53 protein-coding genes (2 of these 53 running past the window's edge) are annotated in these 57,314 nt (G+C 68.6%); 19 read left to right on the top strand and 34 right to left on the bottom strand.

All coding sequences use genetic code 11. The features are described from left to right. A protein-coding gene (locus QM806_RS01100) for a class II fumarate hydratase (RefSeq protein ID WP_005238997.1) crosses the window boundary here: on the top strand, positions 1-708 show its 3' portion. The gene continues 696 nt to the left of window position 1, outside the view; the window shows 708 of its 1,404 coding nt (coding positions 697-1,404); the start codon falls outside the window, past its left edge; it ends in the stop codon at positions 706-708. A 58-nt stretch (positions 709-766) separates the two neighbouring features. Here QM806_RS01100 and QM806_RS01095 read toward each other — a convergent pair whose 3' ends face one another. Continuing rightward, complete coding sequence (locus tag QM806_RS01095; protein WP_054248325.1) at positions 767-1,624, bottom strand: acyl-ACP desaturase; 858 nt, start codon at positions 1,622-1,624, stop codon at positions 767-769. A gap of 156 nt (positions 1,625-1,780) precedes the next feature. Between QM806_RS01095 and QM806_RS01090 the strand changes: the two genes are divergently transcribed. Both QM806_RS01090 and QM806_RS01085 read left to right on the top strand, forming a co-directional pair. Next, the gene (locus QM806_RS01090) at positions 1,781-3,388 is read left to right on the top strand and encodes a serine hydrolase (protein ID WP_065490119.1); all 1,608 of its coding nucleotides are present in this window, start codon (positions 1,781-1,783) and stop codon (positions 3,386-3,388) included. Between the two features lie 26 nt (positions 3,389-3,414). Continuing rightward, the gene (locus QM806_RS01085) at positions 3,415-3,846 is read left to right on the top strand and encodes a limonene-1,2-epoxide hydrolase family protein (RefSeq protein ID WP_005560420.1); all 432 of its coding nucleotides are present in this window, start codon (positions 3,415-3,417) and stop codon (positions 3,844-3,846) included. A gap of 74 nt (positions 3,847-3,920) precedes the next feature. Here the strand turns inward: QM806_RS01085 and phoH2 are convergent, their stop codons facing one another. The 3 genes from phoH2 to QM806_RS01070 form a co-directional block, all read right to left on the bottom strand. Next, positions 3,921-5,288: an RNA 5'-3' helicase PhoH2 gene (gene phoH2 / locus QM806_RS01080; RefSeq protein WP_025432159.1), complete on the bottom strand. Its 1,368-nt coding sequence runs from the start codon at positions 5,286-5,288 to the stop codon at positions 3,921-3,923. 308 nt (positions 5,289-5,596) lie between these two features. Then, on the bottom strand, positions 5,597-6,892 hold the full coding sequence (gene glyA, locus QM806_RS01075; RefSeq protein WP_005253714.1) for a serine hydroxymethyltransferase: 1,296 nt from the start codon (positions 6,890-6,892) through the stop codon (positions 5,597-5,599). Between the two features lie 66 nt (positions 6,893-6,958). After that, positions 6,959-8,179, bottom strand: a complete 1,221-nt coding sequence (locus tag QM806_RS01070) for a hypothetical protein (protein ID WP_007300203.1) — start codon at positions 8,177-8,179, stop codon at positions 6,959-6,961. Between the two features lie 169 nt (positions 8,180-8,348). Here QM806_RS01070 and coaA point away from each other — a divergent pair, with 169 nt between their 5' ends. Further along, positions 8,349-9,281 (top strand): type I pantothenate kinase, encoded by a 933-nt coding sequence (gene coaA / locus QM806_RS01065; protein ID WP_005253716.1) that lies wholly within the window; start codon positions 8,349-8,351, stop codon positions 9,279-9,281. Positions 9,282-9,322: 41 nt separating this feature from the next. Here coaA and QM806_RS01060 read toward each other — a convergent pair whose 3' ends face one another. Continuing rightward, on the bottom strand, positions 9,323-10,090 hold the full coding sequence (locus QM806_RS01060) for an isoprenyl transferase (protein ID WP_005572244.1): 768 nt from the start codon (positions 10,088-10,090) through the stop codon (positions 9,323-9,325). Positions 10,091-10,251: 161 nt separating this feature from the next. Here QM806_RS01060 and trhA point away from each other — a divergent pair, with 161 nt between their 5' ends. Next, positions 10,252-10,920 carry a PAQR family membrane homeostasis protein TrhA gene (trhA, locus tag QM806_RS01055; RefSeq protein ID WP_005572246.1) on the top strand — a complete coding sequence of 223 codons (669 nt, stop codon included), beginning with the start codon at positions 10,252-10,254 and terminating at the stop codon, positions 10,918-10,920. 6 nt (positions 10,921-10,926) lie between these two features. Here the strand turns inward: trhA and QM806_RS01050 are convergent, their stop codons facing one another. Genes QM806_RS01050 through mca form a run of 3 tightly spaced genes read right to left on the bottom strand, consistent with a single transcriptional unit; the run spans position 10,927 to position 14,155 of the window. Then, complete coding sequence (locus QM806_RS01050) at positions 10,927-12,942, bottom strand: thioredoxin domain-containing protein (protein WP_283290101.1); 2,016 nt, start codon at positions 12,940-12,942, stop codon at positions 10,927-10,929. Between the two features lie 17 nt (positions 12,943-12,959). Then, positions 12,960-13,280, bottom strand: a complete 321-nt coding sequence (locus QM806_RS01045) for a hypothetical protein (RefSeq protein WP_005253720.1) — start codon at positions 13,278-13,280, stop codon at positions 12,960-12,962. After that, complete coding sequence (gene mca, locus QM806_RS01040; RefSeq protein WP_005253721.1) at positions 13,277-14,155, bottom strand: mycothiol conjugate amidase Mca; 879 nt, start codon at positions 14,153-14,155, stop codon at positions 13,277-13,279. Before mca ends, QM806_RS01045 begins: the two co-directional genes overlap by 4 nt. A gap of 191 nt (positions 14,156-14,346) precedes the next feature. On the opposite strand from mca, the gene QM806_RS01035 reads away from it, so the two are divergent. Together QM806_RS01035 and greA are read left to right on the top strand one after the other, a co-directional pair. Beyond that, positions 14,347-14,772 carry a DUF4307 domain-containing protein gene (locus QM806_RS01035; protein ID WP_037202953.1) on the top strand — a complete coding sequence of 142 codons (426 nt, stop codon included), beginning with the start codon at positions 14,347-14,349 and terminating at the stop codon, positions 14,770-14,772. 227 nt (positions 14,773-14,999) lie between these two features. Further along, positions 15,000-15,494, top strand: a complete 495-nt coding sequence (greA, locus tag QM806_RS01030) for a transcription elongation factor GreA (protein ID WP_005238978.1) — start codon at positions 15,000-15,002, stop codon at positions 15,492-15,494. Positions 15,495-15,573: 79 nt separating this feature from the next. On the opposite strand, the gene QM806_RS01025 is transcribed toward greA, so the two are convergent. Next, on the bottom strand, positions 15,574-16,923 hold the full coding sequence (locus QM806_RS01025; RefSeq protein ID WP_005253723.1) for a C40 family peptidase: 1,350 nt from the start codon (positions 16,921-16,923) through the stop codon (positions 15,574-15,576). Between the two features lie 257 nt (positions 16,924-17,180). Here QM806_RS01025 and QM806_RS01020 point away from each other — a divergent pair, with 257 nt between their 5' ends. Together QM806_RS01020 and QM806_RS01015 are read left to right on the top strand one after the other, a co-directional pair. Further along, positions 17,181-17,372 (top strand): hypothetical protein, encoded by a 192-nt coding sequence (locus QM806_RS01020; protein ID WP_005253724.1) that lies wholly within the window; start codon positions 17,181-17,183, stop codon positions 17,370-17,372. Between the two features lie 25 nt (positions 17,373-17,397). Further along, positions 17,398-18,168, top strand: a complete 771-nt coding sequence (locus QM806_RS01015) for an FAD:protein FMN transferase (RefSeq protein WP_005569314.1) — start codon at positions 17,398-17,400, stop codon at positions 18,166-18,168. Positions 18,169-18,174: 6 nt separating this feature from the next. Here QM806_RS01015 and ilvA read toward each other — a convergent pair whose 3' ends face one another. From ilvA to QM806_RS00995, 4 genes are all read right to left on the bottom strand, one after another. After that, positions 18,175-19,407 carry a threonine ammonia-lyase gene (gene ilvA / locus QM806_RS01010; protein ID WP_005253726.1) on the bottom strand — a complete coding sequence of 411 codons (1,233 nt, stop codon included), beginning with the start codon at positions 19,405-19,407 and terminating at the stop codon, positions 18,175-18,177. Positions 19,408-19,476: 69 nt separating this feature from the next. After that, complete coding sequence (locus tag QM806_RS01005) at positions 19,477-20,649, bottom strand: cystathionine gamma-synthase (RefSeq protein ID WP_005567047.1); 1,173 nt, start codon at positions 20,647-20,649, stop codon at positions 19,477-19,479. Between the two features lie 21 nt (positions 20,650-20,670). Continuing rightward, on the bottom strand, positions 20,671-21,207 hold the full coding sequence (locus tag QM806_RS01000; protein WP_155772971.1) for a hypothetical protein: 537 nt from the start codon (positions 21,205-21,207) through the stop codon (positions 20,671-20,673). Positions 21,208-21,310: 103 nt separating this feature from the next. Beyond that, complete coding sequence (locus tag QM806_RS00995; RefSeq protein WP_005255744.1) at positions 21,311-22,696, bottom strand: cystathionine beta-synthase; 1,386 nt, start codon at positions 22,694-22,696, stop codon at positions 21,311-21,313. Positions 22,697-22,831: 135 nt separating this feature from the next. Between QM806_RS00995 and QM806_RS00990 the strand changes: the two genes are divergently transcribed. Continuing rightward, the gene (locus QM806_RS00990) at positions 22,832-23,854 is read left to right on the top strand and encodes an SGNH/GDSL hydrolase family protein (RefSeq protein ID WP_169692910.1); all 1,023 of its coding nucleotides are present in this window, start codon (positions 22,832-22,834) and stop codon (positions 23,852-23,854) included. A 107-nt stretch (positions 23,855-23,961) separates the two neighbouring features. Then, a complete protein-coding gene (locus QM806_RS00985) occupies positions 23,962-25,179 on the top strand; it encodes an acetyl-CoA C-acetyltransferase (protein ID WP_005568580.1) in 1,218 nt (405 codons plus the stop codon). 68 nt (positions 25,180-25,247) lie between these two features. Here QM806_RS00985 and QM806_RS00980 read toward each other — a convergent pair whose 3' ends face one another. The 4 genes from QM806_RS00980 to QM806_RS00965 form a co-directional block, all read right to left on the bottom strand. After that, complete coding sequence (locus tag QM806_RS00980) at positions 25,248-25,568, bottom strand: DUF1330 domain-containing protein (RefSeq protein ID WP_007300195.1); 321 nt, start codon at positions 25,566-25,568, stop codon at positions 25,248-25,250. A gap of 149 nt (positions 25,569-25,717) precedes the next feature. Further along, positions 25,718-26,572 (bottom strand): Bax inhibitor-1/YccA family protein, encoded by an 855-nt coding sequence (locus QM806_RS00975; protein WP_005255740.1) that lies wholly within the window; start codon positions 26,570-26,572, stop codon positions 25,718-25,720. Positions 26,573-26,735: 163 nt separating this feature from the next. Then, positions 26,736-27,878 (bottom strand): class I SAM-dependent methyltransferase, encoded by a 1,143-nt coding sequence (locus QM806_RS00970; RefSeq protein ID WP_169692911.1) that lies wholly within the window; start codon positions 27,876-27,878, stop codon positions 26,736-26,738. Position 27,879: 1 nt separating this feature from the next. After that, positions 27,880-28,587 carry a nitroreductase gene (locus QM806_RS00965; RefSeq protein ID WP_005255735.1) on the bottom strand — a complete coding sequence of 236 codons (708 nt, stop codon included), beginning with the start codon at positions 28,585-28,587 and terminating at the stop codon, positions 27,880-27,882. A gap of 104 nt (positions 28,588-28,691) precedes the next feature. On the opposite strand from QM806_RS00965, the gene QM806_RS00960 reads away from it, so the two are divergent. The 4 genes from QM806_RS00960 to QM806_RS00945 all read left to right on the top strand — a co-directional run bounded on the left by QM806_RS00960 (position 28,692) and on the right by QM806_RS00945 (position 35,594). Continuing rightward, positions 28,692-32,189, top strand: coding sequence for a serine/threonine-protein kinase (locus QM806_RS00960; RefSeq protein ID WP_054248339.1), 3,498 nt, complete (start codon positions 28,692-28,694; stop codon positions 32,187-32,189). A 200-nt stretch (positions 32,190-32,389) separates the two neighbouring features. Then, positions 32,390-33,853 carry a catalase gene (locus QM806_RS00955; protein ID WP_005238953.1) on the top strand — a complete coding sequence of 488 codons (1,464 nt, stop codon included), beginning with the start codon at positions 32,390-32,392 and terminating at the stop codon, positions 33,851-33,853. A 116-nt stretch (positions 33,854-33,969) separates the two neighbouring features. Next, positions 33,970-34,701 (top strand): flavodoxin family protein, encoded by a 732-nt coding sequence (locus tag QM806_RS00950; protein ID WP_005568575.1) that lies wholly within the window; start codon positions 33,970-33,972, stop codon positions 34,699-34,701. A 23-nt stretch (positions 34,702-34,724) separates the two neighbouring features. Beyond that, positions 34,725-35,594 (top strand): class II glutamine amidotransferase, encoded by an 870-nt coding sequence (locus QM806_RS00945; protein ID WP_169692912.1) that lies wholly within the window; start codon positions 34,725-34,727, stop codon positions 35,592-35,594. A gap of 12 nt (positions 35,595-35,606) precedes the next feature. On the opposite strand, the gene QM806_RS00940 is transcribed toward QM806_RS00945, so the two are convergent. Both QM806_RS00940 and QM806_RS00935 read right to left on the bottom strand, forming a co-directional pair. After that, positions 35,607-36,662, bottom strand: coding sequence for a ferredoxin--NADP reductase (locus QM806_RS00940; RefSeq protein ID WP_169692913.1), 1,056 nt, complete (start codon positions 36,660-36,662; stop codon positions 35,607-35,609). A 131-nt stretch (positions 36,663-36,793) separates the two neighbouring features. Further along, entirely contained in the window at positions 36,794-37,555 is a 762-nt protein-coding gene (locus tag QM806_RS00935; protein WP_005568570.1) for an SDR family NAD(P)-dependent oxidoreductase, read from the bottom strand. 120 nt (positions 37,556-37,675) lie between these two features. On the opposite strand from QM806_RS00935, the gene QM806_RS00930 reads away from it, so the two are divergent. Then, complete coding sequence (locus tag QM806_RS00930) at positions 37,676-38,449, top strand: SDR family oxidoreductase (RefSeq protein WP_005568568.1); 774 nt, start codon at positions 37,676-37,678, stop codon at positions 38,447-38,449. A 76-nt stretch (positions 38,450-38,525) separates the two neighbouring features. On the opposite strand, the gene QM806_RS00925 is transcribed toward QM806_RS00930, so the two are convergent. The 6 genes from QM806_RS00925 to QM806_RS00900 are packed head-to-tail and all read right to left on the bottom strand — an operon-like array spanning position 38,526 to position 44,157. Further along, the gene (locus tag QM806_RS00925) at positions 38,526-39,338 is read right to left on the bottom strand and encodes a MaoC/PaaZ C-terminal domain-containing protein (protein ID WP_005568566.1); all 813 of its coding nucleotides are present in this window, start codon (positions 39,336-39,338) and stop codon (positions 38,526-38,528) included. A 2-nt stretch (positions 39,339-39,340) separates the two neighbouring features. Continuing rightward, positions 39,341-40,519, bottom strand: a complete 1,179-nt coding sequence (locus QM806_RS00920) for a lipid-transfer protein (protein ID WP_169692915.1) — start codon at positions 40,517-40,519, stop codon at positions 39,341-39,343. Further along, entirely contained in the window at positions 40,516-40,947 is a 432-nt protein-coding gene (locus QM806_RS00915) for a MaoC family dehydratase (RefSeq protein WP_007300184.1), read from the bottom strand. Before QM806_RS00915 ends, QM806_RS00920 begins: the two co-directional genes overlap by 4 nt. Beyond that, complete coding sequence (locus QM806_RS00910) at positions 40,944-42,056, bottom strand: acyl-CoA dehydrogenase family protein (protein WP_169692916.1); 1,113 nt, start codon at positions 42,054-42,056, stop codon at positions 40,944-40,946. Before QM806_RS00910 ends, QM806_RS00915 begins: the two co-directional genes overlap by 4 nt. Continuing rightward, a complete protein-coding gene (locus QM806_RS00905) occupies positions 42,056-42,994 on the bottom strand; it encodes a bifunctional MaoC family dehydratase N-terminal/OB-fold nucleic acid binding domain-containing protein (protein WP_133986395.1) in 939 nt (312 codons plus the stop codon). The genes QM806_RS00910 and QM806_RS00905 overlap by 1 nt, the downstream gene beginning before the upstream one ends. Then, the gene (locus QM806_RS00900) at positions 42,991-44,157 is read right to left on the bottom strand and encodes an acyl-CoA dehydrogenase family protein (RefSeq protein ID WP_005570136.1); all 1,167 of its coding nucleotides are present in this window, start codon (positions 44,155-44,157) and stop codon (positions 42,991-42,993) included. Before QM806_RS00900 ends, QM806_RS00905 begins: the two co-directional genes overlap by 4 nt. 139 nt (positions 44,158-44,296) lie before the next feature. Between QM806_RS00900 and QM806_RS00895 the strand changes: the two genes are divergently transcribed. Further along, entirely contained in the window at positions 44,297-44,737 is a 441-nt protein-coding gene (locus tag QM806_RS00895) for a nuclear transport factor 2 family protein (RefSeq protein WP_005255709.1), read from the top strand. Here QM806_RS00895 and QM806_RS00890 read toward each other — a convergent pair. Genes QM806_RS00890 through QM806_RS00880 form a run of 3 tightly spaced genes read right to left on the bottom strand, consistent with a single transcriptional unit; the run spans position 44,721 to position 48,509 of the window. Continuing rightward, the gene (locus QM806_RS00890) at positions 44,721-45,608 is read right to left on the bottom strand and encodes an LLM class F420-dependent oxidoreductase (protein WP_005570134.1); all 888 of its coding nucleotides are present in this window, start codon (positions 45,606-45,608) and stop codon (positions 44,721-44,723) included. The two genes, QM806_RS00895 and QM806_RS00890, sit on opposite strands and share 17 nt — an antisense overlap. A 13-nt stretch (positions 45,609-45,621) precedes the next feature. Next, positions 45,622-47,289, bottom strand: a complete 1,668-nt coding sequence (gene casI / locus QM806_RS00885) for a steroid-22-oyl-CoA synthetase (protein WP_005570133.1) — start codon at positions 47,287-47,289, stop codon at positions 45,622-45,624. A gap of 26 nt (positions 47,290-47,315) precedes the next feature. Further along, on the bottom strand, positions 47,316-48,509 hold the full coding sequence (locus tag QM806_RS00880) for an NADH:flavin oxidoreductase (RefSeq protein ID WP_169692917.1): 1,194 nt from the start codon (positions 48,507-48,509) through the stop codon (positions 47,316-47,318). Positions 48,510-48,663: 154 nt separating this feature from the next. On the opposite strand from QM806_RS00880, the gene casG reads away from it, so the two are divergent. Next, entirely contained in the window at positions 48,664-50,325 is a 1,662-nt protein-coding gene (casG, locus tag QM806_RS00875) for a steroid-24-oyl-CoA synthetase (RefSeq protein ID WP_043791624.1), read from the top strand. 82 nt (positions 50,326-50,407) lie between these two features. Here the strand turns inward: casG and QM806_RS00870 are convergent, their stop codons facing one another. The 6 genes from QM806_RS00870 to QM806_RS00845 form a co-directional block, all read right to left on the bottom strand. Further along, positions 50,408-51,223: a mycofactocin-coupled SDR family oxidoreductase gene (locus QM806_RS00870; protein WP_005570128.1), complete on the bottom strand. Its 816-nt coding sequence runs from the start codon at positions 51,221-51,223 to the stop codon at positions 50,408-50,410. A 19-nt stretch (positions 51,224-51,242) separates the two neighbouring features. After that, entirely contained in the window at positions 51,243-51,893 is a 651-nt protein-coding gene (locus QM806_RS00865) for a PaaI family thioesterase (RefSeq protein ID WP_169692918.1), read from the bottom strand. Next, the gene (locus QM806_RS00860) at positions 51,890-52,762 is read right to left on the bottom strand and encodes a MaoC/PaaZ C-terminal domain-containing protein (protein WP_169692919.1); all 873 of its coding nucleotides are present in this window, start codon (positions 52,760-52,762) and stop codon (positions 51,890-51,892) included. Before QM806_RS00860 ends, QM806_RS00865 begins: the two co-directional genes overlap by 4 nt. A 6-nt stretch (positions 52,763-52,768) precedes the next feature. Next, on the bottom strand, positions 52,769-54,997 hold the full coding sequence (locus tag QM806_RS00855; protein WP_169692920.1) for an acyl-CoA dehydrogenase family protein: 2,229 nt from the start codon (positions 54,995-54,997) through the stop codon (positions 52,769-52,771). A gap of 23 nt (positions 54,998-55,020) precedes the next feature. Next, positions 55,021-56,184: a steroid 3-ketoacyl-CoA thiolase gene (locus QM806_RS00850; protein WP_005570121.1), complete on the bottom strand. Its 1,164-nt coding sequence runs from the start codon at positions 56,182-56,184 to the stop codon at positions 55,021-55,023. Between the two features lie 181 nt (positions 56,185-56,365). Further along, positions 56,366-56,977, bottom strand: coding sequence for a TetR/AcrR family transcriptional regulator (locus tag QM806_RS00845; protein WP_005238914.1), 612 nt, complete (start codon positions 56,975-56,977; stop codon positions 56,366-56,368). Between the two features lie 184 nt (positions 56,978-57,161). On the opposite strand from QM806_RS00845, the gene QM806_RS00840 reads away from it, so the two are divergent. Continuing rightward, positions 57,162-57,314 carry the 5' portion of an FAD-dependent oxidoreductase gene (locus tag QM806_RS00840; protein WP_005570118.1) on the top strand. The gene runs 1,386 nt beyond the window's last position, so 153 of the gene's 1,539 nt are visible here — the first part of the coding sequence; it begins with the start codon at positions 57,162-57,164; the stop codon falls past the right edge of the window.

The following is a 57,314-nucleotide window of genomic DNA, read 5'->3' as shown; positions in this document are numbered from 1 at the left end:
GGACTCAATGCCCCCGACGGATTCGGCCCGAAGGTCGTCGCCGAACTGGTGAAGGCGACGGGCGTCGACGCCCTCACACCGGCGAAGAACAGTTTCGAGGCGCAGGCGGCGCGTGACGGCCTGGTGGAGGCGTCCGGCGCGCTGCGCACCATCGCGGTGTCCCTGACCAAGATCGCCAACGACATCCGCTGGATGGGATCGGGGCCGCTCACCGGTCTCGGCGAGATCCGTCTCCCCGACCTGCAGCCCGGCAGTTCGATCATGCCCGGCAAGGTCAATCCGGTGCTCCCGGAGGCCGCCACCCAGGTCGCCGCTCAGGTGGTCGGCAACGATGCCGCGGTCGCCTGGGGCGGTGCCGCGGGCGCGTTCGAGCTCAACGTCTACATCCCGATGATGGCGCGGAACCTGCTCGAGTCGTTGACGTTGCTGGCCAACGTCACGCGGCTGTTCGCCGACCGGTGCGTCGTGGGGCTCGTCGCGAACACCGAGCACCTCAAGACGCTCGCGGAGTCGTCGCCGTCCATCGTGACGCCACTGAACTCCGCGATCGGGTACGAGGAGGCCGCGGCTGTCGCGAAGCAGGCGCTGAAGGAGAAGAAGACCATCCGCGAGACCGTCGTCGACCGTGGTCTGATCGGCGACAAGCTGAGCGAGGAAGAACTCGACAAGCGTCTCGACGTGCTGGCGATGGCGAAGGTGAAGGACTGACCCTGCCGACGGAGAGGGCCCGCACTCGATCGAGTGCGGGCCCTCTCGCGCAGAAGTCCTACAGCAGCGCGGACAGCTCGTCGCGGGCCTTCTCGCCCTCCGAGCCGAGATCGGTGCGGTCGGCGATGTTCCACGAGCGGAGCAGCGGAGCGAACACCTTCTCCCCCTGCTGTGCGGGGTCGTAGATACCGGCCTCGGCGAGCACGGCGGTGCTGTCGGTTCCGCCGGGCAGTGCCACGCTCGGCACGTCGAATGCGGCGATCCGCGACGCGATCGCGCGCATCGTCTGGTCGGGTACCAGCTCGAACGCGGCCTCGACGATGTTTCGGTAGAACAGCGACTGCAGTTCGTCGTCCGCGGCCAGCCGCTCGGCGATCACGGCCACCAGCGGGTCCTCGCCGAGTGCCGCCGTGTTGTGATGACGCACCGCCGCGGCCTTCTCCTCGAACGCGGAGTTCGCGAGCATCTCGATCAAATGCATCGGCGGCATCGCGTAACCGCGGACCATCTCGTCCATCCGGGCGCGCTCGAGGGCGACGGGGTCGACGGCGCGCGTCACCATCAGGTAGTTCCGGAGCACGATGGAGTGCCGGTTCTCCTCCGCGGTCCAGCGGCCCACCCAGCGCCACCACGGACCCACCTGGGCGAGGTGCTTGGCGATCTCCCGGTGGTACGCGGGCACATTGTCCGCCACCAGCACACCCACGGTCAGTGCGAGCGCCTCGACGTCGCTCAGCGTCGACTGATCTGCCGACCAATCCGTTCCACCCATGAACGCGAAGTTCTTGCCCTGGTCCCACGGGACCAGATCGTGCGGCTGCCAGCCGTCCGCCTCGGCGAGGTGACGTGTGAGGTTTTCGTCCACCACCGGGGCCAGCTCACTGAGCAGCTGCGAGTCATTCTTTTCAATCGGCATCCGCACACCGTAGCGTCCGCGCCGGGGCACCGGGTCGACCACCGGTGAATTCGACGGGAACAACGGCGGCGTTGTGACGAAAACATCCTGGTCATGGGCTTGAAGTCGTTAGGCTGGCAGTCCACGGTTACCCCGGGCCCGAGCAGAGGATCACCCATGCGCAGACATCGGAACCTGACGATACTTCTGTCGGCTCTCGCGCTCGGCGGGTCACTCGTGACGGGTTGCGGCTCCGACGCAGACGACTCCGGTTCCGAGACGTCCGGCGCGAACCCCACCTCGGAGTCCTCCCAGCCGCCGAACCCGGGGACGGTCGCGGGCGTCGATATACCCGATGGTCAGATCGACGACGCCGTGGGCCGTCTCGACGAACTGGCGACCGAGTTGATGGACAGTTCCGGTCTGCCGGGCATGGCGGTCGCCGTCGTCCACGGTGGGCAGACCGTGTACGCGAAGGGATTCGGGGTGCGCGAGGCCGGCACCGATCAGAAGGTGGACGCCGACACCGTGTTTCAGCTGGCGTCGATGTCGAAACCGGTGGGGTCGACGGTGGTTGCCCATCAGGTCGATGCCGGCGTCATCGGCTGGGACACTCCCGTGGTGTCCAAGTCACCCGGTTTCGCCCTCGCCGACCCGTGGGTCACCGAGCACGTCACGGTGGGCGATCTGTACTCGCACCGGTCGGGGTTGCCCGATCACGCCGGCGATCTGCTCGAGGACCTGGGTTTCAACCAGCAGCAGGTGCTCGACAAGCTCCGGCTCGAGCCGCTGAACCCGTTCCGGATCACCTACGAGTACACCAACTTCGGCCTCACCGCGGCGGCGGAGGCCGTCGCGGCGGCGTCGGGGACGGATTGGGCGACGCTCTCCGAGCAGACGATCTACCAGCCGCTGGGGATGTCCTCCACGAGTTCGCGATTCGCTGACTATCAGGCCCGCGACGACCGCGCCGTCGCGCACCAACTCGTCGACGGCAAGTACGTCGCCGATGCGGTACGCAATCCCGACGCCCAGTCCCCCGCGGGCGGAGTGAGCTCGTCCGTCAACGACATGGGCAAATGGCTGGCGATGCTGTTGGCCGACGGCACGTTCGAGGGCAAGGAGATCGTGTCCCCCGAATCACTGCTCCCCGCGGTCAGTCCTCAGATGGTGTCCAGCCCACCACGGTCGATGGACAGCCGTCCGGGGTCCTACGGTTATGGGTTCAACGTCTCGACCACCCCGGCAGGGCGGGTCTCCCTCAGCCACTCCGGTGGATTCCAGCTCGGGGTGGCGACGAACTTCGTCGCGATACCGTCCGCCGACGTCGCCATCGTCGCGCTGACCAACGGGTCGCCCATCGGCATTCCCGAGTCCCTCACCGCCGAGTTCGCCGACCTCGTCCAGTTCGGGGAGATCCGCGAGGACTGGAGGTCGTTGTACCGGCAGGCCATCGCGCCGATGGACGAGCCCGAGGGCAGTCTCGTCGGCCAGACGGCCCCCGCGAACCCGGCACCACCGCAGCCGCTCCCCACCTACGCGGGCACCTACGGCAACCCGTATTGGGGTCCCGCCGTCGTCACGGAGAGCAACGGCGCGCTGTCGCTCCAACTCGGGCCCGCCGGGCAGACCTTCCCACTCACCCACTGGGACGGCGAGACCTTCACCTTCATACCCAGCGGTGAGAACGCCCCACCCGGAACCATCTCGAAGGCCACGTTCGCCGGCAACAACGTCACACTCGAGTACTACGACACGGAAGGCCGGGGGACATTCGTCCGCTGAGCCGACACTTCGACGGGAAGAAGACCATGAGCACGAACTCGCACGAACCGACGGGAACCACTCGAACGGACACGGCAGATGTCCAGGTGGTCCGGGCCTTCCTGGACGCGCTCGTCGCCGGCGACCCGGACGCCGCGCAACAGTATCTGCACCAGGACATCGTGTGGCACAACGTGTCCCTGCCCAAGATCCGCGGCCTCGGCTCCGTCATGCGGGTACTGCGCGGAATGAGCCGCCCCGGTGTCGGATTCGATGTGCGCCTGCACCACATCGCCGGCGACGGGACGGCCGTTCTGACCGAACGCACCGACGTCCTGATCTACAAGCGGCTGCGCAGCGAGTTCTGGGTGTGCGGCACGTTCGAGATGAAGGACGGCAAGATCGCCGTCTGGCGCGACTACTTCAGCAGCCGGGACTTTCTGTGGGGCACGCTCAAAGGCATTTTGCGCGCCTTCTGACGTTTCCGCCCGATGTCACCTCGGTCCGGTCGGACCGTGGTGCCATCGGGCGGATCACGCTGCGCGGCAGGCGCCTACGGCGTCGGCCCGAACTCCTCCAGCATCTCCGTCACGAGCGCCGCGATCGGCGAACGCTCACTGCGCGTCAACGTGATGTGGGCGAACAGCGGATGCCCCTTGAGCTTCTCGATCACCGCGGCCACCCCGTCGTGACGTCCGACCCTCAGGTTGTCGCGCTGAGCGACGTCGTGAGTCAGGATCACCCGGGAGCCGGTGCCGAGCCGGGAAAGCACCGTGAGCAGCACATTGCGTTCCAGCGACTGCGCCTCGTCCACGATCACGAACGAATCGTGCAGTGACCGTCCGCGAATATGCGTGAGTGGCAACACTTCCAGCATGCCGCGGCTGATCACCTCGTCCATCACCTCGGTGCTGGCGAGGCCGTCGAGTGTGTCGAAGACCGCCTGGGCCCACGGGCCCATCTTCTCGCTCTCACTACCCGGCAGGTAGCCGAGCTCCTGCCCGCCCACCGCGTAGAGCGGCCGGAAGACAACGACTTTCCGCTGGGTGCGGCGCTCGAGCACCGCCTCCAGCCCCGCCGTCAACGCCAGCGCCGACTTGCCGGTGCCCGCCTTGCCGCCCAGCGACACGATGCCCACACTGTCGTCCAGCAGGATGTCCAGGGCGATCCGCTGCTCGGCCGAACGTCCGTGCAGACCGAATGCCTCACGCTCCCCCCGCACCAGCTGCACCCGCTTGTCGGCGTTCACGCGGCCCAGCGCGCTCGACGAACCGCCCAGCAGCCGAATACCCGTGTGACACGGAAGCTCCCGGGCCTCCTCCAGATCGACGACACCCTCGGAGAACAGTTCGTCGATCGACGAGGACGCCACGTCCAGTTCGGTCATACCCGTCCAACCCGACGGAACGACGTCGTGGGCGTGGTACTCGTCGGCGGGAAGACCCACCGCACCGGCCTTCACTCGCAGCGGGATGTCCTTGCTGACCAGGACGACGTCACCGCCCTCGGCCTCGAGGTTCAGTGCGCAGGCCAGGATCCTCGAATCGTTGCTGTCCGTGCGGAATCCGACCGGAAGAACCGACGGGTCGGTGTGGTTCAACTCGACCTGCAAGGTGCCACCCTCGGTGCCGATCGGCACCGGCTGGTCGAGACGACCGTATTCCAGACGGAGGTCGTCGAGCATGCGCAGCGATTCTCTTGCGAACCATCCCAACTCGTGGTGGTGCCGCTTCCCTTCGAGCTCGCTGATCACGACGAGGGGAAGCACCACACGGTGCTCGGCGAACCTGGTGACGGCCCAGGGGTCGGACAGCAGTACGGAGGTATCGAGTACGAATGTACGAACTGCAGAATCCGACGATTTCCTGGGGGCGGCGGACGAACGTCCGACGCGGGCTGAGACGGAGCGTGAAGCAGTCACGTTGGCTCCTAGGTCTGCGTGGCACCCACGCAAACTCGGTTCGCTGGACCGGTCCGTCCCTGGTGTGTCACCACACGAGGGCCGGGCGCCGGCCCCCTCGCACTGAGTGTGTCAGCCACGATCAGGACCTCCCGTACAAGCAACTTCCCCGCTGCCTGTTACCCCCGACGGTACTGCCAAACACGCCGGACGGCCGTGCGAGCGGCGGGCGTGTCGGTGAACATCAAGTTACGTGGAGGCGCCTGCGGCGCCCGTGCGTGGTTAACGAGTCCCTGCACTCGCAGGCCACGCACGGGCGGCGGAGCCGCCTAGATCAGGCGCCAGTCCTCGAGACCCTCGTACAGCGGGAAGTCGGCGGCAAGCTTCGACACGCGGGACTTCAGCGTCTCGACGTCGGACGATCCGGCGAGTGCGGTGCCGATGATGTCGGCGACCTCGGTGAACTGCTCGTCCCCGAATCCACGCGACGCGAGCGCCGCCGTGCCGATCCGGAGGCCGGACGTGACCATCGGCGGGCGGGGGTCGAACGGCACCGCGTTGCGGTTGACGGTGATGCCGACCTCGTGGAGAAGGTCCTCACCCTGCTGGCCGTCGAGCTGCGAGTTGCGCAGGTCGACGAGCACGAGGTGCACGTCGGTGCCGCCGGTGAGGACGCTGACACCCTTGTCGACGACATCGGCGCCGGTCAGACGCTCGGCGAGGATCTTCGCGCCGGTCAGGGTGCGCTGCTGACGGTCCTTGAACTCCTCGGTGCCCGCGATCTTCAGGGAGACGGCCTTGGCGGCGATGGCGTGCATCAGCGGCCCGCCCTGCTGGCCGGGGAAGACGGCGGAGTTGAGCTTCTTCGCCCACTCCTGCTTGGCGAGGATCAGGCCGGAGCGCGGCCCGCCGAGCGTCTTGTGGACCGTGCTGGACACGACGTCGGCGTACGGCACGGGCGACGGGTGCAGCCCGGCAGCGACCAGGCCCGCGAAGTGCGCCATGTCGACCCACAGGTACGCGCCGACCTCGTCGGCGATCGACCGGAACGCGGCGAAGTCCTCGTGACGCGGGTACGCGGACCAACCGGCGACGATGACCTTCGGCTGCGCGGCGACCGCGATCTTGCGGACCTCGTCCATGTCGATGCGGTGGTCCTCCTTGCTGACCCCGTACGACTCGACGTCGTACAGCTTGCCGGAGAAGTTCAGCTTCATGCCGTGCGTGAGGTGGCCGCCGTGCGCCAGGTCGAGGCCGAGGAGCTTCTCACCCGGGTTCATCAGGGCCATCAGGACCGCCGCGTTGGCCTGTGCGCCGGAGTGCGGCTGAACGTTCGCGAAGTCGGCGCCGAACAGTTCCTTGGCGCGGGTGCGGGCGAGATCCTCGATGACGTCGACGTGCTCGCAGCCGCCGTAGTAGCGGCGTCCCGGGTATCCCTCGGCGTACTTGTTGGTGAGGACGCTGCCCTGGGCCTGGAGGACCGCGCGCGGAACGAAGTTCTCCGAGGCGATCATCTCCAGCGTGTCGCGCTGACGGGCCAGCTCACCTGCCATGGCCTGGGCGACTTCGGGGTCGAGTTCGGCGAGGGGGGCCGTGTTGACGTCGGTACCGGGCACAGCGGTCATCGAGGGATCTCCAAGCTGGATGCGGAAACGAATGCTCCCAGTCTACGAAGTACCCGTGAGGACTTCCTAACCGCCCGCGGTGAGGTACCCCTCACCGGCGCGCAGGACGCTGGGCACGAGCGGCTCGTCGAGCAGCCGGCGGAACCGCTCCGACCGCTCCGCGCCGACCGGCACCTCGCCCAGCCAGCCACCGAGCAGTCGGTATCCCTCCACGTAGGTGCTGGTGTACGCCCGCCACAACGGCGACGACAGGAACCGCAGCGACTGCCGGGCCCGCTCGGGAGTCGACAGGCTCCACCGCTGCAGGAACGCCGCGACGTCGTCGTGGCTGCGGCCCTCGTCGTGCAGCATCATCGCCGCATCCTGCCGCACACCGAGCAGCTGCCCGGACGCCCCGGACAGACGTTGCGCCTGCTCACCGTCGAATCGCAGGCCCAGGTCGGCGTAGATTTCCTGCGCCCACAGCCCCCAGTCCGACCCGACGATCGATTCGAGCGCGAGGTCCGCGAGCCCCTCGGCCATCAGGCACTGCGGGGTGTTGACGACGAACAACGTCTGCTCGAGCTGTCCAGCGCCGACCAGTCCGGCTTCCTTGCGGCAGTGCTCGGTGTGGTGGCCGGGGTACGACTCGTGCGCGATCAGCCGCGGCAGGTTCGACATGTGCTGCTTGAGGTCGGAGTTGATCGCGACCCGGGAACGGTAGTCGCCGAGGTAGTAGTTGAACCCCGACCACGGCTTGTCGCCCACGACCTCGTACTCGACGACTTCCGAGTCGGGCAGTGCGTAATGCCCGCGCACGAGATCGCGCAGAGCGCTCGAGAAGGCGTCGACACATTCCTGCAACCGGTCCGCGGGGATCTCGTCCTTCGCGCGGTGGGCCTGGATGCGTTCGGCGAGCGGCCCCGTTCCGGGCAGCACGGCGTCCATCTTCCGGTGCGCCTCCCGGTACTGCTCCTCGTCGCCCCGTTCGATCCGGACGTCGAAGTACGCCTCGACCTCGTCGACGAAGCCGACGTCGTCGCCCGCGAACTTGCGCCCCGAGCATTCGAGGGCGCGGAGATGGACGTCGAGGAACCGGGTCCGCTCCTCGGACAGTCCCGCCGACGGCAATTCCGCGCGGAGGTTCGCCGCCGTGCGCGCGAGAACGCGCGGATCGGGCTTCGGCGCGTTCTCCACCTGCCTGCGCAGCGCGGGATCGCCGGTATACGCGTCGACGAATCCTTCCTCCAGCCGGTCGAAACCCAGCCCGAGCAGCAAGTATTCGCGTACGAACGAAACGGATTCCATGCCGTCCGACCTTAGTCGCACACGCGTCTGCCCGACCCGCCGACAGCGCAGCCTGTGGCACCAAGCACAATCCGACTATGCAACCGCTACTCGCCAGCGCAACGACGACGGCAGAGATTCTGGGCATGGACCGCTCACTCCCCCGTGTACCCGAGTGTGAGCGGAACTGATGGCGCGGACGAGCGAGTCCAGTCCGTACGTCGAATTCGACCGGAAGCAGTGGCGCACACTGCGTAAGTCGACGCCACTCGTCCTGACCGAGGAAGAGCTGTACGGACTGCGGGGCCTCGGCGAGCAGATCGACCTCGAAGAGGTCGCGGAGGTGTACCTGCCGCTGTCGCGTCTCATCCACCTGCAGGTCGCGGCACGTCAGCGACTGTTCGCCGCGACCGCGACGTTCCTCGGCGAGAAGCACCCCGACCAGCAGGTGCCGTTCGTGATCGGCGTCGCCGGCAGTGTGGCGGTCGGCAAGTCCACCACCGCCCGTGTCCTCCAGGCCCTCCTCGCGCGGTGGGAGCACCACCCGCGCGTCGACCTGGTGACGACGGACGGCTTCCTGTATCAGACGGCCGAGCTGAACCGCCGCGGGATAATGCACCGCAAGGGCTTTCCCGAAAGTTACGACCGCCGCAAGCTGCTGCGGTTCGTCACCGAGGTGAAGTCGGGGGCCGAAGAAGTGGCCGCGCCGGTGTATTCACACATCTCGTACGACATCATCCCGGGCCAGTACCACCTGATCCGGCAGCCGGACATCCTCATCATCGAGGGTCTCAACGTGCTGCAGACCGGTCCCCGGCTGATGGTGTCGGACCTGTTCGACTTCTCGATCTACGTCGACGCCCGCATCGAGGACATCGAGAACTGGTACATCCAGCGTTTTCTCGCGCTGCGGAAGACGTCGTTCTCCGACCCCGACGCACACTTCCACCACTACGCCGGACTGTCCGACCGGGACGCGACGGCTGCCGCCCAGGAGATCTGGCACAACATCAACCGGCCCAACCTCGTCGAGAACATCCTGCCGACGCGTCCGCGTGCCACGCTCGTGCTGCGCAAGGACGCCAATCATTCGATCAACCGGCTGCGGCTGCGGAAGCTGTAGGTGAGTGGCGAAGTGTGTTCCGGCACGCTTCGCCACTCACGTCAGACGCCGAAGCGGCGGTGCCGGGCGGCATAGTCGCGGAGCGCGCGGAGGAAGTCGACCCGGCGAAACTCGGGCCAGTACGCCTCGGTGAACCAGATCTCGGAGTAGGCACTCTGCCACAGCAGGAACCCCGACAGCCGCTGCTCCCCCGACGTGCGGATCACGAGGTCGGGGTCGGGCTGGCCGGACGTGTAGAGGTGACCGTCGATGCCGTCGACTGTGATCGATTTCACCAGTTCGTCCCCCGACAGTCCCGCGAGGAGTTTCTCGCTCAGCAGCGACTGCACGGCGTCGGCGATCTCCTGGCGACCGCCGTAGCCGATCGCGACGTTGACGTGGGTGCCGGTGCGCCCCTCGGTCCCGGCGGCCGCGTCGCGCAGACGACGGGACTGTTCGGAGGGCAGGAGGTCGAGGGCGCCGACGATCTTGACGCTCCAGTTCTTGTCGGGGCCGGAGATCTCCTCGACGACGTCCGTGATGATCTCGAGCAGGGTGTCGAGTTCCCCGGGGTCGCGGCGCAGGTTCTCGGTGGACAGCAGGTAGATGGTCGCCATCTCGATGCCCGCGGCGTCGCACCAGCCGAGCAGCTCGGAGATCTTCAGGGCGCCCATGCGGTGGCCGTGGCTGACGTCCTCGAAGCCGTTTTCGCGGGCCCACCGCCGGTTGCCGTCGCACATCACGGCAATGTGCCGAGGGTGCTGTAGACCGTCGAGCCGCTTCAGTAGACGACGCTCGTAGATGCTGTACAGCAGTCCTCGCGCACTCACCTGGAGATCACCATGACACGCAAGAGTACGCCGCATCCGAAGGTGATCCGCGACGGCCGTCACACAGCGCACGACTTGCCGCTACCGACGGGTACGCTCTCACCACAAGCTAACCTACGGTTGCGTAGGTTAGTGCCACACACAGCGAGAAGAGGTGTTCAGTGACCGCTTTCGGCCTCGACGAACTGCCCGTCAAGCCCCGACTGCGAGGGTGGATCCACCTGTGGGCGTTCGGCGTCTCCGTGATCGCCGGCATCGTCCTCGTCACACTGTCGGGCACCCAGGTGTCCGGGGAAGCGGCGCTCGCCACCGCCGTCTACAGCCTCACGGTGTGCGGTGTGTTCGGGGTCAGCGCCACCTACCACCGGATCCACTGGAACACCGTCAAGGCCCGCACTTGGATGAAGCGCGCGGACCATTCGATGATCTTCCTGTTCATCGCCGGCAGCTACACCCCGTTCGCGGTGCTGGGGCTTCCGCCCGACACGGGCCGGACCCTGCTGATCGTCGTGTGGGCGGGGGCGCTCGCCGGGGTCGCACTGAAAATGCTGTGGCCGACGGCACCGCGCTGGGTCGGGGTACCGCTCTACCTGCTGCTCGGCTGGGCCATCGTTCCCGTCGCACCCGAACTGACACACGAGGTCGGCGTCCTACCGATGGTGCTGCTGCTGATCGGCGGCATCCTCTACTCGGTCGGCGCGATCCTCTACGCCACCAAGTGGCCCAACCCGTGGCCGACCACGTTCGGGCATCACGAGTTCTTCCACGCCGCCACCGTCATCGCGGCCCTGTGCCACTACATCGCCGTGTGGCTGGTGGTGTTCCGGTAGGCCGGACTACCGGCTCAACGCGGCACCCAGGTCCTCGATCGTCGACACCGGGCGGTCGCACACGAACCCGCGGCACACGTACGCCGCGGACGCGCCGCCGACCAGCGGCCGGTCGGCGAGCAGCGGTGACGAGTCCGGTGCGCCGCCGACCACGACGGCACCCCCGGGAGCGAGTCTGCGCGCCTCCCGAAGCAGGACGGAATCCCCGTCGGTCGCCACGGCCACCTGGATCGGGCCGCGCACCGACGCCTCGGCCACCGCGAGCCAGTGCCCGGCCGATCGCGGCGCGCGCTCCAGAAGCAGTGCCACCCGGTCGAGCGATTCGGCGGCCGCGCTCGCGTACCGTCCCGACGCGTCCGCGTCGGCCACCGCGGCCGCCGTGACCAGTGCCTCGACCAGGCACGACGCTCCGGACGGCGTCGCACCGTCGACCGGGTCGCGGGGACGGGTCACCAGGGTCTCGGCGTCGTCGGCGGTGTCGAACCAGCTGCCCGGCCGCTCGTCGTCGGCGAAATGGATCAGGGCGCGGTCCAGCAGCGCCCGCGCGTGCGTCAGCCACTCGTTGTCGCCGGTCGCCTGATACAACGCGAGAAGGCCCGTCGCCAGGCAGGCGTAGTCCTCGAGCACCCCGGCCGATTCGCCCACGGACGTTCCCAGCGACGCCCTCCGCAGACGCCCGTCGACGACGTGCAAGCCCAGCACCGCACGCGCGCACTCGGCGGCCGCGGCCACCCACTCCGGCCTGCCGAGTCCGGCACCGGCCTCGGCGAGCGCGGTGATCGTGAGACCGTTCCAGGCGGTGACCACCTTGTCGTCGCGTCCCGGCTGCGGCCGCGTCGCACGCTGGGCGAGCAGCGTGCCCCGGATCCGGCGCCAGCGGTCCCAGTCGTCCGGATCGCGCGGAAGCTGCAGGACGGACGTGCCGGCCTCGAACGTCCCGTCCGCGGTCACCGCGAACACCCGGGCCGCCCACTCCCCGTCCTCGGGGCCGAGAACCTCGACGAGCTGCCCGGGGGTCCACACGTACGTGAGTCCCTCGACGCCCTCGGTGTCGGCGTCGAGGGCGGACGCGAACGACCCGTTGTCGGTGCGCAGATCGCGCAGCAGGAACTCGACCGTCTCCTCGGTGACCCGGACGGCCAGGTCCGCGCCCGTGCGCCGGCCCAGGTGCGCGTACACGCGCAGCAGCTGGGCGTTGTCGTAGAGCATCTTCTCGAAGTGCGGCACCACCCACGCGGCGTCGACCGAATACCGGGCGAAACCGCCGCCGAGCTGGTCGTAGATGCCGCCGCGCGCCATCGCCGACGCCGTCCGCCCCACAACACCGAGCACGTCGTCGTCACCGGACCGCTCGTACGTGCGCAGCAGGCCTTCCATCAGCGCGGACGGCGGGAACTTGGGGGCTCCTCCGAACCCGCCGCGGTCGGCGTCCTCGTCCCGCAGCACGGCTGCGACAGCCGCGTCCAGCAGGGCCGCGTCCACCCGGACCTCGCCCTCGGGAATGCCGCCGGCTCCCCGCCGCAACTCGGCGACCACCGAGGCGGCCGCGTCGTCGACGTCACCGCGGCGGTCCCGCCACGTGTCGGCGATGGCGCTCAGCAGTTGCGTGAACGACGGCATCCCGCCGCGCGGCTCGGACGGGTAGTAGGTGCCGCAGTAGAACGGGGCGCCGTCGGGAGTGAGGAAGCACGTCATCGGCCAGCCACCCTGACCGGTCATCGCGACCGTGGCGTTCATGTACACGGCATCGAGGTCCGGACGCTCCTCGCGGTCGACCTTGACGCACACGAAGTGCTCGTTCATCAGCGACGCCACCGCCTCGTCCTGGAAGGACTCGTGGGCCATCACGTGGCACCAGTGGCACGCCGAGTATCCGATCGACAACAGGATCGGGACGTCCCGCTCGCGCGCCCACTCGGTCGCCTCGGGACCCCACTGCTGCCAGTGCACGGGGTTGCCGGCGTGCTGTCGCAGATAGGGGCTGGTGGACCCACCGAGTGTGTTCTGTGCGCGTGGGTCCATGTCCGGCTCCTGTTCGACTACTTCTGCAGGTTCGGCGGGGTGTCCGTCGGCTTCGGCGGTTCGGTGCTGCTCGGCCCGCCACCGTGGATCGCGCCGCGGTCGGTGCCCTCGTCCGCTTCCTGGTCCGGTTCGGGGTGCTCCGGCTCGAACGTCTCGGGCAGGTTCTTGAGCTTCTTGTTCATCGACCGCACCAGCAGCACCACACCCGCGAGCAGCGCGAGAATGACGACGAGACCGATGGGCGACGCCTTGCCGAACTCGGGACCGGACGGGGTGCTCGGCGTCTGCGCCAGGACGTCCGCCGCGCCGGCCACGATGCTCACCGTCAACGCATTCACTGCTGTCCGTCCTCGTGGATGCCCGCGAACAGGTCGTTCTCCGGGATGGAGGTGGTGACGCGGGTCTTGGCGAGCTCGAATTCCTCGGTCGGCCAGATCTTCTGCTGGATCTCGAGCGGAACCGCGAAGAACGAGCCGTTCGGGTCGATCTGGGTCGCGTGGGCACGCAACGCGTCGTCACGCTGAGGGAAATAGTCGCCGCACGTGATCTGGGTGGTGACGCGTGCCATCAGGTCGCCCTGCTCGGTCTTCCACTTCTTGAGCCACTCGGCCATCGGGAACTCTTCGCCGCGGCGGTCGTACTCCTCCTGGAACTGCAGGAGACGCTTCCGGATGAAGCCGTGCGAGTAGTAGACCTTCTGCACCTTCCACGGTTCCCCGGCGTCGGGGAACCGCTCCGGGTCGGCAGCGGCCTCGTACGCGGCCATCGACACCTCGTGGCACCGGATGTGATCGGGGTGCGGGTAGCCGCCGTTCTCGTCGTACGTGGTCATGACGTGCGGACGGAACTCGCGGATCACGCGCACCAGCGCCTCGGTCGACTCCTCGAGCGGAACGAGCGCGAAGCAGCCCTCCGGCAGCGGCGGCTTCGGGTCACCCTCGGGCAGACCCGAGTCGACGAATCCCAGCCACTGGTGCTGGACTCCGAGGATGCGCGCCGCCTCGGCCATCTCCTCGATGCGTACCTCGTGGATGCGGTCCCGTACCCCGGGCACGTCCATCGCGGGGTTGAGGATGTCGCCACGTTCACCACCGGTCAACGTCACGACCTTCACTTCGTTGCCCTCTGCGGCGTAACGGGCCGTTGTCGCGGCACCCTTGCTCGACTCGTCGTCGGGATGGGCATGGACGGCCATGAGCCGGAATCCGCTCACGTATTCGTTCACCTCAACTTCGCCAGTAGCCGTTGCCGGCTTGTCCGTGTCGCGCGCTCTCGCCCTCCGCCATCGCTGACGGCGCACTGACGCACGTCCTCTATAGTTCCACCCGAGAGTTCCGCTTGCAGCCGTGCCCCCGCTCGAGTGCTGCAAGTTACGTGGAACCGGAGCGGTACGAGAGTTGAGAGATGACGAGAACGCTTCCCCCGGGCCGATACACAGCCGCGGCAAAGCCTGCGCGCCCGAAGCGCTGGCTCGTGTGGGCGCTGTCCGCGGCGGTCCTGGTCGTCGGTGTGATCGTGGCGTTCGTCGCCTACGACAAGTTTGCCGTCTCCGAGATCGACAGTGAGGCCACGTCGTTCGATCTGGTGAGTGAATCGCAGCTGGACATCACGTTCACCGTCACCCGCGAGGACCCGTCCCAGGCGGCGGTCTGCATCGTCCGCTCCCGCTCCAAGGACGGTTCCGAGACCGGCCGTCGCGAGGTCTACATCGCCGGCGGCGAAGACCAGACGGTGAAAGTCACCGCCCCCGTCTACACGTCGCGCCCGCCCGCGATGGGCGACATCTACGGCTGCAGCCTGGACGTTCCCGCCTATCTGACCGGCGGCTGACACCAGCGCACCCGAGCGACCGTTCGGGTTATTCGGGGTTTGCGCTCCCCGATCGTGCTAGAATCGCCTGGTACACGGTTCCGGTTTGGAACCGTGTATTGCTGCATTGGCGGCAAGGCGGAAATCGAACGGCCTCGGCCGTCGAATTTTGCCGAGCCGTTGATCACTGCTGTTGCAGTGGTCTGTCGAGGGAGCCCGGCGGCTCCAACTACGAGGGAGTGATCGAGATGACCGAGACCCAGGTGACCTGGCTGACCCAGGAGTCACATGACAGGCTCAAGAGCGAACTCGACCAGCTCATTGCCAATCGTCCGGTCATCGCCGCCGAGATCAACGAGCGTCGCGAAGAGGGCGATCTGAAGGAGAACGGTGGCTACCACGCGGCCCGCGAAGAGCAGGGTCAGCAGGAGGCACGCATCCGCCAGCTTCAGGAACTCCTGAACAGCGCGAAGGTCGGCGAAGCGCCCACCCAGTCCGGTGTCGCACTGCCCGGTTCCGTGGTGAAGGTGTACTACGACGGCGACGAGAAGGACACGGAGACGTTCCTGATCGCCACCCGCGAAGAGGGTGCACGCGACAACAAGCTCGAGGTCTACTCCCCCAACTCCCCGCTGGGTGGCGCACTGCTCGAGGCGAAGGTCGGCGAAACCCGCGAATACACGCTGCCCAACGGCAGCAGCATGAAGGTGACGCTCGTCAGCGCGGAGCCGTACCACAGCTGATCGCGGATCCACCGCCGAAAACTCCGGTCCGGGCCACGCGCCCGGGCCGGAGTTTTTGCGTTGACGCCGGTGAGCGGGATCAGAAGACCCTGCGGGCCTTCATGTCGGCGAACACGGGACCGATCCGCACCACGTCGCCCGTCGTCGGGGCGTGCAGCATCTGGCCGTTGCCGACGTAGATCGCCACGTGTCCCGGCCCACCCGACTGCCAGTTGCCGAACAGCAGGTCTCCGGGCCTGGCCTGCGACAGCGGCACCTCCACACCGACATTCCACTGCGTTTCCGACGTGCGGGGCAGTTTGACGCCGGTTGCGGCGTACACGGCGAACGACGTCAGCCCCGAGCAGTCGAAACCGCCGCCGGACGGTCCGTTGATGTTGCCGCCGCCCCACACGTACGGCAGACCGATGAACCGCATGGCCGCCTCGACGACGCGGCTCGTGTCACCGGCGGCCGCACCGTAGAAGAACGGCGACAGCATCCGCGCGAACGACTCCTCCAGCGATCGGATCCGCGCGACGTACGGCTGCGTTTCGTGCTCGTAGTCGAACTTGCCGGCGGGCATGCCACCCGCGGTCCGGACCGCACCCGCACCGGCGTTGTACGCGGCGATCGTGAGGTCGAGGGTGTCGCCCTTGACCACACCCTCCTTCTTCCAGCCCTCGATCTGCCCGAACAGGTCGCACAGCATCTGACCGGACGCCATCATCGGGTCGGCGACGCCGTTGATGTCGACCTTGCCGTCGCCGTCCGCGTCCTTGCCGTACTTGGCCCACGCGGGGGGCATGAACTGGCCGGGACCGCGGGCGCCCGCCCGGGACACCGGTGAGGTCGCGCCGTAGCGGAAGCCGTTCTCGACGGAGTACAGGGCCGCCAGCGTCGGCGGCTTGATGCCCTCGCACAGCGACCCGGCCTTGCGGATCCACGGCGCGAAGACGGCGATGGCGCCGACCGGCGCGAGCGAGACACCGGGGAAGCCGGCGGGGACGGACGGGATCAGCGACCCGAGTCCGCTGATCAGGGCGGGGACCCCCGGCAGAGCGGCGAGGCCCCCGATCGCATTTCCGACGTCGGGGGCGCTCATCGCTGGGGGCTGGTCGAGTGGCGTGTCCGGCAGCGCCAGTGGGGGAACCGGAGCAGGCGGCGGAGCCGCCTCGACGGCGGGTGGCGGCGGAATGTAGGGGTCGGTCGCCTGCTTCACCACATCCGAGGCCTGGGCCACCATCTGCTCGGCCTGCACGCGGGCCGGTTCGGGGAGGGTCGATATTGCGTCGTCAACTTGTTTCTGAACGTCGGGTGAGGCCTGCTCGACCACCTGAATTGCTTCTGCTGCTTGATCTTTCACCGGCTGCGGTATGTCCGCTCCCTGAACGATGGCCCCCGCTGCGGTGGTGATCGCCACGATGATCGCCGCTGCATCAACTGACATACGTGCGCTCCTCCTCCTCGGTGCACCTAACCGAGTGAGTTCACGTTACGACGGGGCACAGCAGATGCGAGGCGATTCTGCGGGATTGATCCGTTTCCTACCGTGACCTGCGGGAGAGCGGCACCTGGCGAATCACGGCTGTCGGGCACGACAGCATGCGACGCGCCAGGGGCGTGCACTGCACCCACCGCGCACTCGACGAGGAGAGACAGATTCTTCCCAGGTTGTTCTAAGGTTCGTCGGGGAAGCTGGTCGGCATGAGTGAAGACCGACGGATTTCCCGCCTGCTTCCCGTTCGCCGCGTCCTCGCGGCAGCCGGAATCGCCGGACTGGTCGCCGGTGGTGGCATGGCGGCGGCAGCGGACCCCGCGACCCCCGATTCGGCGGTGGCAGCACCCCTCGTCTCGGCAGGGTTCGGCGCACCGGACGCCGTGTCCAGCGGTTCCTGAGATCGCGCGACCGGAGAACCGCCATATGACCAGCGCACGCAGCGCAACCGAATGGTCCACCTGGGGTGCGCACGCACGCATCGTCGTCACCGACCCCGACGCCCTGAGCTCGGCGTCGAACCTGATCCGCGGCTACCTCGCGGCGGCCGATGCCGCCGTCAACCGGGACCGCGCGGACGCCGAGATCCGCTCCCTCGACGAGGGCCCGAACACGGTCACCCCGATGTTCGCGCGGTTCCTCACCGACGCCCTCGCCGCAGCGCGCACCACGGAGGGGGCACTCGACCCCACTGCGTCGGCCCCCGCACCCCAGTCGTGGCGATCGATCACCGTCGACGGCACCGAGGTCACGCTCCCCGCCGGCGTGGAACTCGACCTGACGGCGACCGCGCGGGCGAGTTCCGCCGACCACTGTGCGTCGACGACGGCGGAGCTGCTCGGGTGTGGCGTCCTGGTGGCGCTCGGCGGAGACATCGCCACCGCCGGGACCACGCCACCGGGCGGCTGGCAGGTCCAGGTCCAGGACCTGCCGGGCGACCCCACCTGTCAGGTGTCGATCCCGTCGGGTGCGGCCGTCGCGACCGCCAGCACCGTCAAGCCGTTGCATCCCGACTCGATCTCGTTGTGGCGGACCGTGACCGTGGTGGCCGAGTCGTGCACCACGGCGCACGCGTCGAGCACGGCCGCGGTGGGGATGGGCGGCGGTGCGATCGATTGGCTCACCAACCTCGAGCTGCCTGCCCGGCTGGTGGATCAGGAGTTCCGGGTGATCACCCTGGGTGGGTGGCCGAGCTAGGTCCGGCTATTCCTGGAGACGAACCGCGTATTGGGCGTCGCGCAGTGCGTCGAGGAGATCCTGCCGGTGGCCGGGGCCACGGGTCTCGACGGTGAGGAACACCTCCACCTCGTCGAGTGCGAGCGCGCCGCCGGTGCGGGAGTGGACGACGTCCACCACGCTGGCGCCGTTGCCGCTGATCACGCCCAGGAGGCTGACCAGACCACCCGGTCGGTCCGGAATGGTCACGTGCACACCGAGATACCGGCCGGCGGCCCGAAGGCCGTGATTGACGACGTGGGTGAGCAGCAACGGGTCGATGTTGCCACCGGACAGCACCGCGCACACCTTCCCGGTGAGTCCCAGCTCTTCCGTCGAGCAGCTGATCAACGCGGCCACCGCCGCCGCGCCCGCAGGCTCAACGATGAGCTTCGCGCGTTCGAGGCACAGGAGCAGCGCCCGGGACAGAGCGTCCTCGCTGACCGTCACGATGGCGTCGACCTGCGAGCCGACGTGGGCGAACGGCACGTCGCCGGGCCGGCCGACCGCGATGCCGTCGGCCATCGTCGACATGGTCTCCAGCGGAATCGGACGGCCCTCCGCCAGCGAACGCGGCCACGCGGCCGCCTGCTCGGCCTGGACGCCGACGATCCGCACGTCCGGCCGGGTGGCCTTGACCGCCGCGGCGATGCCCGCGATCAGCCCACCGCCGCCGGTCGGGACGACAAGCGTGCCGACGTCGGGTTCCTGCTCGAGGATCTCGAGCCCGACGGTCCCCTGCCCGGCGACGATGTCGACGTGATCGAAGGGATGGATGAGGACGGCGCCGGTCTCGTCCGCGAACTCCTTCGCGGCGACGAGCGCGTCGTCCACGGTGTCGCCGGTCAAGTGGACGGTGGCGCCGTACGCCTTGGTGGCGACGAGTTTCGGAAGTGGTGCGCCGGTGGGCATGAACACGGTGGACGGGATGCCCAGTTCCGTGGCCGCCCAGGCCACGCCCTGCGCGTGATTGCCCGCGCTGGCCGCCACGACCCCGCAGGCCCGTTCCGCGACCGACAGATTCGCGATCCGGTTGTACGCACCCCGCGGTTTGAAAGATCCAGTGCGCTGCAAGTTTTCGCACTTCAGCGACACGACGTGCCCGCATCGTTCCGATAACGCCCGGGACGCGATCACCGGCGTCCGGCGCATGACGGGGTCCAGCAGCTTACGAGCTGCTCTGATCTGATCCAGCGTGACAGGCTCCACGCGGGCCAGCATAAGGCCTTCGGCCCGTGCGCCTTTTTGGTAGCGGCGGCAACCAAAAAGGCGCACGGGCGGCGAAGCCGCCTACTTCAGCGCCTGCTCGATGTCGCCCACGAGGTCGGCGGCATCCTCGATGCCGACGGACAGGCGCACCAGGTCGTCCGGAACCTCGAGCAGCGAACCGGCGGTGGAGGCGTGGGTCATGGCACCCGGGTGCTCGATCAGCGACTCGACGCCGCCGAGCGACTCGGCCAGCGTGAAGATCTCGGTGCGCGAGCAGAAGTCCAGTGCGGCCTGCTTGCCGCCGGCGAGGCGGACCGAGATCATGCCGCCGAAGCGGCGCATCTGCTTCTCCGCGACCTTGTGGCCGGGGTGCGAGTCGAGTCCGGGGTAGATGACCTGCGACACCGCGGAGTGCCCGGTGAGCAGTTCGACGACCTTCTCGGCGTTGTCGCTGTGCCGCTCCATGCGCAGGGAGAGGGTCTTGATTCCGCGGAGCGTGAGGAACGCGTCGAAGGGTCCGGGGACCGCGCCGGCACCGTTCTGCAGGAACGCGAACGCCGTGTCGAGCTCCTCGTCGTTGGTGACGAGTGCGCCGCCGACGACGTCGGAGTGTCCGCCGATGTACTTGGTGGTCGAGTGCAGCGCGACGTCGGCGCCGAGCTGCAGCGGCTGCTGCAGGTACGGCGAGGCGAACGTGTTGTCGACGACGATCTTCGCGCCGGCCTCGTGCGCGATGTCGGACAGTGCCTCGATGTCACCGATGTTGAGGAGCGGGTTCGTGGGCGTCTCGACCCACACGAGCTTGGTGTTGGGCCGGATGGCTGCCCGGACCGCGTCCACGTCGGAGACCGCGGCGGGCGTGTACTCGATGCCCCACTGGGTGAAGACCTTGTCGATCAGGCGGAACGTTCCGCCGTAGGCGTCGTTCGGGATGACCAGGTGGTCGCCGGGGCGCAGCGCGGCACGGAGCAGGCAGTCGGTGGCGGCCATGCCCGAGCCGAACGCGCGACCGTACGTGCCCGACTCGAGGGCGGCGAGGTTGGCCTCGAGCGGTCGTCGGGTCGGGTTACCGGTGCGGGCGTATTCGAATCCGTTACGCATGCCGCCGACGCCGTCCTGCGCGAACGTCGAACTCGCGTAGATCGGAACGTTGACGGCGCCCGTCTGCGGGTCCGGGTCGAATCCTGCGTGCACGGCCTTGGTGGAGAACCCCTGCCAGCTGATGTTGTCCGCTTTGCTGCGCTGCTCACTCATGGCCCCCAGCCTAGTGGGGACCTAATTCTCCAGATACTCCGCGATCGCGAACGCGACGTCGAGCTTGGTCGCGTCGCTGACGGAGGGGTCGAGCGCGTTGACGATGATGCTGTGGTCCGGGGTGAGCAGCGCCATGGCCACGACGTCGAGGACCACCCCGCCGAACTCTGCGGAACGGGGGTCGGGGACGACGTTCGTCCCGTTCCGCATCTCGACGAGGACGGCGGGATCCGTCACCTGCGGCTTGACCGACGCGGTGATGGTGCTCATGACGTTGGTCGGTCCCTTGGACCACGAGCACGTCGGATCGGTCGAGCCGGGCAGGACGGCCTCGGTGAGATGCGGCCGGTCCGACACCAGCCGGCCGAGTGCCTTCGTCAGCGCGGCGCAGTCGGCGGACGCCGCCGAAGACGACGTGCCCGCAGACGCCGAGTCGACGTCCGACGATCCCGGCTGTGCGACGGCGGCACCCTCGATGCTGTTCCCGCATCCGGCGGCGGCGAACCCGAGCAGGACAACCGAGCCCACAAGAACACGACGACGTAGACGAGCACTCACTGAGATTCCCCCTCACGGACACCGGACCGGTCCCCCGCTGTGCACCGTACGTTCCGTGCGCAGCGGGGACCAGTGTTGTCGTGCCCGGCCCCCGACGTGTCGTCTAGGAGCCGGCGCTGAGGAACCCGAGAAGGTCGTGGCGGGTGATGACCCCGGCGGGCTTGCCGTCGTCGACGACCATCAGCGCGTCGGTGTCGCCGAGCGCCTTGGTGGCGGCCGACACAGGCTCACCCGAACCGATGAGCGGGAACGGCTTGCTCATGTGCTTCTCCACCGGGTCGGCCAGGTGCGCGCGTCCCTCGAACACGGCACTGAGCAGGTCACGCTCGGTGACGCTGCCCGCCACTTCACCGGCCATGACGGGCGGCTCCGCGCCGACGACGGGCATCTGGGACACCCCGTACTCGCGGAGGATCTCGATGGCGTCGCGCAGCGTCTCGGACGGGTGGGTGTGGACGAGGTCCGGGAGTTCGCCGGACTTACCGCGCAGCACGTCGCCGACCGTCTTCTCGTCGGGCTTGCCGTCGAGCGGGGTGCGGAGGAAGCCGTAGGACGCCATCCACTTGTCGTTGAAGATCTTCGAGAGGTATCCGCGACCACCGTCGGGCAGCAGGACGACGATGACCGCGTCGGGGCCCTCGCGCTTGGCGACCTCGAGTGCAGCGACGACAGCCATGCCGCAGGAGCCGCCGACCAACAGGCCCTCTTCGCGCGCGAGGCGACGGGTCATCTCGAAGGAGTCGGCATCGGACACGGCGATGATCTCGTCGGGGATGGACGGGTCGTAGGCGCTCGGCCAGAAGTCCTCGCCCACGCCCTCGACCAGGTACGGACGGCCGGTGCCACCCGAGTACACGGAACCCTCGGGGTCGGCGCCGATGACCTTGACCTTGCCGCCGGACACCTCCTTGAGGTAGCGGCCGGTGCCGGTGATGGTGCCGCCGGTGCCGACGCCTGCGACGAAGTGGGTGATCTTGCCGTCGGTGTCGGCCCAGATCTCGGGGCCGGTGGTCTCGTAGTGGCTCTGCGGGCCGCCCGGGTTGGAGTACTGGTTGGGCTTCCAGCCGCCGGGGAGTTCGCGTGCGAGCCGGTCGGAGACGCTGTAGTAGCTGTCCGGGTGCTCGGGCGCGACCGCGGTGGGGCACACCACGACCTCGGCGCCGTAGGCCTTGAGGACGTTCCGCTTGTCTTCGCTGACCTTGTCGGGGCAGACGAACACGCACTTGTATCCGCGCTTCTGGGCCACCAGGGCGAGGCCGATGCCGGTGTTGCCGGAGGTGGGCTCCACGATGGTCCCACCCGGCTTCAGCTCACCGGACGCCTCCGCGGCGTCGATCATCTTGACCGCGATGCGGTCCTTCGAGCTTCCGCCCGGGTTGAGGTATTCGATCTTGGCTGCAACGGTCCCGTGGTTCTCCCCGATGACAGAAGAGAGCTTGACGAGAGGGGTGTTGCCGATCAGGTCGACGACGTGTTCCGCGATGCGCATGCCTCCATGCTCCCAGATGCCCTGATCCGATGCTCACAGACGTCCGGCACGGGGGCCCTGATCCGACTAGATTGGTGCGGACGCAGTCCGCTGGAACCCGTGAGATGAGCACCAGGTAGCGGAAAGGTGAGACCAGTGCCCAAGAGGACCTGGCAGACCGGAGTGAAAGCCGGCGCCGCGGCTGTCGTGGCAGGTTCGAGCGCAGGCACGCTGTCGTGGGCGGCGTACTCCTATCTGATGTCGCAGGCGACGGCGGCCCGCGGTGTGATCGGGCGCAACGTCGCCAAGCCGCCGGAGGCCGACGGCGTCTACTCCCCCGGCGCCGCGGTCCCCGAACGCTGGCTACGGACCGTCTCGTACGACGTCCATCTGATGATTTTCGGCGACTCCACGGCCGCCGGGGTGGGATGCCTGTCGGCGGACGAAGTGCCCGGTGTGCAGATCGCGAGGCGCCTCGCCGACGAGACCGGCAAGCGGATCCGGCTGAGCACCAAGGCCATCGGCGGCGCCACGTCCCGCGGGCTCAGCGGGCAGGTGGACGCGATGTTCGTGGCCGGACCGCCGCCGGACGCCGCGGTGATCCTGGTCGGCGCCAACGACGTGACGTCCAAGAACTCGATCCGGGCGTCGGCGCGCAGGCTCGGGGAGGCGGTCGAACGGCTCCGCGCCCACGACTGCGCGGTCGTGGTCGGAACGTGCCCCGACCTCGGGGTGGTCACCGCGATTCCGCAGCCCCTGCGGACCGTCGTCCGAACGTGGGGGTTGCGCCTGGCCCGGGCGCAGGCGGCGGCGACCAGCGCGGCGGGTGGCCACCCGGTGGCGTTGGCCGACCTGCTGGCGCCGGAGTTCCTGGCGGCCCCCGACCGGATGTTCTCCTCCGACCACTTCCACCCGTCCGCGGCGGGGTACGAATTGGCGGCGATGCAGATCGTGCCCGTTCTCGCGACCGCTCTGGGCATGTGGCACGGCGGACCGCTGCCCGACCTGCCCGAGGTGTCGGAGGCCGCGGAATCACGCAAGCTGTCGACCCGAATGACCGCCTCGCTCAACCGTTTCCTGTGGCGACTCAGTGCCCGGCGACGCTCACCTTCCCGCCTCGATGAGCTCCTCGCGATCGAGGAGGCGTCCGCGTCCAGGAGGCGACGGGTCGCTGAGTGAGATGGCGATGTCCCCGGTGCCGCCCGGCAACGTAAGTTGTCGGGAAGGCCACAGAACGGGTGGTCTGCAACACAGTGCAGACCCCCGCAGTTGACAAAGGAGTTTTCATGCCCGAGGCAGTCATCGTCTCCGCAGTACGCTCACCGATCGGCCGAGCCATGAAGGGCTCGCTCAAGACCATCCGCCCGGATGATCTGACGACGCAGATGGTGGCCGCGGCTCTGGCGAAGGTCCCCGAACTCGATCCCACCGAGATCGACGACCTGCTCCTCGGCTGCGGTCAGCCCGCAGGCCAGTCGGGTTTCAACATCGCCCGCGTCGTCGCGGTGGAACTGGGCTATGACTTCCTGCCCGGTGTCACCGTCAACCGCTACTGTTCCTCCTCGCTGCAGACCACCCGCATGGCACTGCACGCGATCAAGGCCGGCGAGGGCGACGTGTTCGTCTCCGCCGGCGTCGAGTCGGTGTCCAGCTTCGTCACCGGCAACGCCGACGGCCTGCCGAACACCAAGAACCCGAGGTTCGCCGATGCCGAGGCGCGTACCGCGAAGCTCGCCGAGGGCGGCGTCGCGTGGACCGACCCGCGCGGGGACGAGCAGATTCCCGACGTCTACATCGCGATGGGCCAGACGGCCGAGAACGTCGCATCGGCCACCGGCATCACCCGTGAGGAGCAGGACCGCTGGGGTGTCCGCTCCCAGAACCGCGCGGAGGAAGCGATCAAGAACGGCTTCTTCGAGCGGGAGATCACCCCGGTCACCCTCCCCGACGGCACCGTCGTCAGCACCGACGACGGCCCCCGCGCCGGCACCACCTACGAGGGCATCAGCCAGCTCAAGCCCGTGTTCCGCCCGGACGGCACCGTCACCGCCGGCAACGCGTGCCCGCTCAACGACGGCGCCGCCGCGCTCGTCATCATGTCCGACACCAAGGCCAAGGCCCTCGGCCTGACCCCGTTGGCCCGCATCGTGTCCACCGGGGTGTCCGGACTGTCCCCCGAGATCATGGGCCTGGGCCCGATCGAGGCCGTCAAGAAGGCCCTCGCCATCGCGGGCAAGTCCATCTCCGACATCGATCTGTTCGAGATCAACGAGGCCTTCGCGGTCCAGGTCCTCGGATCGGCTCGCGAGCTGAAGATCGACGAGGACAAGCTGAACATCTCCGGCGGCGCCATCGCCCTCGGTCACCCGTTCGGCATGACCGGTGCCCGCATCACCAACACCCTGCTCAACAACCTCCGCGAGCAGGACAAGACGTTCGGCGTCGAGACGATGTGCGTCGGCGGCGGGCAGGGCATGGCCATGGTCCTGGAGCGCCTGAGCTAGGCGGCTCCGCCACCCGTGAGTGGTTGACGAGTGCAGAGACTCGTTAACCACTCACGGGCGCGAAGCGCCTACCCGAGGATGTCGGTGGCCTTGTGGTCGGCGTCGACTCCGTCGGCCATTATCACCAGTCCGTCGGAATGCTCGGCGCGGAGCGGGAGGATCTCCCGGTACGCGTCGGACGCGTACCAGCCTTCGAGGTGCTCGCGGTCGGGGAACTCGATGACGATGAACGCGCCGTCGGACGTTCCCTCGACCACGTCCTGGCGTCCGCCGTGGACGATGAACTTGCCGGAGAACGGGCGGAGGGTGCCGTCGATGCGTTCGAGGTATTCGACGATCTGCGGACCCATGTCGACGTTCTCGAGGTGGGCCATTCCGTACGCGCTCATGTCGTGCTCCTTCGGGTGGGGCTGGTTGCCGCACACGACATTCCTCCGTCGGAATACGCGCGTCGATTACCTCCGAGGTAATCGAACCGGGCCCGCACAACAGAGAAGGCCCCCGAGAGCATGCTCTCGGGGGCCTTCTCGTGGAACTACTAGTCGCTGTTGAAGTAGCTCAGGAGTCGCAGGATCTCGACGTACAGCCACACGAGGGTGACGGTGAGTCCGAATGCGACGCCCCACGCTGCCTTCTCCGGCGCCTGTGCCCGGATCAGCTGGTCTGCGGCGTCGAAGTCCAGCAGGAAGCTGAACGCGGCGATGCCGATGCAGACGAGGCTGAAGATGATCGCCAGGGGACCGCCGTCGCGGAGACCGAGGCCGCCTTCGGTGAAGAAGCTGGCGATCACGTTGCCGAGGGCGAGGACGACGACACCGATGAGGGCGCCGATGATCATCCGTGTCAGGCGGGGCGTGACTCGGATCGCGCCCGTCTTGTAGACGACGAGCATGCCGAAGAACACGCCGAACGTGCCGAGTACGGCCTGGGCGATGAGCGCCGCTCCCCCGACTCCGCCGAACGTGACGTCGGTGAACATGAACGACAGGGCGCCGAGGAACAGGCCCTCTGCCACCGCGTAGGCGAGGACGATGCCCGGGTTGTCCATCTTGCGGCCGAACGTGGCCACGAGGACCAGCACGAGACCGACGAGGCCACCACCGATGACCAGCGGGGTCGCGAGGTTCGCGTCGTTGCTCACCAGGAAGTAGGAGATGATCGCCGACACCGTGAGCACGCCGAGCGTGACACCCGTCTTGGTGACGACGTCGTCGATGGTCATCGAACGGTAGTCGGGGCCCGTCCGGTAGGGCTCGGCCTGCGTGTACTGCGGCTGACCGAACTGCTGCGTGACCTGCGCTGCGCCGGCCGTCGTAGATCCGAACGAGGCGTATCCGCCGCTGCCCTCTTGTTTGGGCAGGTTGCGGAACACCGGGTTACTGGTGGTGCGCACCGTGCACATCCCTTCTCGTGGCTCGCCGGGTGGATCCGGGTTTCTTGTACGTTGAACGTCCCGCACCCACCGCAAGTTCCCGTTCGTCGCTTTCGGGTCGGACAATTCGGACTCTACCGGTGCCGCGGGGACACCCGCCAGACGAGGCCGGTCGGCGTGGCGGTCAGGCCACCGACCGGGTGACCGTGAATTTGGGATTCCGGCCGACCACGTCGGTCGGACCGACGAGCCGCTGCAACCGGCCCCGGTACCCGAGGTGCGAGTTGTACACGGTCCACAACTCGCCGCCGGGCCGGAGCACGCGCCCGGCTTCGGTGAACATCTTCGACGCGCCACCGGTGTGGACGGCCGCGCCCACGTGGAACGGCGGGTTGCACAGGACGACGTCCTGGCTGTCGGTGGCGAGCGTGGACATGGCGTCGTCGCGCAGCGTCCTGACCCGTCCGCCGAGGCCGTTGGCGCGGGCGGTGGCGGCGGCCGATGCCACCGCGGCGGCGGACTGGTCGGTGGCGATCACCGAGACCTCCGGGAGGAGCCGGGCCAGGCTGACGGCGAGAATGCCCGTTCCGCAGCCGAGGTCGACCGCGGCCCGTGCACCGGGATTCACGCGGGGTAGGAAGTCGAGGAGATACCGGGTCCCGATGTCCAGCTTGGGGCCGGCGAACGCGGCCCCGTACGAGACGACGTCCAGCCCGATCTCGGGGAGATGATCGGTGACGGGGTACGTCTGCTGCGCCACCTCCACCGGACCGCTCGCGATCAGCACCCGCGACTTCTGCCTGCCGAGGGTCGCGCGGACGTCGGAGAACGAACGCCCGAGCACGTCGTTCATGGCGGTGGAGATGTGCTTGTTGCGCCCACCCGCGTAGACGACGACGGACGGGTCGGCGTGGCGGGCGATCGCCTCGGCGACCTCGGTCAGTTCGCCGAGGCTCCGCGGCAGCTGCATCAGCACGACGGTTGCGCCCGCGAGCAGCTCCTCACCGAGCGCGCACGACCGGTAGCGGTCGGCGAGCGCGACCGTCGCGGCGTTGGCGGCGAGCGCCAGTTCGCCGGTCAGCGGGTCCTGGTGCACGCGGATCCCGGTCGAGCCGTGCGTCGCCGCGGCGCCGAGGGTGAGCGCACCGTAGTGGTCGCCGATCACGGCGAGCGTCCCGGGACGCGCCGCCGACAGTGCCGCCGCGGCCTCGTCGAGGATCAGCCGGTCGGCGGCATCGACGGCCGTCAGGTTGGGGGCCTCGACGTCGGGACGGCGGCGGAGGCGGGCGAACAGGGCGTCCCGGTCGAACACTTCGGAGTCGAGCACGTTACTGCGACACCCACTGCGCGACGTTGGCGACGGGTTCCCGGTGGGTGCGGAATCCGTTGACGGGATTCTCCGTGTCGGGGTAGCCGAACGAGATCGCGCAGACGACCCTGCGGTCCTCGTCGAGCGAGAAGAAGTCGTGGATGAACCGCGAACTTCCCGCGACGGCGGCCTGCGGAATGGTCGCGACCCCGAGGCTCTGCGCGGCGAGGAGGAATGTCTCGACGTACAGGCCGCAGTCCACGGCGCCGTATGTGCCGAGCGCTTCGTGGGTGGTGACGATCGCGACGTGCGGCGCGCCGAACAGGTCGAAGTTCTTCATCGTCTGCTCCGCCGACGCGGCCCGGTCGCCGGGCGCGATGCCGACGCTGGAGTACAGCTGCATGGCGCACTCCCGGCGGCGTTGCTTGTGCTCGCCGACGTATTCGCGGGGCCACTCGAAGTCGGACTCCTGCGGGTGGGTGCGGACGTACTCCGCCAGCCCGGAACGGAACCGATCGGTCCCCTCCCCCTCGGTGATCGCGACCTGCCACGGCTGCGTGTTGCACCACGACGGCGTCTGCTGCGCGAGCTCGAGGATCCTCTCGATCACCTCGCGCGGCACCTGCGTCGGTAGGTAAGCCCTGCAACTGATCCGGGCGTCGAGGAGCTGGGCCAGGGTCCGCTCGGCCAGGCTCGTGTCCGTTGCCGCAATGCCGGTATCCGTCACCGTCGAATTCTCCTCGGGTCTACTCGTTCTCGAACACCCGCTCTCTGTGTCGGGCGACCGCGATATGCTGGCGTCAGTGCACCGAGAAGGTGATTTCATTGAGTGTGCCACGACACCCGGAAAGCAGTTCCGGGCCGACCGACTCGGATCCGCAGGCTACCAAGCGGATCGTCGTGACCGACATCGTCGCGGAGCTGTCGTCGGAGGGATTCGACGACGCCCGCGAGATCGGCCGGGGAGGGTTCGGGGTCGTGTACCGCTGCCTTCAGACAGCGCTCGACCGCACGGTCGCGATCAAGGTGCTGTCCTCCGATCTGGACGGCGAGGACCGCGAACGTTTCTTGCGGGAACAGCGTGCGATGGGGAAATTGTCGGGGCATCCCCACGTGGTCGACATCTTGCAGTCCGGGGTGACGCCCAGCGGCAGGCCGTACATCGTGATGCCGTACCACTCGCGCAATTCGCTCGACGCCTGGATTCGCCGTGAAGGGCCGCTGCCGTGGAGTGAAACGCTGCGCGTCGGCGTGAAGCTGGCGGGCGCTTTGGAGACGGCGCACCGGCTCGGCACCCTGCACCGCGACGTGAAGCCCGCGAACATCCTGCTCACCGGGTACGGCGAACCGCAGCTCACGGACTTCGGCATCGCGCGGGTCACGGGCGGATTCGAGACCACGTCGAGCATGATCACCGGTTCGCCCGCGTTCACTGCCCCGGAGGTCCTCCGCGGCGACGCACCGTCCGCGGCTTCCGACGTGTACAGCCTGGGTGCCGCCCTGTTCTGCCTGCTCACCGGTCATGCCGCGTTCGAGCGGCGGAGCGGGGAGCGGCTCGTCGCGCAGTTCCTCCGCATCGCGACGCAACCCGTTCCGGACCTGCGGGGCGAGGACATTCCCGACGACGTGTGCTCGGCCATCGAGCGTGCCATGGCCGAGGAACCGACCGACCGCCCGGCTTCGGCCGCGGAGTTCGGCCAGGAACTCCGCGACATCGAGCGCAGACACGGACTCGATGTCGACGAGATGGCGCTCCCCGCCGCGGCCGACGAATTCCCGCGCACCGAGCACCCGGCGGCGCCGACCACGCAGTCCTCGGCGTCCGGGCGCAGTCGCAGCTACCGCCGGCGGTCGGGTGCCACTCCACCGAGCGCCGCGGCCCGCTTCCGCCCGCCGACCCCGATGCGGTCCCTGGTGGAACGCACCCGTCTCCTGGATCTGCTCCGGCTGGGTCAGCGGAGGCGGTTGACGCTCATCCACGCACCCGCCGGCTTCGGGAAGAGCACGGTGGCCGCGCAGTGGCGCGACGTGCTCATCGAAGACGGCTCTGCCGTCGCCTGGCTGACGGTCGACAACGACGACAACAATGTCGTGTGGTTCCTGTCCCACCTCGTCGAGGCGATCCGCCGGGCCGAGCCGACCCTGGCGGACGAACTGGGGCAGGCGCTCGACGAGAACGGTGCCGAAGCGGAACGGTATGTGCTGACCTCGCTGGTGAATCAGGTCCACGACAGCAAGCGCCATGTGGTGGTGATGATCGACGACTGGCATCGCGTGACGTCGCCGGACACGATCGCCGCGATGGACTTCATCCTCGAGAACGGCTGCCACCACCTGCAGATGGTGGTGAGCAGCCGAAGCCAGGCAGGGCTTCCGCTGGCCAAGATGCGGGTGCGCGACGAACTCGTCGAAATCGATTCCGTGGCTTTGCGCTTCGACCTCACCGAGTCGCAGCGGTTCCTGGTCGACCTCGGTGGACTGCACCTGGAGGATTCCGACGTGGAGGCTCTGGAGGAGACCACGGACGGGTGGGTGGCGGCGCTGCAACTGGCGTCGCTGTCGCTGCGTGATCGCGCCGATCCCGGCGATCTCATCCGGCACATGTCGGGTCGCCACCATGCGATCGGTGAGTATCTGGCGGAGAACGTGCTCAGCACTCTCGAGCCTGCGCTGCTCGACTTCATGCTGGCCACGTCCGTCACCGAGCGGGTGTGCGGCGACCTCGCCTGCGTGCTGGCGAACGTGACCCGCGGTCAGGCCCTGCTCGAGCAGGTCGAATCGCGTGATCTGTTCCTGCGCAGCCTGGACGAGGACCGGGAGTGGTTCGAGTACCACCACCTGTTCGCCGAGTATCTCCGCCGGCGCCTCGAGCGCGATCATCCGTCGCGCATCGCGGACCTGCACCGTGCGGCCGCGCACTGGTTCGCCGACCACCACTACGTCAGCGACGCAGTGGATCACGCGTTGGCGGCGGGTGATCGCGACGTGGCCGTCGCGGTGGTCGAGGAGCAGGGCATGTACCTGGTGGAGCACTCGCGGATGGTCGCGTTGCTCGGCCTCGTCGACAAGTTGCCGCGGCCGCTGGTCGAGTCCAGTCCCCGCATCCAGATCGCGGTCGCGTGGGCGAACATCCTGCTGCAACGGGTGGCGCCGACGCTGCGGTCGCTCTCGCTGGTCGCGTCGACCCTCGAGTCCTCGAAGCTGAGCGAAACCGAGCAGGCGGACATCCGCGTGGAGGCCGACATCGTCCGCGCCGTGATCGCGGTGTCGTCCGATCGCATCGCCGGAGTTCCCGACCTCATCGCGGAATGCCTGGCCCGCCCGGAAACCCTACGTGCGTGGGTGGTTTCGGCGGGGTCGAATCTCGCATCCGCCGTCGCGATCGCCCAGTTCGATTTCGTGGAGGCTCGCCGCCTGCAGGAGTGGGCCGCCGGGTACCACCAGCGGACCGTCGGACCGTTCAGTAGGATGTACGGGTACTGCTTCGCCGGCATCGCCGCGATGGAACAACTCGACATCGCCGCGGCCGAGGACAACTTCCGGCTGGCCGTGCAGACCGCGACGAAGTCGGCAGGCACCCATTCACATGCCGCACGACTTGCAGGCGCACTCCTCGGCGAGCTGATGTACGAACTGGGCCATCTCGATGAGGCCGAACGACTCCTCGACGAGAGCTACGAGCTCGGGCCCGAGGGCGGCATAGTCGATTTCATGATTGCCCGCTTCGTCACCGGCGCCCGGCTGAAGGCGGCGCGCGGCGACGTCGTGTCCGCCGCCCGCCACCTCGACGAGGGCGCGTCCGCGGCGGCGTCGCTGGGACTTCCCCGGCTGCGGGCCCGGGTCGAGAACGAGCGGGTCCGGCTCGGTCTGCCGGCCTCGCCTCAGCCCCCGGCCACTGCCGGGAAGGCCAACCGGGAACCCGATTTCGGTTTCGCCGAGATCGTCGCGCAGCTCGACGACGCCACCGAGATCCGGAAGCAGTCGGCCGACGAGCCCGATGTCGCGTGTCGCCGCGCGGAGGAGTGGGTGCGCAGGGTCGAACGGGAGAGCCGGCCGAGGGCGGCCATGCAGGCCAGTCGCCTGCTCGTCGCCTGCCTGGTCGCGGCGGGCCGGGTCGACGAAGCGAAGCCGGTGCTGGCGTCCGTCGCCGCGACGTGTGCGCGAATCGGCTTCGTGCGCTACCTGATCGACGGCGGACCGCGCATGGTGCCCGCGTTGACGGCGCTCCTCGAGGACAGGCGAGCCGGCCGCTGGCAGTCCGACTGGCCGGATGTTCCGGAAGAGTTCCTGGTTGCGGCGCTGGAGACGCGGACACCGGTCGAGAGTTAGCGTGCGCTTTCTTGACTAATTCAAGAAACGATGGTGCAGTGTGACCGTGAACACACACGAGGGCGGGAGACGGCCACCACCACGTCGCGTCCCGTGAGGGTGGTTCGATCCGCGACGTCGACCGTCCATCGGCGAAGCCTCTTGCCCGACAGCCAGTTCCAGAAAACCCACTGCGAGAGTCAGCAACGAAGGGATCCACTGTGAGCCGAGAGACCACTGCGAACACGGGCGACAAGCTCACCACGGCCGTAGGCGCACCCGTCCCCGACAACCAGAACGTCGTCACTGCCGGTCCCCGCGGGCCGCAGTTGCTGCAGGACGTCTGGTTCCTCGAGAAGCTCGCACATTTCGACCGCGAGGTCATTCCGGAACGCCGCATGCACGCCAAGGGTTCCGGTGCGTACGGAACGTTCACGGTCACGAACGACATCACCCGGTACACCAGCGCGAAGATCTTCTCCGAGGTCGGCAAGAAGACCGACCTGTTCGCCCGCTTCTCCACCGTCGCCGGTGAGCGCGGCGCCGCCGACGCCGAGCGCGACATCCGCGGCTTCGCGGTCAAGTTCTACACCGAGGAAGGCAACTGGGACCTCGTCGGCAACAACACCCCGGTCTTCTTCTTCCGCGACCCGCTGAAGTTCCCCGATCTCAACCACGCCGTCAAGCGTGACCCCCGCACGAATCTGCGTAGCCCCGACAACAATTGGGACTTCTGGACGTCGCTGCCCGAGTCGCTGCACCAGGTCACCATCGTGATGAGCGACCGCGGTATCCCCTCGTCGTACCGGCACATGCACGGATTCGGTTCGCACACGTTCAGTTTCATCAACGCCGAGGGCGAACGCTTCTGGGTGAAGTTCCACCACCGCGTGCAGCAGGGAGTCGAGAACCTCACCGACGCCGAGGCCGAGGCCCTGGTCGGCGCCGACCGCGAGAGCCATCAGCGGGATCTCTTCGACGCCATCGAGGCCGGCAATTTCCCGAAGTGGAAGCTGTGCGTGCAGATCATGCCCGAGGCCGACGCCGACACGGTCCCCTACCACCCGTTCGACCTGACGAAAGTGTGGCCGAAGGCCGACTACCCGCTCATCGAGGTCGGCGAATGGGAACTCAACCGCAACCCCGACAACTACTTCGCCGAGGTCGAGCAGGCGGCGTTCAACCCGGCACACGTCGTGCCCGGCATCAGCTTCTCCCCGGACAAGATGCTCCAGGGCCGGTTGTTCTCCTACGGTGACGCGCAGCGCTACCGCCTCGGCGTGAACAACTACCAGATCCCGGTCAACGCGGCCCGTTGCCCGGTGAGCAACTTCCACCGCGACGGTGCCATGCGGGTCGACGGCAACAACGGTGGCACCCTGCACTACGAGCCGAACAGCTACGGCAAGTGGCAGGAGCAGAGCCGGTACCGCGATCCCGCGCAGGGCGTGGGCGCGTTCGCCGACCGGTTCAACTTCCGGGAGGACGACGACGATTACTTCTCGCAGCCGCGCGTGTTGTTCAACAACATGAGCGACGAGCAGAAGCAGGTGCTGTTCGAGAACACCGCGCGGGCCATCAACGGCGCGTCGCAGCAGGTCGTGCAGCGGCACATCGACAACTGCACGCAGTGCGATCCCGCCTACGGCGAGGGCGTCGCGAAGGCGATCTCCGCGCTGGGCTGACAGAACACCCGGGTCCGCCCGGTCCGGGATCGTCCCGGACCGGGCGGACTCTTCTGCCACGAACAGGGACCGCCGCGGCATATCGTGGACTTCCGGACTCTTTCGTGGGAGGACTGATGGCCGATCCGTCGCCGCGGGACGGGACCCCCCGTTTCAGCGGCCTGCGTGCCCTGTTCGTCAACTGCACCCTGAAGCGGTCCCCCGACGTGAGCAACACCCAGGGGCTGATCGACCGCAGTGTCGGCCTGATGGAGCAGGAAGGCGTCTCGGTCGACCAGATCCGGGCGGTGGACCACGACATCGCGACCGGCGTGTATCCGGACATGACCGAGCACGGGTGGCCGAGCGACGAATGGCCCCAGCTGTTTCAGCGAGTGCTGGACGCCGACATCCTGGTCCTGGCCGGTCCGATCTGGCTCGGCGACAACGGTTCCGTCACGAAACAGGTGATCGAGCGGCTCTACGGTTGCTCGTCGATTCTCAACGACCACGGCCAGTACGCCTACTACGGGCGCGCCGGGGGTTGTCTGATCACCGGCAACGAGGACGGGGTCAAGCATTGTGCGATGAACATCCTCTACAGCCTCCAGCATCTCGGATACGTGATCCCGCCGCAGGCCGACGCCGGATGGATCGGTGAGGCCGGCCCGGGCCCGTCGTATCTCGACGAAGGGTCGGGCGGTCCGGAGAACGATTTCACCAACCGCAACACCACGTTCATGACGTACAACCTGATGCACGTCGCCGCGATGTTGAAGAAGGCCGGCGGGTTCCCCGCGTACGGAAATCGACGTTCGGAGTGGGACGCGGGTTGCCGCCCCGACTTCGCCAACCCGGACTACCGCTGATCCGCCCATCCGAGAGGGAAGTCATGTGCCGATTGTTCGGGTTGTCCGCCGCCCCTCATCGCGTCCGCGCGTCGTTCTGGCTGCTGGACGCCCCGGACAGCCTCGCACAGCAGAGTCACCGCGAGCCGGACGGCACCGGTCTCGGCACGTTCGCGGAGGACGGAACTCCGGTGGTGGAGAAGCAACCGCTCGCCGCATACGAGGACAGGGAGTTCGCGCAAGAGGCGAAGCATCGCTCTTCGGTCACGTTCGTCGCGCACATCCGTTTCGCGACCACGGGTGAACTGCTTCCCCAGAACACCCACCCGTTCGCCCAGGGCGGTCGCGTGTTCGCCCACAACGGCGTGGTCGAAGACCTGCCGAAGCTCGAGGCGGAACTGGGCTCCGATCTCGCGCTCGTTCACGGCGACACCGACTCGGAACGCATCTTCGCCCTCGTGACCAGTCACATCGGCAGGAACGGCGGCGACGTCACGGCCGGCATCACCTCGGCCGCCCGATGGCTGGCCGACAACGTGCCGATCTACGCGCTCAACATCCTGCTGACCACGCCCGGCGAATTGTGGGCGCTACGGTACCCGGACACCCACGACCTGCTGTTCCTCGAGCGGCGCGCGGGCGGTCCGAGTGGTGGTCGCCACCTCCAGCACGCGAGCACTCCCGGCCGGATCCGTGCCAGGTCCGAGCATCTCGCCGAGTATCCGGCGGTGGTCGTCGCCAGCGAACAGATGGACGAGGACCCCGGCTGGATGCCACTGCAGCCGGGCGAACTGCTCCACGTCGACCGTGACCTCGCCGTCACCCGGGAGGTCATCGTCGATCGCCCACCGCGCTACCCGATCCGCCTCGCCGACCTGGGCGCCCACGCCGCGGCGGCGCAGACGGAGAAGTAGTACCGGCGTCGGTCAGAACTCGATCCGCACGTGCTCGCTGACGGGGCGGGCCTGGCACGCGAGGATGTAGCCGCTCGCGATGTCCTCGGGATCGAGGATCGACGCGTTGTCCATGTCCACTTCTCCCTGGACCACCGTGCATGCGCAGGAACCGCATTCGCCCTCGCGGCACGAGTAGGGGACGTCGAGCCCCTTGGAGAGCATGACGTCGACCAGTGTCGCCTGGCGGGGCCAGCGCAGGTTGTGCGCTTCGCCGTCGAGTTGCACCTCGACCGTCGACGCCGTTCCCGCCTCCGTGTCCGGCAGTTCCTCGACCACGACGTCCGCGAACGGATCCCCGGACAGTGAGGTGAACACCTCGGCGTGCACACGGTCGCGCGGGACGCCGGCGAGTGCGAGCGACTCGTGGATCGCGTCCATGAAGGGGCGCGGCCCACAGAGGTAGGCGCGGTGGTCCCGGAACCGGTCCGACAGATTCGCCAGCTGCCGCGGTGTCGGCAGGCCCTGCACGCTCTCGAGCCAGTGCACGACGGTCAGCCGGTGTTCGTGGCGGGCCGCGAGTTCCCGCAACTCCTCGGCGAAGATGACCGACTTCTCGTCCCGGTTCGCGTACACGAGAACGACTTTCCCGTCGCCCTCGCTGAGCGCCGACTTGAGGATCGACATCACCGGGGTGATTCCACTGCCCGCGGCGAACAGGATCAGGTCTTCGTCCAGGCTGGCCGGAGTGAACACGCCCGCGGGAGGCAGGACCTCGATGCGGTCGCCGACACCGACGTTGTCGCACAACCAGTGCGAACCGTACCCGCCTGCGGTGCGTTTGATCGTCACCTTCGGCAGGTCGTCGGTGAACGGCGAACTGGCCAGCGAGTAACACCGCGCGACGGAACCCGTCCGATCGCTCGGGATGCGCAGCGTCAGGAACTGCCCGGGCTTGTAGGCGAATTCGTGCCGACGCTCGTCGGGGACGTCGAACACCAGCGACCGGGCGTCGGACGTCTCCTCCACGACAGCGGCCACGGTGACCACTACTGATCGCGAACTGCGTGGTGTTTCAACGGTCGTCATCGCGACGGTGCCCTCTCGCTACGGTAATTCGATCCTGCCGAAACTAGTGCAGATCGAGCGCGCCGGCCCCTGGCCTTCCCGCTGTGCGGGACCCGGATGCCCGCCGTCAGCCCCAACGGGACTGCCCGCCGTCAGCCCCAACGGGACTGCCCGCCGTCCAGGGGGATGGTGGCCCCGGTAAGGTAGCCGGCGTCCTCGCTCACGAGGAACACGACGGCACGTCCGATGTCGGTTTCGGCGTCGCCGACCCGTCCGAGCGGGATGCCCGCCACGAACTCCGCCGCCTCGTCCGGGTTCCTGTCCATCCATCGCTCGAGCGCCGGACTCTTGGCGTGCGGGGCCACGGACAGCACCCGGATGCCGTCCCGGCCCCACTCGCACGCCGCCGACCTGGTCAGCGAACGCATTCCCTCCTTGATCGAACCGTAGGCGCCGTAGTTGCTCGCGTCCCACCGCACGGCCGCCGACGTGACGAGGTTGACGATCACGCCGCCGCCGCGCGCCCTCATGTGCGGGTGGCACGACTGCATCATGCGCAGCGTCGCGAGCGGTCCCGTTGCGAACGACCGCTCGTACTCCTCGTCGATCACCGACAGGATCGGTCCCGGCGTGCAGTCGTTGGCGTTGTTGACCAGGATGTCGACGCCGCCGAACACGTCCACGGTCCGCACGACGGCGGACGCGATGTCCGCCCGCCTGCTGACGTCGCACACCACTGGTTCGCCGCGTGCGCCGAGTTCGGTGAGCCGCTCGCACGTGCCGTGCAGTTTCGATTCGGTCCGGCCGGCGACGGCGATTGCCGCGCCCTCCCGGGCGAGGGCCAGGGCGATTCCCTGCCCGATCCCCTGCCCCGCACCGGTGATCAGCGCGACCTTGCCGTCGAGTTTGCCCATGTCCACTCCCGTTCCCCTACTATCGAACCAAGCATTTGCTTGTTTTCGGTCTTCGTGTTGATTCACCCGATCCCATTCGAGCGCCGGCAATCCCGCGCTCCCTCACTCCGAAGGTCTCCCGTGACAATCCCCCATCCTCTCGATTTCAGTGGCCGCGCCGTCGTCGTGACCGGCGGAACCAAGGGCATCGGTTTCGTCGTCGCCGAATCGTTTCTCGCCGCGGGTGCGAACGTGCTCGTGTGCGGCCGGAGCGCACCGGACACCCCGCCCGCGCACGGTGATCGCACCGCCGCGTTCCGCGCGACCGACGTCCGCGACCACGCCGACGCCGCCGCCCTGATCGACGAGGCCGTCGCGCGGTACGGCCGCCTCGACGTCCTCGTCAACAATGCGGGTGGTTCGCCCGATGCCGACGCGGCCACCGTCTCGCCGCGCTTCGTCGAGAAGATCGTCGCGCTGAATCTGCTGGCGCCCTTCACTGTCGCCCAGGCCGCCAATGCGGTGATGCAGCAGCAGTCCGACGGCGGTGCCATCGTCAACATCGGCAGTGTCTCCGCCCACGATCCGCAACCCGGCACCGCCGCGTACAGCGCCGCGAAGGCGGGGTTGCTGGTTCTGACGAAAGCGCTTGCGCTCGAGTGGGCTCCGAAGGTCCGGATCAACCACATCACCACGGGTCTCATCCGCACGGAGAGCGCGGCGTCCGTCTACGGCGACGACGGCGGCGCCGCCGTCACCCGGACCCTGCCGATGGGGCGGATGGCGGTGCCGTCCGACATCGCGGACGCCTGCCTGTACCTGGCGAGCGCGCAGGCGTCGTACGTGAACGGCGCCGATCTCGCCGTCCACGGCGGCGGCGAGTATCCCGCGCGGTATCTCGCCACCCACTCCTGACCTCCTCGCCGAATGCCGCATCGGTTCAGTTGAACTGCACCGGTGTGACATTCGGCGACGGACGGCGACCGTGCGGTCAGCCGAACGCGGCGCGGGCGCCGGCGATCACCGGCCGGTCGTCCTGGACGAGTTCGAACGACGCATCACCCGCATCACCCCAGGCTCGCAACGTCGGCGCGTCGCCCGGGTAGACCGGTGCGGCAAACCGTCCCTCCAGCCGGACGAGGTCGGCCGGGTGGACGTCCAGCGCACGGGCGAGTTCCAGCGTGCTCGCGGCGAGCGTGCACAGGCCGTGCATGATCGGCCGGGGCTGCCCGATCCGCTCGGCCGCCGCCGGGTCGATGTGGATGTGGTGCCGGTCGCCGGTCAGCCGGTACAGCGCCGCCTGGTTCTCCGCGGTCCGCAGAACAGCGTCCACGGCCGGTTCACCCTCGGGCCGAGACGGTTTCGCGGGGCCTCGATCGCCGCCGAAACCACCGGCGCCGGGCGCGAACAGCGACCAGGTGGCGACGAAGAACTCGGAGTCGACGCGCACCTCGAACACGGCGGCCGAGCCCTTGTCCCACACCTCGCCGACCGACGCCGACAACGCGATCTCGCCGCGACGGGGAAGCGGCGCGAGCACCGTCAGTTCCTGCGATCCGTGCAGCGCCGTCTTCGTGTCGAAAGCGCCCCGCGACCCCAGTTCGTCCGGCGCCCACTGGGCGAGAGTGAGAGCGAACGTGGGCAGCACCCGCAGACGCTCCTCGAAGACGAGGTCCATCTCGGTGGCCCGCGCACCCACCGACAGTGCGTACAGGATGACGTCGCGCTCGTCGTAACTCACGGTCCGGGTGCCGAGGTCCTCGCCTCGCCACGCTCCTGCCGTCGTGCGCTCGGTTGTCGTCATGATCAGTCCTCTCTGCCCAGGATCAGGCCGCTGGTGGGCACGGCGGTGCCCGCGGTCACCAGCACGTTGCCGATGCCGTCCGGTTGTGTCGTCGACGTTCCGCGGATCAGGCGAACTGCCTCGGCGATACCGTTGACGCCGTGCAGATAGGCCTCACCGATCTGGCCGCCGTGGGTGTTCGCCGGGAGTCGGCCGCCGACCTCGAGGTTGCCGTCCCGGATGAAGTCCTTAGCCTCGCCAGGATCGCAGAAACCCAGTTCCTCGAGTTGCGGGAGGACGAGCGGGGTGAAGTGGTCGTAGAGGATCGCCGCCGAGATGTCGTCGGGCGCGAGACCGCTCTGCCGGTAGAGTTGCCTGCCCACGAGGCCCATTTCGGGTATTCCGGTGATGTCGGGCCGGTAGTAGCTGGCCATCATGTGCTGGTCCTTGCCGGAGCCCTGCGCGGCGGCCTTGACGATCGCCGGGGTGGTGCGGAGGTCCTTGGCGCGTTCGGCGGAGACGATGACGAGGGCCTGGCCGCCGTCGGTTTCCTGGCAGCAGTCCAGCAGGTGCAGCGGTTCGGCGATCCACCGCGACTTCTGGTGGTCGTCGAGGGTGATGGGCCGCCCGTGGAACCAGGCGGCCGGGTTGCCGGCGGCGTGCTTGCGTGCGACGACCGCGATCCGGCCGAAGTCCTCACTCGTGGCGCCGTACCGATGCATGTACCGGCGGGCGAACATCGCCACCCACTGGGCGGGCGTCGACAATCCCTGCGGGGTCAGCCAGGCGTACGCCGCCCGGTCCGCGGTGCAGTCCATCGGTCGGTCGTGCTGCCCGAGTCCGTACCGCACACCGGACCGTTCGTTGAAGGCGCGGTAGCAGACGACGACGTCGGCGATGCCCGTCGCCACGGCCATCGCCGCCTGCTGGACAGTGGCGCACGCGGCGCCGCCGCCGTACCCGATGCGGGAGAAGAACTTCAGCTCGCCGACGCCCGTGTTGCGGGCGACGAGGACCTCCCCGTTCGTCTCGGCGGTGTACGTGGACAGTCCGTCGACCTCGGACGGGTCGATGCCCGCGTCGGCGAGTGCGGCGACGATCGCCTCGCACGCCAGTTGCAGTTCGCTTCGTCCCGAGTGCTTGGAGAATTCGGTGGCGCCGATGCCGACGATGGCGGCGGCGCCCGACAGGGGGCTGGTCATCGGTTCCCTCCCGCGGTCCACGCGACGACGACGGTGCCGGTGGCGTGATCACCGAGGCTGTTCGCGCCGCGGATCTTCACGGTGACGACGCCGTCGTCCTTCGCGACCACCTCACCGGTCAGGGTCATCTCGTCGCCGGGGTAGTTGGGGGCACCGAGCCGCACCGCGATCCGGCGCAGCGACGCGTGCGCCCCCGCCCAGTCGGTGACGAACCGTCCCACCAGCCCGTTGGTGGTGAGGATGTTCATGAACACGTCCTTCGACCCCCGCTCCACCGCGAGCGCCGGATCGTGGTGGACGTCCTGGAAATCGCGGGTGGCGAGGGCGGTGGCGACGATCAGGGTGCGGGTCAGCGGTATCACCAACTCCGGCAGCCGATCGCCGACCGTGACGGCGTCGTAGGTCGTGGTGCCGACGGTGGCGGTCATGCGACCACCTCGACCCCGGCCGCCAGCTGCGCGCCCAGACGTGCCAGGTCGGAGCCGGCTCCGCCGAGGGTGGCGGCGAGCTGCTTGCCCCACAGCAGGTGCCGGTGCACCGGGTAGTCGGTGTCGACACCGATTCCGCCGTGCACGTGCTGGGTGCGGTGGACGACCCGCTGGCCGCCGTCGGTCGCCCACCATTTCGCGACCAGCACAGCGGTTCCCGGATCTTCCGCGCTCGCGAGGAGCCAGGCGGCCTGCCACAGTGTCACCCGCATGGCCTCGAGGTCGATGTAGCAGTCCGCGAGCTGATGGGTGACGGCCTGGAACGTCGCGAGCGGGCGGCCGAACTGGGTGCGTCCGTTGAGGTACGTGACGGCCTGACGCACCGCGCCCTCCCCCACGCCCAGTTGCAGGGCGGCGACCGCCAGTTCCGCTCGTTCGAGCAGCCACCGCACCGCGGTACCGTCCGCCGGGCCGACCGGTTCCGCGGGGGCCGCGTCGAACGCGACGTTCGCGCAGATCTCGTGGGTGGTCGACTCCGCCTGCTGCGCAGTCACACCCGCGGCCTCCGGGTGCACCAGGAACAGCGCCGGACCGCTGTGTGTGGTCGCGGAGACGAGGAGGCGTTCGGCGAGGTGCGCCACGGGCACCGCGGCCTTGGCGCCGTGGACCTGCCACCGGCCGTCCACCTCGCGTGCCGTCGTCGCCGGTTCGCCCGCGACGTACGGTCCGAACTCCTCCAGTCCGACCGTGAGGATCAGGCTGCCGTCGGCCGCCGCGGGGATCAGCGCGTCCCGTTGGTCCGGCGTCCCGAACTCGGCGATCGCGAGCGCGCCGAGCACGTGCGGCCACAACGGAACCGGCGCCACGGTCCGGCCCTGCTCCTCGAGCAGGACGTACAGTTCGGCGAGTCCCATGCCGCCGCCTCCGAGGTTCTCGGGCAGGGCGATGCCGAGCAGCCCGGTGGTGACCAGTTCGCGCCACAGTTCCCGGTCGATCCGGTCGGCGCCCGACTCGACGTCCGTGATCCGCTCGGGTCGCGACCTGGCGGCGAACACGTCCGCGGCCAGTCCGCGGACCGCTTCCTGCTCCTCGCCGAATGTGAAGTCCATCAGTGTTCCTCCGATACTGCGGGCCGGAATGCGGGAAGTGTGAGTTCCGGGTCTGCGTCGATCCAGTCCAGTTCCACGGGCATTCCGATGTGCACGTGTTCGGGTTCGACACCCGTCATGTTGGCGATCAGGCGGGTGCCCTCCGCGAGTTCGATCACCGCGACGATCAGTGGGTAGTCGAAGGCGTCGATCTTCGGGTGGTGGTTGACGACGAACGTGTAGACGGTGCCCCGCCCCGACGCGTCGACGGTGTCCCATTCGGTGGAGCGGCACTCCCCGCACATCGGTCCGGTCGGGTGCCTCAGCACACCGCAGTTCGTGCACCGCTGGATGACGAGGCGGTGCTCGCGGGCGGCCGCGAACCAGAACGCGTTGTCGTCGTCGAGGGCGGGCCGCGGGCGCAGCGCGCGCGTGGCCGGGCGTTCGGCGGGCCGGAATCGGAGTGTCCGCCACCGCTGGGTGCCGACGATCTCGCCGTCACCGTTGCGGTACGTCTTGAGGGTGGTGACGAAATGTCCTGCGCCGAGACCTGTCCGTTTCTCCGCGGAGACGGACTCGACGACCTCGGTCGTGCTCACCCGGTCGCCGGGACGCAGTTCTGCGAAGAATTCCTGGTCGGAATCGGTGGCGACGACGGACGTGAATCCCGCCTCGTCGAGTGTGGCGATCAGTTCCGTCCAGACGGGTGACGGGTCGGCGCTGGACATCGTGTCGGCGAATGTGCGCATCGTCCACACCTGCAGCATCTGCGCAGGCGCGACGGCGCCGCCGCGGCCGGTGGCGCGTGCGGCGTCGTCGTCGAGGTAGACCGGGCTCGTGTCACCCATCGCCTCGGCCCAGTGCCGGATCATGGGAGTGTTCACCGGGTCGGGACCCCAGGTGGCCGGGACGATCGTCCGTCCCTCGAAGGCGCGCAGCCGGGTGAGGAGTTCGCTCATTTCACCCTCTTCTCGCGGGCGAGTCCGAGGCCGAGGGTGCCGACCATGTCGCGGAGCACCTCGTTGACGCCGCCGCCGAACGTGTTCACCACGCTCTGCCGGGAGATCTGTTCGATCTGGCCGGCGAGAATCGCGCCCGGCGAGCCCGGACGCAGCCGTCCGGCGGCACCGAGGATCCCGAGCAGCGTGCGATAGACGTCGACGTGGGTTTCGGTGCCGTACGTCTTGGTGGCACCGGCGTCGGCACCCGACAACGCATCCCGCGCGACCGCGGCGGTCATCTTCCAGTTCAGCAGTCGCATCGCCTCGAGCTTCGCGTGAGTGCGCGCGAAGTCCATCTGCACCCACGGGATGTCGAGTGCACCGTTCCGTCCGGCCCAGTCGAGGACCTGGTGCCACAGGCCGAGCGTGCGTCCGCCGAGCGCGGCGAGCCCGATGCGTTCGTGATTGAGCTGAGCGGTGATCAGCTGCCAGCCACCGTCGACGTCACCCACGACGTCCTGATCGCCGACCCGGATCCCGGTGTAGTAGGTCGACGTGACCGTCAGCCCGCCCACGGTGTGGATCGGCGACCAGCTGAAGCCGGGATCGTCGGTGGGGACGATGAGGATCGAGATGCCCTTGTGCTTGGGTGCGTCCGCATCGGTGCGGCACGCCAGCCACACATAGTCGGCCGTGTTGGCGCCACTGGTGAAGATCTTGTTGCCGTCGACAACCCACGTGTCCCCGTCGCGCACGGCCCGGGTCTGCAGCGACGCGAGGTCGGTACCGGCTTCCGGTTCGGTGTACCCGATGGCGAAGACGATGTCGCCGGCCAGGATGCCCGGAAGGAACCGCGCCTTCTGCTCCTCGGTGCCGTACTTCATCAAGGTGGGGCCGACCGTGTTGACGGTGACGAACGGGAACGGCAACCCGGCCCGTTGCACCTCGTCGAAGAACACGAACTGGTCTTCGATCGACCGTCCCTGCCCGCCGTACTCCACCGGCCAGCCGGCACCCAGCCAGCCGTCCTTGCCCAGCAGCCGCACGATGTCGCGGAAGTGTTCTCCGCCCACACCCTCCTCACCCGCGATCCGCCGCGTCTCCTCCGGCAGCAGCGCCGCGAAGTAGGCGCGCAACTCCCGCCGGAGTTCCCGTTGCCCGGGCGATTCCCTCACATCCATCGGCGTTCTCCTCAAACCTGTGCGTGGCTGTCGCCACGGGTGTTCTGGACGCTAACCAGCACTCCCACGCCTCGGTGCCGATGTCTCGGTCAGCGGGAGGTGGCTGTCGCCGATGCCGGACGTCCGCTGGAATGGTGGAATGGCCACCGGATTCGCTCTCACCGAACTCACCGCCCGCTACGCGCGGGCCGTCGACCGGCGCGAGGCGGCAACGCTCGCGGCGTTGTTCGACTCCGACGCGACGTTCGTCCTCCCGCCCGCGTTGACGGGCACCGGCGCGGCAACGGAACTCCGCGGCAGCGGCGTGCTCGCGTCCGCCGTCGTGGACGCCGTCTCGCATCTGCAATCCACCCGGCACGTCGTGCACCAGCAGGTGATCGACGTGGACGGGTCGACGGCGTCGGGCGAGACGTACTGCACGGCGCACCATGTCTACGCCGGCCGAAACGGCTTCCGCGACAACCGGATCGCGTTGCGCTACCACGACCGGTACGTGCTCGGCGACACCGGCTGGCAGTTCTCCCGGCGCGAACTGATCGTCGACTTCAGCGAGGACGTGCCGGTCACCGTGCCGGACTGAGGCCCAACCGCGCCGAGCAGGCGGCCATCTCGTCGATGACCTGGCCGAGGGACTGCGCGTGTCGGGACGCCGACAGCACGAGCCGACTCGCACCCAGGTCCCGGGACCGGTCGAGCTTGGCCTCGTCCAGCCGCGGCAGCGTCGCCCCCAGCACGAGGTCGACGTCGGCGGGATCGCGGCCGGCGTCCGCTGCCGCAGCCCGCATCCGGGCGATCGCCCGGTCCAGGTCGTCGCCGGCCAGGCCGAGCGGCTGGAATCCGTTGCCCAGCCGCCCTGCCCGCCGTGTGGCCGCTGGGCTGTGACCGCCGATGTAGAGCGGCACTCCCGAATTCCGGTGGGGTTTGGGCCAGCTCTGGGCGCCGCGGAAGGAGAAGTGTTCGCCCGCGAAGTCGACGGCGCCGGTACCCGACCACAGCGCCCGCATCACCGCGATCGCCTCGTCGGCGACCGCGCCGCGCCGGTCGAAATCACCTCCGCAGGCCTCGATCTCCTCACGCATCCAGCCGAGACCGAGGCAGACACGGAGGCGTCCCGCGGACAGCCGGTCCAGGGTGGCGAGACGCTTCGCCAGCACCACCGGATGGTGGTTGGGCAGGACCAGCACGCCCGTCGCGAGACCCAGGGTCGTCGTGGCGCCGGCGACGAACGACAGCAGTTCCAGCGGGTCCGGCAGACTGCAGTCGTCGGGCAGGTGCGACTTCCCGGTGGGCGAGTACGGATAGGCACTCGCCGTGTCCGCGATGACGACCGAGTGCTCGACGGCGGAGATCTCGTCGAATCCGAGTGATTCCGCAGCCCTCGCGAATTCGAGTATCCACTCGGGCTCGCCCGCCCGTCCCAGCTCGACGGGAACCACCACACCCAGTTTCATGTCACCCTCACCGTCACACGTGCAGGAATCGTTGCCGGCCGTGCGTGTGGAACTCCTGCTCCAGCGCGGCCTTCTCACTGTCGGTCATCTGGTGGTATTCGGGAACACCGCGTCCCACCCACCGGAAGACCGGATCGTCGCAACGCCAGCGCTGTTCCTGCAGCGTTCGTTTGAGCACCTTGTTCGATCCCGTCACCGGCAGGTCCGTCGACACCCGGACGAAGCGGGGTGCCGCCTTCGTGCCCAGGTCGTCCTGTCTGCCGAGGAAGGCGGCGAACTCCGCCGGATCGAAATCGGTGCGGTCCGACACCTCGACGGCCGCCATCACCTGATCGCCCGACCGCGGGTCGGGGACGGCGTACACGCCGGTGGCGACCACTTTCGGGTGGCGGCGCAGAATGCGCTCCACCATCAACGCCGAGGTGTTCTCCCCGTCCACGCGGATCCAGTCGCCCTTCCGGCCGGCGAAGTAGATGAAGCCGGCCTCGTCGACGTACCCGAGGTCGCCCGTCCAGTACCAGCCGTGCCGGATGCGGTCCGCGATCGCGTCCTCGTTCTTGTAGTAGCCCTCGAATCGCGCCGCGCCGGCCTTGTCGACCATTTCGCCGATCGCCTCGTCCGGGTTGAGCACGCGACCGTGCCCGTCGAGCCGCGCCCGGGCCTTCTCCGCGCGGGTGTCGGGGTCGACGATGACGATGTTCTCGTTCGCGGGTCTGCCGAGCGCACCCTCGGGGGCGTCGGGGTCGAGCGTCACCGAACCGGCGCCTTCGCTCGAGCCGTACCCTTCGTACAGTTCGGCGCCGAACCGGCGGACGAATTCGGTCTTGTCCTCCGGGGACGCCTCGGTCCCGAAACCGCGGACGAGAGTGTTGTCACGGTCGTCGGGTTGCTCCGGTGTGGCCATCAGGTACGCCAGCGCCTTGCCGACGTAGGTGAAGAATGTGGCGCCGAAGAACCGGACGTCGGGCAGGAATCCGGACGCGGAGAACTTGCGCGGCAGGCAGACGGTGGCGCCGTTGGCGAGTGCGGGCGCCCACAGCGCCATCAGCGCGTTGCCGTGGAACAGCGGCATGCAGCAGTAGTCGACGTCCTCGCGCACGTGCCCGTACTTGACGGTGTTCGCGTACGCCAGCCGGGCGAGCCGGCCCTGACTGCACCGCACCGCTTTCGACGTGCCGGTGGTGCCGGACGTGAACAGCAGAAGGAACAGCGTCGACGCGTCGATCCCGGGCTCCCCGGCCGGACTCTCGACGGCATGGGACGCGACGAGTTCGGTGTAGGCCGGATCGTCGACCAGCAGAAACCGGTCGTCGGACAGCCCGAGGTCGAGACCGGCGAGCTGTGCCTTCCCTGCGGTGTCCGTGACGATCAGCTGGCAGTCGACGTACCGGATCTCGGCCTCGAGTTCCGCCCCGCGACGGGTCGGATTGATGCCGACCACGGTGGCGCCGGCGATCGCGGCGCCGCCCAGCCAGAACAGGAACTCGGGGGTGTTCTCGAGCAGGACTCCGACGTGGAACGGTCCGTCGCGCCGCAGCGAGGATGCGACGGCCCCGCGGGCCGCACTCTCGCGTACCACCTCGTCCCAGGTCCAATCCTGTTCCCGGGTACGGACTCCCAGTCTGTCGTCACCCAGCCGGTCCAGCAGCATCTCGGCGATCGTGGTGCGTTCCAACTCCATCTCTCCTGTCGACACGGTATGCACGCTCACGGCACGCGGAGCACGCAGTGGGTGCCACCGTAGATGGCCGTCATGCACTTGTTGCAGTGAATGCACAGACCGGGGTTGTGGGTCTCCTCCGTGATCCGGTTGACGAGGTCGGGTTCCCGCAGGAGTGCCCGTGCGACGGCCACGAACTGGAATCCTTCCGCCATCGCCAGGTCCATGGTCGCCTTGCCGGTGATGCCACCGAGTAGGACGAGCGGCATCGTCACGGCGGCTCTGATCTGGCGGGCGTCCTCGAGGAGGTAGGCGTCGCGGTAGGGGTATTCCTTCAGGAAGTGCTTGCCGACCAACCGGATTCCCAGTTTCGTCGGCTGCGGCATGACGGCGGCGAACTCACGGAGCGGCGCGTCGCCCTTGAACAGGTACATCGGGTTCAGCAGGGAACTGCCCGCGGTGAGCTCGAGCGCGTCCAGCGAACCGTCCTGTTCGAGCCATTGCGCCACCTGGATGGCCTCGTCCACCCAGAAGCCCCCGGGCACACCGTCGTCCATGTTCAGTTTGGCGAGGATCGCGATCCTGTCCCCCACCGCGTCGCGTACGGCGCGTGCGGTCTCGAGCGCGAACCGGGCGCGGTTCGCCAGGCATCCGCCGTATTCGTCCGTGCGCTTGTTGACCTTCGGGCTGAGAAAGGAGCTGATCAGGTAGTTGTGGCCGAAATGGATCTCCACGGCGTCGAACCCCGACTCCACCGCGCGGCGAGCCGCGTTGGCGTGTGCCTCGACGATCCGGGCGATATCTGCCGCAGACGCCGGCTTGGAGAAGTTCTGGGTGGTCATCCGGAACGCACGGGACGGGCCCAAGGCCGGAGATCCGATGTACTTCGCAGCCGCGACCGGTCCCGCGTGGCCGATCTGCGCAGACACTGCCGCACCCTCGGCGTGGATGGCGTCGGTCAGCTTCCGCAGGCCCGGCATCGTCTCGTCGGTCCATTGGATCTGGCCGGGCGACGTGCGTCCGTCCGCGGCGACCGCGCAGTACGCGACGGTCGTCATGCCCACGCCTCCGGCGGCGGGCTGCCGATGGAATTCGATGAGCTCGTCGGTGACCATCCCCTTCGGGGTCAGGCCCTCGTACGTCGCTGCCTTGATCACGCGATTGCGCAGGGTGATCGGCCCGAGTGTGGCCGGGGCGAGCGGGTCGACCTTCACTGTGGGCGGGTCGAGATCTATCGTCATATGAGTTCCTCCAGCTGCGATTCGCTGTCGAACGTAACGGCGCCGGGATGTCGCGGATCGCGGCAGTCTCGCTGAGTGGTAACCACGTCCGGGCGCCCGTCACGGCGTGCCATCTTGTGTCGGTACGAGTGCCCGAGGACGAAAGGTCGCCCCGATGACTGCCCCTACAGATCCACAGTTGCACCTGGATCAGGTGATGTCCCGTCTCACCGGACCCGGTGGCCGGTTCGAACTCGTCGAGGAGCCGGTACTCGGCACCCGGATGCCGGTGATGAAGAACCGCGGGCGCTCGGTGGGCGAACTCCTCACCACGTCGCTCCGGTGGGGCGACCGCGACTACCTCGTGACCGCCGACCGCCGGATGTCCTACACGGAGCACGCCGCCGCGGTCGCGGCCCTGGCGACGGCGCTGCGCGAGGACCACGGCGTCCGGAAGGGTGACCGGGTGGCGATCCTGGCCGCGAACACCCCCGAGTGGGTGGTCGCGTTCTGGGCCACGCAGGTGCTCGGCGCCATCAGCGTCGGACTGAACGGCTGGTGGGTTCGGCGGGAGGTCGAGTACGGGCTGACGCACAGTCGCCCCACTGTGGTGATCGCCGACGCGAAGCGCGCCGAGACGCTCGCCGCGGTCGGCACCGACCTTCCGGTCCTCACGATGGAGGCGGATCTGCCCGCGATCTTCGCGAAGTACGCAGGGTCCCCGATGCCGCACACCGACGTCGACGAGGACGATCCCGCCGCCATCCTCTACACCAGCGGCACGAGCGGCAGACCCAAGGGAGCGCTGCACTCGCAGCGCAACATTCTGGCCGTCGTCGACTACCACCGGTTCAGCGACGCCGTGGTCGGCGAATTCAGTGGACGACCCGTCGACCCGGCGATGCCGAGTCCGCTTCGCTACCTCCTGACCTCTCCCCTGTTCCACATCGCGAGCCTGCACAATCTGGTGATTCCGCGGCTGGCGACGGGCGGCGCGGTCGTCATGCACCAGGGCGGATTCGACGTGGACGCCGTGCTCCGCCTCGTCGAGCGGGAACGGGTCACCAACTGGGGAGCGGTGCCCACGATGGCGTCCCGTCTGGTCGAGCACGACGACCTCGACAAGTACGACCTGTCGTCGCTCACGTCGTTCTCGCTGGCGTCCGCACCGTCGTCGGTGGCGTTCAAGGAACGGCTGCGCGAGAAGGTGCCGTTCGCGCGGAACGCCCTCGTGGACAGCTACGGACTCACCGAGTGCAGTACCGCGATCGCCGTCGCCACCGCCCCCGAACTCGAGCAGTTCCCCAGGACTCTGGGACGTCCGATCATCACGGTGAGCATGGAGATCCGCGACCCGTACGGGGAGTGGCTGCCCGACGGCGTCGAGGGCGAGGTGTGCGTGCGCAGCCCGTTCGTGATGCTCGGCTACTGGGAGGACGAGGCCGCCACCGCTGCGGCGATCGCCCCGGGCCGATGGCTCCGGACCGGCGACTACGGACTCGTCGAGAACGGTCGCCTGCGGCTGACCGGACGTCGCTCGGATCTTATTCTGCGCGGCGGGGAGAACGTGTACCCCACCGAGATCGAGCAGTGCCTCGACGAACACCCCGACGTGCTCGAATGCGCGGTGATCGGGACGCCCCACGAGGATCTGGGTCAGGAGGTGGCGGCTGTCGTGGTGTTGCGACCGGGTGCCGTGACCACCGAGGCGGAACTGCGCGAGTACGCCGCGGATCGCCTGTCGTATTTCAAGGTCCCGACCCGCTGGCGGATCACCACGGACCTGTTGCCCCGCAACGCGACCGGCAAGACGATCCGCCGGGACATCGCCGTCTGACACCGGCAGCTGAGCGCCGAATGTCACAGTGGTGCGGTCGAACTGCACCACTGTGACATTCGGCGAACACAGACGGCGAACCTCAGCGAATGAGGTTGCCGAGGTCGACGGGAATCTGCGCCCCGGTGATGTATTTCGCCTCGTCCGAACACACCCAGGCGACGACGGCGGCGACGTCCTCCGGCTGGGTGATGCGGTAGGGCAGTGAGTTCTGGTAGATGGAGCCGAGCGTCGACGCGTACCGGGCGATGAGCGGGTGCAGGTCGCGCACCTTCATGCCGGTGTCCACGCCCGCCGGGTGCACCGTATTGACACGGATGCGGTGCTCCCCGAGTTCGTTCGCCATCGTCTTGGCGAGCCCGGTGATGCCGTGCTTGGTGGCGACGTAGTGCCCGGTGAACGGGGTGCCCTTCAGCCCGGACACCGAACTCGTGAAGACGACGGCGCCGCCCTCCCCCTGTTCGATCAGATACGGAACCGCCGCCTTCGCGGTGTGGAACGTTCCCGTGAGGTTGACGTCGACCGTCTCCTGCCACTGCTCGGCGGTGATCTCCCACGACAACGCCCCCGAGCAGATGCCCGCGTTCGCGATCACGACGTCGAGGCGGCCCAACTGCTCGATGCCGTCGGCGAGGGCACGCGAGAGTCCGTCGAAATCGCGCACGTCCGCGGTGGAGGCGACGATCCGCCGGCCGGTGGATTCGACGAGCCGGACCGTCTCGGCCAGGTCGTCCCGGGTGGCGCCGGGATAGGCGGTGGACGCGAATTCGGTGCAGGCGTCGATCGCGATGACGTCGGCGCCCTCGGACGCGAACCGGACGGCCTCGGCGCGGCCCTGCCCGCGCGCCGCGCCGGTGACGAAGACGACCTTGTTCTCGAAACGGCCGGGTGACGTCATTGTCTGCTCCTGATCGGGGTCATCGTGGGCGGGGCACGGTCTTGTCGACGAACAGTCCCTCGACCGAGACGCACACCTCGCCGTCCGCGGTCCGGATGTCGCCGACGGTGGTGATCTTGCGGCCGTCGACCGACATCAGCTTCCCGGTCAGGGTGAGTGGTTCGAACAGCGGCGTCGGGCGGTGGTAGCGGGTGCTCAACTGCGCTGTCATGCCGGCTTTTCCACCCCAGGCGTTGGCGACGCCGAGGACGTGGTCGAGCAGGAGCGCGGACACGCCGCCGTGGACGTGCCCGGGCGGCCCCTGGTACGGGATGGTCAGCGTGACGGTGCCCCGGACCGATCCGTCGGACAGCCCCTCGAGGACCACAGGCGGCGCGAGCGCGTTCTCGGGTCCGGTGACGGGATCGTGCCGGGTGACGCCCTCGCCGTTCCACATGTCGATCAGCCGCTCGGCGACGGCGGGCGCGTGTTCCTCGAGGTGCTCGGCGATGCTGTTCAGATCTTCCGCGACGCGGTCGAGGTTGGCGTTGCCGCGATCGGTCCGCAGCAGCGCGTCGACCACGCGGCGGGCGGCCTCGGTCGCCCGGTCGACGGCGGAACTGTCGGGCGGTGACGTCAGCACCGTTCCCGACGGGCTGTTCTCGAACGTGGGGTGCGTACCGACGCTCATCCGCTCACCTCCATCGTCGCCTGGGTCAGGACCGGTTGCCCGTCACGGTCGGGGCACGTCGCGCGCAGGGTCAGCCGGTCGCCGTCGTGCCAGACCGCGGTCTCGACGGTCTCGCCCGGGTACAGCGAGCCCGCGAACCGCACCGCGTAGTGGCGCAGTCGTGTGGGATCGCCGTCCAGCATCCCGTCGACGACGGCCTTGCACACCACACCGTACGACGCGAGCCCGTGCAGGATCGGCCTTTCGAACCCGGCCGCGGCCGCGAATTCGGGGTCTGCGTGCAGCGGGTTGAGGTCGCCGCTGAGCCGGTAGAGCAGGGCCTGCGCCGTCCCGGTGCGCGACACCAGCACCTTGTCGGGTTCGCGGGCCGGCACCGTGGCCACCGACTCGGGTCCCGGGGAGCCACCGAACCCGCCCTCATCGCGGGCCCAGATCTGCATCCCCGTGGTCCACAACGGGTTCCCGCCCGAGTCGGTGGCCGTCTGTTCGAGCACGATGACGGCGGCCTTGCCCTTGTCCCACACGTTCGCCACCCGCGAGGACACCCGGGCCCCACCTGACGGAGGAATGGGCGCGTGCACGGTGAGCGACTGTCCGCCGTGCAGGATCTTGCGGAGGTCGATGTCGATACCGGGCAGGCTCAGCCCGGCCGCCGGTGCGTCGCCGGCCGAGATTCCCTGCCCCGCGACGAGCGCGAACGTCGGCAGCACCAGCAAGTCCTTCTCGTACACCCAGCGCAGTTCCGCGGGGTCCTGGGCGTTCCCGCCGGCGCCGAGTCCGAGGTGGTAGAGCATCACGTCACGCTCGGTCCACGCCACATCACGCACGGCCGGTTCCGCGGTCAGCGCGGCCTTCACGTCGATCGCCATGTCAGGTCACGCTCCCTTTCCGGGCGCGGGATCACGCGGCAGACCCAGCAGTCGTTCGCCGATGATGTTGAGCTGGACGTTGGTGGTGCCGCCCGCGATCGACATGCACTGCGAGTTCAGGAACATCTGCGTAGCGGAGGTGCGGGGCCGGTCGCCGAGCAGGGCGCGCGGTCCGGCCCAGTCCATCGCCACCTCCCACACCTGCTGGATGTGTTCGACGCCGAGCAGTTTCGCGACCGACGACTCGGCGCCCGGTTGCCCGCCCGCGATCGAGCGCAGGGTGGTGCGCAGCCCCATCAGGCCGCCGGACTGTGCGTCGCAGAGGACCTTGCCGAGCACGGTCAGCTGCTCGTCGTCGATGCCGCCGGGCAGTTCGCCGGCCAGGGTCAGCAGAGCCTCGCCGCCAGAGCCCAGCGAGGAGTCGTGCGACAGCGATACCCGTTCGTTGGCGAGGGTCGTGCGGGCGAGCTTCCAGCCGTCGCCCGGTTCGCCCACGAGGAGTTCGTCCGGGACGAACACGTCGTCGAGGAACACCTCGTTGAACAGTGCCTCGCCGGTGATCTCGCGCAGCGGCCGGATGTCGAGGCCGTCGCTGCCCCTCATGTCGATCAGGAAGTACGACACCCCCTTGTGTTTGGGCACCGAGGCATCTGTGCGGGCGAGGCAGATACCCCAGTCCGCGTCCCGGGCCATCGACGTCCACACCTTCTGCCCCCGCAGCACCCAGCCGCCGTCCACCTTGGTGGCCCGGGTGGTCAGGCCGGCGAGGTCCGATCCGGCGCCGGGTTCGGAGAACAGCTGGCACCAGACGAGGTCGCCGCGCAGCGACGGGGGCACGAAGCGCCGCAACTGTTCGTCGCTGCCGTGCGCGATGAGCGTGGGCACCACCCAGTTGCCGATGATCATGTCGTGGGGCTTCAGCGCGGCCGCGCGCAGTTCCTCCGCGATCACGAGTTGTTCCACGGCGCCCGCTCCCCTGCCCCACGGCGCGGGGAGGTGCGGTGCGGTGTAGCCCTTCTCGGCCAGGTACGTCCTGCGCTCCGGCTCGTCCAATGCGGCCGCGTCCGTGAGTTCTGCGAGCACGCCGGCGCGGATGCTATCGGCGTCCGGAGGCAGGTCGATGCCGAGCACCCGGCGGGCCCCGCCCAGGGTCGCGCGGGCCACGCGCCGCCGCCACGATGCGGTGGACCCGAGCAGGATCCGCAGCGACTGCGCCCGGCGCAGGTACAGGTGGGCGTCGTGTTCCCAGGTGTAGCCGATTCCCCCGAGCACCTGGATGCAGTCCTTGGTGACGGCGAACGCCGCGTCGGGTGCGGTGGCTCCGGCGACCGCGGCCGCGAGTGACGCCTCCGCCGCACTGCATCGCGGCGCAGCCGTCGCGGCCCTGGCACTGCTTCCGGGATTCATCGCACGGGCCGCGTCCCACGCACAGACGCGGGCCTGTTCGGCGAGGCAGAGCATACGGGCGACCCGGTGTTTCACCCCCTGGAACTGGCCGATGGGGCGGCCGAACTGGTGGCGCACCTTGGCGTAGTCGGCGGCGGTGGTGACCGCCCAGTCGGCGACACCCGAGGCCTCGGCGGCGAACAAGGTGGCCGCCAGATCGAGAACGCGCTGCGAATCCATCTGCAGGACATCGGCTTCGGCGATCTCGAGGGCGTTCACCGAAGCGGTCGCGTTGCGGCGCACCACATCGTGGCTGGGCAGGTCGGTCACGTCGAGCCGGCCGCGGGCGAGCGCCACGAACGCGGTCTCGTCGCCGTCTCTCGCCGCGAGCAGGAACAGGTCGCCCACCTGCCCGCCGAGGACGTACCCGGACTCACCGTCCAGCGTCACCACTCCGCCGTCCCGGACGAGACGCAGCGAACCCGGCTGCAGGGCCACCGCGCCGAGGGCCGAACCGTCGGCCAGCCCGGAGAGCTCACCCGTGCGCCCGGACTCGTGCAGGACGGCGCCGAGCAGCACGGTCGGGAGGAAGGGACCGGGCAGCAGGACCCGGCCCAGTTCCTCGGCGACCACTGCCAATTCCACCAGTCCACACCCCGCCCCGCCCACATCCTCGGGCAGGTGGAGTCCCAGTACGCCCAGTTCCGCCAACGACTTCCAGAACAGCGGTCGTTGCTCGGTCTTGGCCTCGACGGCCTCCCGGAGCACGGCCGGGGTCACGGTCCGTGTGGCCCAGCCTCGCACCGAGTCACGCAGGTCGCGCTCTTCTTCGGTCAATCCCATTGTCATGTCGGCCTCGTCGATCGTTCGGGTCAGATGCGTTCGATGATGGTTGCGGTGGACAGCGCGCCGCCCGCGCACATCGTGACCAGCGCGGTGGAGGTGTCGGAGCGCTCCAGTTCGTGCAGGGCGGTCGTGATCAGCCGGGCCCCGGTGGAGCCCACCGGATGTCCGAGGGCGATGGCGCCGCCGTTGACGTTCACCTTCGACATGTCGGCTCCGTGCACCTGCGCCCACGACAGCACGACGGACGCGAACGCCTCGTTGATCTCGACGAGATCGATGTCGCCCAAAGACATTCCGGCGCGTTCGAGGACCATGCGCGTCGACTCGATCGGCCCGTCGAGGTGGTAGTACGGGTCGGAGCCGACCATGCCGGACGCGAGAATCCTCGCGCGCGGCCGCAATCCGAGTTCGCGGGCACGGCCGCCGTCCATGAGCAGGACGGCGGCGGCGCCGTCGCTGATCTGGGACGAGTTGCCCGCGGTGTGGATGTGGCCGTCGATCACGGGCTTCAGGGCCGACAGGGCCTCCGCGGTCGTCTCGCGCAGTCCCCCGTCCTGGGTGACCACCGCAAGTTCACCGGTGGGTGCGCCGGACTTGTCCACGACGGGAGCGGTGACGGGAACGATCTCGCGGTCGAACCGTCCGTCCGCCCAGGCCTGGGCGGCGCGTCGCTGCGACTCGAGCCCGAACGCGTCGACGTCGCCGCGCCCGAGCCCGCGGAGGTCGGCGATCCGCTGGGCGGACGTGAACTGGTCGCCCATGTCGATCGCCCAGTCGTCGGGGTAGGGGTTGCCGGTCTCCGTCGTGACGGCCTGGCCGAGGAACACCCGGCTCATCGCCTCGACACCGCACCCGATTCCGGCGGAGATCTGGCCGGACGCGATGAGACCCGCCACGACGTGTACGGCCTGCTGGGAAGATCCGCAGGCGCAGTCGAGCGACGTGGCCGCCGTCGCGTACGGCAGTCCCGCGTGCAGCCACGCCTGCCGGGTCACGTTGTTGGACTGCTCACCGGCCTGGGTGACGCATCCGCCGACGATCTGCCCGATGTCCGCCGGGGCGACACCGGCCCGTTCGAGGACACCCCGCTGTGCGGCGCCGAGTAGTTCGGCCGGGTGCAGTCCGGACAGTGCCCCGCGCCGGCGCCCGATCGGTGTCCGTGCCGCGTCGACGATGACGGCGTTGCCCATGTTCCGCTCCTTGAGTTCTTCCGGCACGCGGACGCGTCCGCGGCTCATTTTTGAAATGTATTCTACTTTTGAGGAGACATCAATGCCCTTCGCCATGCGAAATAGTTCTCCGCACAGCTCAGGAGTCAGGAATGAATTTCACGTCGAGGTCGGCGGGAGGCGGCCCGACGCCGGCGATCTGTCAGCGATGCGACAGGTTGACCAGCAGCAGGTCACACGCCCTACGGATGTCGGACTCGGCATCGGGAATCGAGACCCGGCCGTTGAGGCAGGACTGGATGACGCCGAACCACAGCTGCACCAGCAGGCGCAGCGCCGTGAGGTCTTCCTCCGTCGGATGTTCGATCCCGGCGGCGTCCAGCATGATCTGCCGGAATGCCCGGTCGACCTTCCCCGCGTCCGGCACGGACGCGACGTTGGCGGTGCTCGTGGACTGGATCATCGCGGTGGACAATGCGGGCCGGCGCAACAGCCCGCGGGTGGCGCGGACCAGCACGTTGTACACCGCATCCTGCGGCGATTCGCCAGGGGGCGCACTCTTCTTGAACCCGGCACCCATCCGGTCGATCTGATCGACCATCACCGCGACGAACAGATGCGTCTTCGACGGAAAGTACCGGTACAGCGTCCCGATCGCGACGCCGGCACGTTTGGCCACCTCGTGCATCTGGACCCGGGCGAGTTCCTTCTCGGTGGCCAGTTCGATGGCGGCCTCGAGCATGCGGACGTGGCGGGCCCGCTGTTCCTCCGAACTCGGTTCGGCAGCGTCCCGCACTTCGGCGATTCTCGGCACCCTCGATCCCCCTTCACTCCGCACACAGCCCCGGATCCGGTGTCGATTCTCGCATCGGATCGGGAAACCATCGAATTTCGTCCGGTGAGTGGGACCGCGCGTGCCGCAGGTCGCCCGGATGCGATTGCGTGAACCCCACGACTGGACCGCCAGTCTCCACAGACCATCAACGGAGGAAACGACGATGCAGGACTGGACAACCGAGTGCGACGTGCTGGTGGTCGGTTCGGGGGGCGGTGCGCTGACCGGCGCATACACGGCCGCTTCGCAGGGATTGCGCACCCTCGTCCTCGAGAAGACCCCACTGTTCGGCGGCACGTCCGCGTACTCCGGCGCC

The sequence above is a fragment of the Rhodococcus sp. IEGM 1351 genome, assembly GCF_030056875.1.
In the GTDB taxonomy this organism is placed as follows: domain Bacteria; phylum Actinomycetota; class Actinomycetes; order Mycobacteriales; family Mycobacteriaceae; genus Rhodococcus_F; species Rhodococcus_F opacus.
Note: the sequence above shows the minus strand (reverse complement) of the source record. Positions and strands in the feature narration are given on the sequence as shown.

Coding starts and splice junctions, on each gene's coding strand:
- QM806_RS01095 (WP_054248325.1), bottom strand. CDS start 1,624: ATGCCGATTGAAAAGAATGACTCGCAGCTGCTCAGTGAGCTGGCCCCG.
- QM806_RS01090 (WP_065490119.1), top strand. CDS start 1,781: ATGCGCAGACATCGGAACCTGACGATACTTCTGTCGGCTCTCGCGCTC.
- QM806_RS01085 (WP_005560420.1), top strand. CDS start 3,415: ATGAGCACGAACTCGCACGAACCGACGGGAACCACTCGAACGGACACG.
- glyA (WP_005253714.1), bottom strand. CDS start 6,892: ATGACCGCTGTGCCCGGTACCGACGTCAACACGGCCCCCCTCGCCGAA.
- QM806_RS01070 (WP_007300203.1), bottom strand. CDS start 8,179: ATGGAATCCGTTTCGTTCGTACGCGAATACTTGCTGCTCGGGCTGGGT.
- coaA (WP_005253716.1), top strand. CDS start 8,349: ATGGCGCGGACGAGCGAGTCCAGTCCGTACGTCGAATTCGACCGGAAG.
- QM806_RS01050 (WP_283290101.1), bottom strand. CDS start 12,942: ATGGACCCACGCGCACAGAACACACTCGGTGGGTCCACCAGCCCCTAT.
- QM806_RS01035 (WP_037202953.1), top strand. CDS start 14,347: ATGACGAGAACGCTTCCCCCGGGCCGATACACAGCCGCGGCAAAGCCT.
- greA (WP_005238978.1), top strand. CDS start 15,000: ATGACCGAGACCCAGGTGACCTGGCTGACCCAGGAGTCACATGACAGG.
- QM806_RS01025 (WP_005253723.1), bottom strand. CDS start 16,923: ATGTCAGTTGATGCAGCGGCGATCATCGTGGCGATCACCACCGCAGCG.
- QM806_RS01020 (WP_005253724.1), top strand. CDS start 17,181: ATGAGTGAAGACCGACGGATTTCCCGCCTGCTTCCCGTTCGCCGCGTC.
- QM806_RS01015 (WP_005569314.1), top strand. CDS start 17,398: ATGACCAGCGCACGCAGCGCAACCGAATGGTCCACCTGGGGTGCGCAC.
- ilvA (WP_005253726.1), bottom strand. CDS start 19,407: ATGCTGGCCCGCGTGGAGCCTGTCACGCTGGATCAGATCAGAGCAGCT.
- QM806_RS01005 (WP_005567047.1), bottom strand. CDS start 20,649: ATGAGTGAGCAGCGCAGCAAAGCGGACAACATCAGCTGGCAGGGGTTC.
- QM806_RS00995 (WP_005255744.1), bottom strand. CDS start 22,696: ATGCGCATCGCGGAACACGTCGTCGACCTGATCGGCAACACCCCTCTC.
- QM806_RS00985 (WP_005568580.1), top strand. CDS start 23,962: ATGCCCGAGGCAGTCATCGTCTCCGCAGTACGCTCACCGATCGGCCGA.
- QM806_RS00980 (WP_007300195.1), bottom strand. CDS start 25,568: ATGAGCGCGTACGGAATGGCCCACCTCGAGAACGTCGACATGGGTCCG.
- QM806_RS00950 (WP_005568575.1), top strand. CDS start 33,970: ATGGCCGATCCGTCGCCGCGGGACGGGACCCCCCGTTTCAGCGGCCTG.
- QM806_RS00945 (WP_169692912.1), top strand. CDS start 34,725: ATGTGCCGATTGTTCGGGTTGTCCGCCGCCCCTCATCGCGTCCGCGCG.
- QM806_RS00940 (WP_169692913.1), bottom strand. CDS start 36,662: ATGACGACCGTTGAAACACCACGCAGTTCGCGATCAGTAGTGGTCACC.
- QM806_RS00935 (WP_005568570.1), bottom strand. CDS start 37,555: ATGGGCAAACTCGACGGCAAGGTCGCGCTGATCACCGGTGCGGGGCAG.
- QM806_RS00925 (WP_005568566.1), bottom strand. CDS start 39,338: ATGACGACAACCGAGCGCACGACGGCAGGAGCGTGGCGAGGCGAGGAC.
- QM806_RS00920 (WP_169692915.1), bottom strand. CDS start 40,519: ATGACCAGCCCCCTGTCGGGCGCCGCCGCCATCGTCGGCATCGGCGCC.
- QM806_RS00915 (WP_007300184.1), bottom strand. CDS start 40,947: ATGACCGCCACCGTCGGCACCACGACCTACGACGCCGTCACGGTCGGC.
- QM806_RS00910 (WP_169692916.1), bottom strand. CDS start 42,056: ATGGACTTCACATTCGGCGAGGAGCAGGAAGCGGTCCGCGGACTGGCC.
- QM806_RS00905 (WP_133986395.1), bottom strand. CDS start 42,994: ATGAGCGAACTCCTCACCCGGCTGCGCGCCTTCGAGGGACGGACGATC.
- QM806_RS00900 (WP_005570136.1), bottom strand. CDS start 44,157: ATGGATGTGAGGGAATCGCCCGGGCAACGGGAACTCCGGCGGGAGTTG.
- QM806_RS00895 (WP_005255709.1), top strand. CDS start 44,297: ATGGCCACCGGATTCGCTCTCACCGAACTCACCGCCCGCTACGCGCGG.
- QM806_RS00890 (WP_005570134.1), bottom strand. CDS start 45,608: ATGAAACTGGGTGTGGTGGTTCCCGTCGAGCTGGGACGGGCGGGCGAG.
- casI (WP_005570133.1), bottom strand. CDS start 47,289: ATGGAGTTGGAACGCACCACGATCGCCGAGATGCTGCTGGACCGGCTG.
- QM806_RS00880 (WP_169692917.1), bottom strand. CDS start 48,509: ATGACGATAGATCTCGACCCGCCCACAGTGAAGGTCGACCCGCTCGCC.
- casG (WP_043791624.1), top strand. CDS start 48,664: ATGACTGCCCCTACAGATCCACAGTTGCACCTGGATCAGGTGATGTCC.
- QM806_RS00870 (WP_005570128.1), bottom strand. CDS start 51,223: ATGACGTCACCCGGCCGTTTCGAGAACAAGGTCGTCTTCGTCACCGGC.
- QM806_RS00865 (WP_169692918.1), bottom strand. CDS start 51,893: ATGAGCGTCGGTACGCACCCCACGTTCGAGAACAGCCCGTCGGGAACG.
- QM806_RS00860 (WP_169692919.1), bottom strand. CDS start 52,762: ATGGCGATCGACGTGAAGGCCGCGCTGACCGCGGAACCGGCCGTGCGT.
- QM806_RS00855 (WP_169692920.1), bottom strand. CDS start 54,997: ATGACAATGGGATTGACCGAAGAAGAGCGCGACCTGCGTGACTCGGTG.
- QM806_RS00850 (WP_005570121.1), bottom strand. CDS start 56,184: ATGGGCAACGCCGTCATCGTCGACGCGGCACGGACACCGATCGGGCGC.